Raw genomic sequence first — 57,671 nt, forward strand, 5'->3', positions numbered from 1 at the left:
ATAGCAATAGCAATAGCAATAGCAATGACAATGACAATGACAATGACAATGACAATGACAATGACAATGACAATGACAATGACAATGACAAGAGCCATCATAACAGCAACAATCCTTACGACAATGCGGTGGAAAGTGGTAACTGGTATGCGCGAATACGTCATGAACACGCCATCAGTCAACAAACTATCATCCACGGGAAAAGCAATCATGCCAATCTGACACCGGGTCAACGCATACAGATTAACGGTAGTCCATGGATGGACATTGATGAGGGCGTCATAATATTAAGTGTGGAAGGGCAAGGCAACCGCACCGAAGCTTACGAACTGCGTTTTACCGCCATACCGTATCACGCCTTAAAACCTTACCGACCGGCACCGCTGCCGGCGCCGACGGTGCACGGCACCCTGCCGGCACGGGTAAGCAGTCCGGATAATGACACTTACGGTTACATTGATACACAGGGTCGTTATCGGGTTAAATTTAACTTTGACTTAAAAGCGTGGAAAAACGGGGAAGAGAGCCTATGGTTAAGACTGGCCAGACCGTATGCCGGCAGCACCTATGGCATTCACTTTCCGCTCATTGACGGCACGCAAGTGGCGGTCGCCTTCACCAACGGCAATCCGGACCGACCGTATATCGCCCATGCCCTGCACGACAGTGCGCACCCTGACCTGGTGACCACGATAAACAAACACCGCAATGTGATTCGCACCCCCACCAATAACAAACTGCGCATGGAAGACAAACGGGGGCAGGAGCACATCAAGCTGGCGACCGAATACGGCAAAACGCAACTCAATCTGGGACACTTAGTCAACCAAAAAAAAGCGTTACGGGGCGAAGGGTTTGAACTGCGCACCGATGAATGGGGGGCGATAGCGGCTGAAAAAGGTTTATACCTGACGACACAAACCGAGCCCAAAGCGCAAGGTCAGCAACTGGATATGCAAGGCGCCATTACCCAGCTGGAAAATGCCTTATCGATAGCCAAAGCGCTGCAACAGGCTGCCAATCAATGTGACGCACACGGTGCTGACACCGCCAGTCAGGACCAGCTTAAAGCAGCGTTAACGACGCTCACTGAAAGTGGCATCTTAGCTTATGCACAGGCAGGCATTGCGTTAACCAGTCCGGAAAATATCCAACTGTCCTCGAGTAACAGTATTTCCTTAACCAGTGAACACCAAACCGACATCCATGCCCTGAAAAACATCACAGTCACATCCGATGAAGCCATAGGCTTATTTGCCCATAAATCGGGCATGAAACTGTTGGCCAATCAGGGGGAAATCAACCTGCAAGCGCAAAATGCCAACCTGAATATGGCGGCTCAACAAGATATCCACATCGACAGTGTGGACAGCAAAATGACGTTAACCGCCAGTAAAAAAATCACCTTAATGTGTGGTGGTTCGTATATCAAAATCAGCCGTGAGGGCATTGAGCTGGGCACAGCGGATAATGTGTATATAAAAAGCAATGCTCTGCAAAAAATGGGACCGGCGACGTTAAATTATGATCCAATCGATGTTCCTGCTTTATATACTGCACAAGATAGGCAAGAAGGCATCACACTGATGCTTGAAACTGAAGATGGTTACCCAATCCCAATGACCAAATATGTGGTACGCTTTAAAAATGGCGAATTACGACAAGGAAAATTGGATCGCGAAGGAAAAGCCGTTTTAAAAAACGTCCCTATAGGCATGGAATATGCCTGTTCGTATCCGGATGTAGACGATATATTAGCCAAAGCCAATGCCCAGCGGTTACATAAAGCAATCGAAATTGGCAATGCGGGGAAAATCATTAACTACTTAAGCTATGCCGAAGAAATCGTCGCAAAAACGATTAAAGTCTATAAACAGATCTATCACAACGATCCAGTAGAAAATATTAAAAAATCAATTGGACCTTATAACCAACAGAAAGATTTAATTCATTTTCTTATACGCAAAGCGAATCAAAAAAATAATAATAAAAAATATTAGGATTTAAAACAATGGATACTGAAGATTATGTTATTGTTGCCAAACCAGCCTTAAGGTTTGTCACACCCAATAGAAAAATATCTTTTTTTTTAAAGAAGTTTAATCCGAAAGCGACAGAGGTCGAACATTTAATTGTGCAATGGCACTGTGTAAATCACAGCGATGAAGATAAAGAAAAACAACACATTATTTATGGACCTAAAACCTCAGAATGGTTGGGGACTGAATGGATTTATCAAGGTACACATACTGTAGTGTGTACGGTAAAAAAGAGTTTAGGTGATAAAAATCCGAAAACTTTTCTTTACGTACAAAATGTGATAAGTCATGAAGAATGCTTAAGTTATGACACGGGTTCATTTGATGAAACAGAAAATCCATTCAGTGTGTTCCATAACTTAAAAAAACAAATTGCATTAATTCGATCCCTTGAATCAAAAAGCCAGCTAAATCAAGAAGAAAACAGCAAATATCAAGAACGTATGACCAATATGGACACTTACCGTGACAAATTAGAATATTTGCTAAAAAAAATACCCGATAGTCATAAAGATAATTTCAATATCGTTAGTGCCAGACACTACTCATATCAATACCCTGATAGCAACTCAATCCTGTTACAAGTCTGTTATTTTTATAAAGATGACAGTGCTTATCTATTAGATTGGACCAGTCCTGTCCAACAAGGATGGTGCGGCGTATTTATTGGTAAAGGCGATAATGAACAAGCAGCGGTGCTTAATGCTTTAAAACAGTGGCAACGCAATAACCGCTATCCTGAAGGGACCTTAAAATGCCGTTATCTCCGTTCTAACCACCCTACTTTAGAAATCCCTAAATATGATGCTGAAGGACTACTCCAATGGAGTATATACGATCACTATTACTCTGAAGAATATCAATTCACTACCGATGGCGCAACCTGGCTTGATAGCATTTCCAATGCACTGTCTTGGGTGGCAATGTGTGGTGCAATCGTTGCAGGGGCAATATTATTGTTTGTACCAGGCGGACAATTAGGCACAGCGGCACTATGGGGGCTGGCGGCTTCATCAATAGCAGGCATTACAGCTTCGACCATAAATATCGCTCAGCGTTATGATACAGGTTTCAATAACTGGAAAGAAGATGGCTTAGATTCCCTAAGCATTGTGGCCAATTTATTGGGATTAGGTTCAACGGCGGCGTTTACAAAATGGGGACCTTTGTCCTTTTTATCTCAGCAAGCTGGGAATGTGGCTAAAGCCAATACCGTTAAAGCCATGTTAATTGGTCAAGTTGCAGCTGATAGTACGCAGGCTATCATGGTTTCTACCGATGTTGCTTCCGCAATTTATTCTACATTAGACGATAAAACCCTTCCAGCTGATGAAAAACTGTCTCGAGTTCTTCGTTTATTCGCGGCTGGGGTCACCACTGGCGCGTTAACTTACATCAATATCAAAGGGACCAGAGCCAATTTTCATTTTATAAAGGAAGACGCTTCTTTACTTCGACAAATGACCAGAGAAGAGATCGATAATTTCTTAAACGACCCGAAAACCTTCCTTATCGAAAATGGCAACGTAATAGCCAAAGAACCAATTGCAATAACGACACATCGAACCCAAAACGAATCAGCCACCTATCCTAAATCAAGTGTTGCTGTCCAGCAATTGCAAGAGTTTAAATTATTACCGGCGCCAAATGATTACACCCATTCATCAACAACGATTGCACAAAATATCTTATTCCCCCATCCAAATTATTTACGCTTTTTAACGCAACAATATCAACCTGAAATTTTTTTAAAATATGAACTCAATCTACACGTTAACTTCAACAATGGTTTTGAAGCAACAGAACAATCACTTCTCCATTCTTCATCACAAATTATAGCCAGAAATAGCAATGAGCAAGTACATAAAACCATCGCTAATACAATGGTCAAAGAAGAAAGATACCTGAATAATATTGCGGCGTTTCAAGCAATGGCTCGGGCAAGGAATTGGGATGAGGATGTTTGGAAGAAATTAAAAGCAATTTCGCGAGCAACGTGTGAAATTAAGGGAATCACATTTCATAATACAACCGAGTTCGGTAATTTACCGTTTGATTTAAATGCCGCGAAAAAAATAGGAGTGGTGGTTGAAGCTGGGGAATTTACAAACGGCTCAGCACCAATTAAAGTGACTGATATAGACAGATACATCGCAACACTAAATGGATATTACCCTAGTGAAATGGATAAATTAACTGAAGGGTGGATAAGAAGCTATATCGTTAAACATAATGACCGTTTACAAAACTTTAATGGTATGCCCGGCGCCCATGCTGAAGTGGTAGCGGTGGATGATGTATTAAAACAGCTGCGCGCACAAAAATTAGATCCAGAGAAATATTTAACCGATATTGATGTCTACACCCTTAAAACCAATCGACCGAGCAAAGAGGATTTTTTAAGTGAATTTGTAGCCTGTGCTAATTGTAGTGGTATATTGGATCCCCGAATTAACATTCATACAGGACGAAAAGGAGAATAAAATGAACACAACAAACACGATAAAAGTCGTTAACCAACCTGTACGGGTGGAATTAAGTCATTTACAAATCATTCAGGGTGTTTATTTTTTAAATGATGTCCTATTTACCGGTTTGGCTTATGACCACCGGCAACAAAAGTTGTTTAAAGTCTATCAAATTACCGAAGGCAAAATTACCGCTGAGCAGGATTTTGGTTTTTTTAAACAACATTATGAAATAAAAATTGATTATAGTGTGATTGATGATGAGCATGATTTTGAAAACCCTGTCTATTACCAAGGAAAACTTTTTACCGGTATCACCAATGGATATCGTAATGGTTTTGTCAGTTCAGAGTTATTATGGAACGATGGTTATGTTGTAGAGATGATGAGTTGGTATGCCGATGGGTCGGGATTAATACGTCGTTATGAAACCATATATGATGACAATCAATGTAAATTCGAATGGAATTATAAGCAGCTTATGAATATAAACTGCCGAAAAAAAAATGCGAATTCACTGACGCGTTTTACGCTCGAAATCAATGACCAGAACCAAATTAAGTCGTGCCTTTTAAGTGCTAACGATATGGCGTGCTTAGATAAGTTGATTTCGCGTGATGATATCCCGTTACCCGCCAACAGTTTAAGTGGATTGCTGGCTGATTATCCCTTGGCGGAGGAGATTTCGCTGTACGTTTTAAGTGATCATGATTTTATTTATTTTATGCACCATGCTGATTTTCAGTCGATTAAAAAATTAGAGTTATCCACTCAAAATTTATCTTTGCCGGTACTGAATAAATTAATGGATCTACCTAATTTGCAATCTATTTTTTTTAAAGAAAATGGGGTAAGTGACTATCAACTTGCAGACTTGCCAGAAAAAGAAAGAGCAATCAAACAACAACAGTGCGATGAGCGTAATTATGCCCTGTTACAATTATTATTTGCACTACAAGCTCAACAAAATTGTGAAATTAGGCTCGATGCAAGATCTGGATTGCTGTTTTCCTATTCCAAAAAGGAGGGTGAAATATTTGCTGATGTTAATCAAAACGATTTTAATTATCTTTTAAAGATTTTGCCACGAGATAAGATCACCGGATTGTCTTTACGTCAATGTCAATTTCCGATTCCCTTACTAGAAAATCTTGCTCAGTTTACTAATTTAAAAAGATTGTGTATTGAGGAAGGTCTCAGCAATAAAGTTAATGATAATCACGTTGATAATCAAACTCAAAACGGTGCTTACCAACGCCGTGAAGCCCGCAATCAAGCCTTATGGACGCTATTGATCCACCTGCAATCCAAACTGCATTGTGACATCAAACTGATATCCGAAACGTTGCAAGAGTTTGAAAAGCGTTATCAAGGTTAAGCCCTCGAATGCAAGGAATAAAATGAACACAACAAACACGATAAAAGTCGTTAACCAACCTGTACGGGTGGAATTAAGTCATTTACAAATCATTCAGGGTGTTTATTTTTTAAATGATGTCCTATTTACCGGTTTGGCTTATGACCACCGGCAACAAAAGTTGTTTAAAGTCTATCAAATTACCGAAGGCAAAATTACCGCTGAGCAGGATTTTGGTTTTTTTAAACAACATTATGAAATAAAAATTGATTATAGTGTGATTGATGATGAGCATGATTTTGAAAACCCTGTCTATTACCAAGGAAAACTTTTTACCGGTATCACCAATGGATATCGTAATGGTTTTGTCAGTTCAGAGTTATTATGGAACGATGGTTATGTTGTAGAGATGATGAGTTGGTATGCCGATGGGTCGGGATTAATACGTCGTTATGAAACCATATATGATGACAATCAATGTAAATTCGAATGGAATTATAAGCAGCTTATGAATATAAACTGCCGAAAAAAAAATGCGAATTCACTGACGCGTTTTACGCTCGAAATCAATGACCAGAACCAAATTAAGTCGTGCCTTTTAAGTGCTAACGATATGGCGTGCTTAGATAAGTTGATTTCGCGTGATGATATCCCGTTACCCGCCAACAGTTTAAGTGGATTGCTGGCTGATTATCCCTTGGCGGAGGAGATTTCGCTGTACGTTTTAAGTGATCATGATTTTATTTATTTTATGCACCATGCTGATTTTCAGTCGATTAAAAAATTAGAGTTATCCACTCAAAATTTATCTTTGCCGGTACTGAATAAATTAATGGATCTACCTAATTTGCAATCTATTTTTTTTAAAGAAAATGGGGTAAGTGACTATCAACTTGCAGACTTGCCAGAAAAAGAAAGAGCAATCAAACAACAACAGTGCGATGAGCGTAATTATGCCCTGTTACAATTATTATTTGCACTACAAGCTCAACAAAATTGTGACATTAGATTTTATGCAAATTCAGGTATTGTGTTTTTCTATTTTAAACAAGATGGCAAAATAATTGCCGATGTCAATCAAAACGACTTTAACTTTCTTTTCAATGCGTTACCGCTTGAGCAAATTACTGAACTTGAGTTACGGCAACATAATTTGCCTGTTGAGTTACTGGCAAAACTGGCACAATTGAGTCATTTAAAAAAATTATCGATCAAAGAAAAAAAAGAGTTCAGAGCTGACCCCCAACCAACTGATAATCAAACTCAAAACGGTGCTTACCAACGCCGTGAAGCCCGCAATCAAGCCTTATGGACGCTATTAATCCACCTGCAATCCAAACTGCATTGTGACATCAAACTGATATCCGAAACGTTGCAAGAGTTTGAAAAGCGTTATCAAGGTTAAGCCCTCGAATGCAAGGAATAAAATGAACACAACAAACACGATAAAAGTCGTTAACCAACCTGTACGGGTGGAATTAAGTCATTTACAAATCATTCAGGGCGTTTATTTTTTAAATGATGTCCTATTTACCGGCTTGGCTTATGACCACCGGCAACAAAAACTGTTTAAAGTCTATCAAATTACCGAAGGAAAAATTACCGCTGAGCAGGATTTTGGGTTTTTCAAACATGCCCATCCGGTAAAAATTGATTATGATGTAGTTATCGATGAGTATGAAAACGGGGATCCACTGTACTATCATGGTAAACTGTTTAATGGTGTTACTTATGAATATAAAGATGGTTTTGTTTTTTCCGAGGCATTATGGAATGATGGTTATTCGGTAGAAACGATCGGATGGTTTCCTGATGGCTCGGGATTAATATATCTTTATGAAACCAATTATCATAACGATAAATGTAAATTCGAATGGAATTATAAACAACTTGTTAACATTGATTGCAGAAAAGGAGATGTCAATAAAGAAATAAGTTTTACAATAAAAATCAATGATAAAAATCAAATTAAGTCGTATGTTTTAAGTGCTGACAATATGGCGTGCTTAGATAAGTTGATTTCGCGTGATGATATCCCGTTACCCGCCAACAGTTTAAGTGGATTGCTAGCTGATTATCCCTTAGCGGAGGAGATTTTTTTGAACATTTTTAGTGATCATGATTTTAATTATTTTATGCACCATGCTGATTTTCGGTCGATTAAAAAATTAAAATTATCCACTCAAAATTTATCTTTGCCGGTACTGAATAAATTAATGGATCTACCCAATTTGCAATCTATTTTTTTGGATGAAGATAGGATAAGTCGCTATCAACTTGCAGACTTGCCAGAAAAAGAAAGAGCAATCAAACAACAACAGTGCGATGAACGTAATCATGCCCTGTTACAATTATTATTTGCACTACAAGCTCAACAAAATTGTGATATCCAGCTTAATTCAAGATCAGGTCTGCTGTTTTTCTATTCCAAACAGAATAGCGAAATAATTGCCGATGTCAATCAAAACGACTTTAACTTTCTTTTCAATGCGTTACCGCTTGAGCAAATTACTGAACTTGAGTTACGGCAACATAATTTGCCTGTTGAGTTACTGGCAAAACTGGCACAATTGAGTCATTTAAAAAAATTATCGATCAAAGAAAAAAAAGAGTTCAGAGCTGACCCCCAACCAACCGATAATCAAACTCAAAACGGTGCTTACCAACGCCGTGAAGCCCGCAATCAAGCCTTATGGACGCTATTAATCCACCTGCAATCCAAACTGCATTGTGACATCAAACTGATATCCGAAACGTTGCAAGAGTTTGAAAAGCGTTATCAAGGTTAAGCTCTCGAATGCAAGGAATAAAATGAACACAACAAACACGATAAAAGTCGTTAACCAACCTGTACGGGTAGAATTAAGTCATTTACAAATCATTCAGGGCGTTTATTTTTTAAATGATGTCCTATTTACCGGATTGGCTTATGACCACCGGCAACAAAAACTGTTTAAAGTCTATCAAATTACCGAAGGCAAAATTACCGCTGAGCAGGATTTTGGGGTTTTTAAACATGCCCAACCGGTAAAAATTGATTATGATGTAGTTATCGATGAGTATGAAAACGGGGATCCACTGTACTATCACGGTAAACTGTTTAATGGTGTTACTTATGAATATAAAGATGGTTTCGTTTTTTCCGAGGCATTATGGAATGATGGTTATTCGGTAGAAACGATCGGATGGTTTCCTGATGGCTCGGGATTAATATATCTTTATGAAACCAATTATCATAACGATAAATGTAAATTCGAATGGAATTATAAGCAGCTTATGAATATAAACTGCCGAAAAAAAAATGCGAATTCACTGACGCGTTTTACACTCGAAATCAATGACCAGAATCAAATTAAGTCGTGCCTTTTAAGTGCTAACGATATGGCGTGCTTAGATAAGTTGATTTCGCGTGATGATATCCCGTTACCCGCCAACAGTTTAAGTGGATTGCTGGCTGATTATCCCTTGGCGAAGGAGATTTCGCTGTCCGTTTTAAGTGATCATGATTTTAATTATTTTATGCACCATGCTGATTTTCAGTCGATTAAAAAATTAGAGTTATCCACTCAAAATTTATCTTTGCCGGTACTGAATAAATTAATGGATCTACCCAATTTGCAATCTATTTTTTTTAAAGAATGCGGGGTAAGTGACTATCAACTTGCAGACTTGCCAGAAAAAGAAAGAGCAATCAAACAACAACAGTGCGATGAACGTAATCATGCCCTGTTACAATTATTATTTGCACTACAAGCTCAACAAAATTGTGACATTAGATTTTATGCAAATTCAGGTATTGTGTTTTTCTATTTCAAACAAGATGGCAAAATAATTGCCGATGTCAATCAAAACGACTTTAACTTTCTTTTCAATGCGTTACCGCTTGAGCAAATTACTGAACTTGAGTTACGGCAACATAATTTGCCTGTTGAGTTACTGGCAAAACTGGCACAATTGAGTCATTTAAAAAAATTATCGATCAAAGAAAAAAAAGAGTTCAGAGCTGACCCCCAACCAACCGATAATCAAACTCAAAACGGTGCTTACCAACGCCGTGAAGCCCGCAATCAAGCCTTATGGACGCTATTGATCCACCTGCAATCCAAACTGCATTGTGACATCAAACTGATATCCGAAACGTTGCAAGAGTTTGAAAAGCGTTATCAAGGTTAAGCCCTCGAATGCAAGGAATAAAATGATAGTGTGAATTTAACTTAATTCGCACCTTCAACACTATTTGGTAAAAGTTGATTTTTAGATAATTAATAAGATAGATTTACTTTTGATTGGTTCATTATCTCTATCATTAGTTACATACCACCTTAATTATTAAGTTAACAGATTTAATATCAATTAACTTAATCTAGTAACCTTTCCTTTTATCCTTTAAAATAATTTTACGAAAACTGATGAGGTATTTCCTATGCGTTGGAGAGATCAAAGAGAGAGTGATAATATTGAAGATCGCCGCTCACAATATGGAAGCAATTCAGGAATTCGGATCCCAATGAGTGGCAAAGGTCGAGTTGTTTTATTTATTTTGGTACTAGTCGCTGGTTATTATGGTGTTGATTTGACTGGATTACTTAATTCAGATCTAATTGAAACGGATAATTCCTCACTAAACTCAAATGAATATTCAATTAATGATGAGGATGCGGCTAAATTTACATCCGTCATTTTAGCAAGTACTGAAGATTACTGGCAACAAGCGTTTAATCGTTTAGGTAGAACATATACCCCTCCCAAATTAGTCTTATATACAGGTTCAACAAGCACATCGTGTGGCGTTGGTCAAACGTTTATGGGACCATTTTATTGTAGTGTTGATAAAACCGTGTATTTAGATATTTCATTTTACCAAGAGATGAAACGGCAACTTGGTGGTGGTGGTGACTTTGCACAAGGTTATGTCATAGCACATGAAATTGGTCATCATGTGCAAAATTTGCTCGGCGTATTCAATAAAATCGAACAATTAAAACAGGGGCAATCTGAAGTTTTTGTTAATCATTTATCGGTTAAATTAGAGCTACAGGCCGATTGCTTTGCCGGATTGTGGGGGCACGCAATGCAACAAAAAAATATTTTGGACGTTGGTGATATTGAACAAGCTTTAAAAACTGCTGAAGCTATTGGTGATGATCGCTTACAACGTCAAAGTAAGGGGTATGTTGTACCAGACAGTTTTACACATGGAAGCTCCAAGCAACGTTATACTTGGTTTAAACGAGGTTTCGATAGTGATGATATCAATCAATGTAATACTTTTGCCGAATAAGGAAATAAAAAATGTTTCATAAAGTAATAAAACGCGTTTTGTTAATTAATGATGATGGTATTGATGCATCAGGCATTAAAATTTTAAAGGATGTGGCGAATAAAATTGCTCATGAAGTTTGGGTAGTCGCACCCGCGATTGATCAAAGTGGCGTATCTTGTTCAGTCAGTTTAAAAACACCATTTCGAGTGGCACAGCGTAATGAACGAGAATACGCGGTTTATGGTACCCCTGCTGATTGTTCGTTATTTGCTATTAAACATTTATTGGTCAATAATTTACCCGATTTGGTGTTATCAGGTATTAATAACGGTTCGAATGTGGGATTTGAAACAGTTTTATCTGGTACCGTTGGCGGTGCTATGATGGCAACAGTTTTAGGCATACCATCAATAGCCTTAAGCCAATACTCTACTGAAGATCACCAACCAACGGTCTGGGATTGTGCTACGCATCATGCTGAATCGGTCATTCGTAAACTGTTGTCGTTATCTATCCCGAAAAAGGTCTGTTTTAATGTTAATTTTCCTGCTTGCGATCCTCACCAAATTAGAGGATTAAAAATTACTAAGCAAGGTGAATGTGATGTAAGTCGTTTTGTGGTGGCACCGACTCAAGATCCTGAAGGTCATGATTATTATTGGTTTAGAGCCAAGCGTAATCAGCAGGTTTTTGATGATGATAATAAAGAGTTAGATGCTGCTAATAATCATTTTATCGCTATTACACCGCTTGGTTATGAAAGAACAGATTATGTTTTCTATGAAAAGTTGTTAGCTAAATTTGAGTGATAATGGTTGATTGTGAAGTCGTCTTCCAATATTTTGGAAGACGAATGAGTAAAGGTTAATCGGTTAGTGATTAACTATCTTTAGTTTTTTCATTTTTAACCAGTGCACAAAACAGTAATGATATTGCAACCATCACTAGCGCTATCCAATAGATAACTTCATGCCCATAGGCTTGAGAAACAAACCCCTGCAACATACCTGCCAGTATAACGCTAAAAATAATCCCATTATTAAAGAGTGTTGAGGCAACACCCATTCTGGTTGGCAACAGATCCTGAAAGTAGATAATGCCAATATTTGCTACAATTCCTATAAATACTGCGTTAAACAACTGTAGCGCCAATAAAGCAACTTTGCCAGTACAAAAAATCATACCAATATAAAAAATGAATCCACTTGTAATGGCAATAAAAAATAAATTTCGTTTGCCCAAATAAGGCACTAAAAATCCTGCAATGAGCATCACGGGGATTTCAATACCAGCAGCCAATCCCATTAAAATACCGGGTAAAGAGTCGGGAAGATGTAAAACGAGATCAACGTAGAGTGGCATGTCGATAATGTACATCATGTTAGCCGTCCACATAAATACCGTGGATAATAATAAACAAACCACATTCCAATTTTTCCAAAGTGGTACATTGGTCGCTTGTAAATCTGCTGCGCTGCTGAGTTGTGAGGTAGGATTTTTTTCGACCGATGGTAAGAATATCGCAACACATAACATCGCTATTATAAACATGGACATTGCAGTTAAATACATGACAGTAAAGCCAAACCCTAAAGCTAAACCGAATGATATTGGCGGACCAAATACCCATGCCAATGATAACTGAGCACGTATTAATGAGTTAAAAGCAACCACATTACGCCCTGATTTTACTGCATATTCACGTGCTAGAGCAAAAATTTGTGGCATGGCAGCCGATGATAATGCGGCAAAGAGAACACCTAGCGTGATCAATATAAAATAGTGACGCGTAAAAGCAAAAGTAACACTATTGGCAACGCCCATTAAACAGCAAAATATAACAATATAGCGCCTATCCCCTTTTTTGTCAGAATATTTTGCTAATAGAAAACTACCAACAATGCTTGCTAAAGCATTTATCGAGAAGAACAACCCGACTAAATGGGAATTGACATTCACTTCAAATGTTAAGAAACGACTTAATGTAGGGGATTGCAAAGCGCCTGCAATACCGACAATAAAGGTCGTAATTAGAAAGGCCAAAAAGACAATACTCTGTTTTTGACGAAAGGATGAAGCTTTAGACATAAACTTTCTCTATCATTTTATTTTGTACAATTATAAACATAAAAAAGAACGGTATACAGTGAAAGAAAGAAATAAAATGGATAACTTTGAGATTTAATTTTTAGCTTATCTTGTACTCAATATTTAAGATCTACCCCAGCAATGAAATAAAAAAAAGATTTCTTTTTATTTTTTTAGGCGTACAATCAAAATCATCCATAAGAAGAGGTAACGTTATGTTATATAATAACAATTATATACAACTCCATCATGAAAATCATGCCCATTGTCATAAGGATTGTCAAAATATTGCCCACAATCATAGACATGATAATCATCATTCCCATGATGCAAATGACAATCACGGTGCAAGCCATGGCTGTGAAAATGAAGGTTCAACGAAAAAAAATGAGATAGAAGATCCTCCGGAAGATCCTGAGCGGAAAAGCCAGAATGTTAAATTAACCTGGAAAATCAATGGTATGGATTGCGCTCATTGTGCAAGTAAAATCGAAAATGCTGTAAAAACACTACCAAATATTCATCAAACCAAAATTATTTTTTCTACTGAAAAGTTAATCGTTTTTGTTCCTAAGCATGATGAAACCGTAATAAAAACGATTGAAGACAAAGTGATAGAATTAGGTTATACCCCGATTTTTGAAACCACACCCAATCAGGCTCATCATCATGAGCATTCTCATAGTTTTGATAAAAAAGCCTTCCTACCATTAGGAATTTTAGGCTCTTTCATTGTGATAAGTTATCTTATTTTATTAGCGAATCACACAGCCGGGGAATATGCTTTTATCATTACTGCAATTGTCGGATTAGTACCGATTTTGAAAGAAGCTTTAATATTAACGCGTAGTGGTACACCATTTGCCATTGAATCATTGATGAGTATATCAGCTTTAGGTGCGCTTTTCATTGGCGCTGCTGAAGAAGCCACCATGGTACTTTTTTTGTTTATGATAGGTGAAATGTTAGAAGGCTTTGCAACCAGTAAAGCTAAAAAAGGGATTTCATCACTTGCGCATTTAATGCCTCAAGAAACGGTGCTCATTATTGATGGTAAAAGAAAAACCGTTGCAAGTCATAGTTTGAAACCTGACGATATTATCGAAATTTCATCAGGAGGACGACTACCTGCTGACGTGATTTTAATGAGTGAACAGGCCAGCATTGATGAAAGTGCCTTAACAGGTGAATCCATTCCGGTCAATTATCTATCCGGGGATAAAATTTTGGCAGGATCGCTGGTTGTTGATAATACCATTAAACTTAAAGTCATTTCGCAATCTGGACAAAATGCCGTAGATCGCATTTTACAATTAATTGAAGATGCTGAAGAACGTAAAGCACCCATTGAGCGATTTATTGATAAATTTAGCCGCTACTATACCCCAGCTATCGCCGTGTTTGCATTGTTGGTGATTGTCATTCCTCCCCTACTACTTAATCAAGATTGGTATACTTGGGTATATCGAGGATTGACGTTATTATTAATTGGTTGTCCTTGTGCATTGGTAATTTCAACGCCGGCCGTCATCACATCTGCCCTATCCAATGCGGCCAAGCAAGGTGTATTAATTAAAGGTGGAGCGGCTTTGGAACATATTGGTTCAATCAAAATGGTGGCATTTGATAAGACTGGAACCCTAACCGAAGGCAAGCCAAAAGTCACCGATGTCATAGCTCAATCTGTTACCTCACAACAATTACTGACCCTTGCGGCGGCAATTGAAAGCGGTTCGCATCATCCTTTAGCAAAAGCCATCGTTGATTATGCAATCCAACATCAGATTGAAGTAAGTGAGGCGAGTGATCGTAAAGCCATTGCGGGAGTAGGGATTGAAGGCAATATCGATAATCAAACTTATTATATTGTTGCACCCAATAAAGTAACCGTGGTATCCGAACCATTAAATGATGAAGATGCGCAAAAAATCCATCAACTTGAAAGCACAGGTAAAACCGTAGTGGTGGTTGTGACACAACAGAACTTAGTAGGAATGATCGCCTTGCAAGATGTGTTACGTGCTGATTCCATGACTGCAATAAAAGCTCTTGATGATCTGGGTCTTAAAACCTTAATGCTTACTGGTGATAATCAACGTGCGGCAAAAGCCATTGCAAACGAATTGGGAATTGATTATCGTGCAGAGTTATTACCAGCAGACAAACTGATCGAAATTGAAAAAATTCGTAACATGACTTCCATTGCAATGGTTGGGGATGGCATCAACGATTCACCTGCAATGAAAGCGGCTACAGTGGGCATTGCTATGGGCAGCGGTACCGATGTAGCGTTAGAAGCAGCGGATGCCGCATTAACCAAAAATAGCTTGCTCAGTTTGCCTAATTTAATTTGTTTAACCCGCTTTGCTAACCGTAATATTAAGCAAAATATTACCCTTGCATTGGGTATCAAGTTAGTGTTTTTAATAACAAGTCTATTTGGTTATACTGGATTGTGGTTAGCGGTATTAGCCGATTCCGGAACAACCGCCATTGTGACAGCCAATGCTTTGCGAGTACTAGGTTTTAAAAGTAAAAAAAACAAAATTTAACTCGCTATTTAAAAACTATTCCATGTAATAAATGGAATAGTTTTTTATTGGTTAATCATCACCACGCAATGAGATTTCACCGCCAATATGTGCATAGATTTTTCCATCTTGTTCAAGCATTAAAGCACCTTGCTCATTAATACCTTTAGCAATACCACGGATAATATTATTACCAATAAGCAGCTTTACAGGTCGATTAGCAAAGTTATCTAATCGTTTCCAATCGTTTATAAAAAACGCTAGGCCTTGTTTTTCAAATTCAGATAATTTGATATTCAAGTTTTTGACAATGCACGCAACAAGTAAATTACGATCAACCTTTCCTAAATTCGCCCATTTTTGGTTTACAATATTAGGATCTGGATTATTCATCATTAAGTTGATGCCAATACCAATTACTGCATGTGCACAATCGCCAGTTTTACCTGCTAACTCAATTAATATACCAGCTAATTTTTGGTCGTTAAGATAAAGATCATTAGGCCATTTGACTTTGATATCTTGTCCGGATATCTCTCGTAAAGTATCGGCTATCACAATCCCGACAACTAAGCTCAATCCCATTGCAGCAGCTACGCCCTGCTCTAACTGCCAATACATAGAAAAATAAAGGTTAGAACCAAATGGTGAAAACCATTTACGCCCACGTCGACCGCGCGCTTTAGATTGAAATTCCGCTACACAACAATCACCCGAGTAAAGTTGCCCAATTTTATCAAGTAAATATTGATTGGTAGAATCAATAATAGGTAAAATCTCGCAACGACTGTCTGCTTGATAATAATGATCAATTTTAGTTTTTTTAAGTAAATCGATCGGTGCAGTTAAACAGTAACCCTTACCTTGTACCGATGTGAAATCAAGCCCCCATTCGCGCAACACTTTCATATTTTTATTGATTCCAGCGCGAGTTATTCCAAAACCCACTGCAAGTTCTTCCCCTGAATGAAATTCGCCGTCCGCTAAGATTTCAATTAATTTGAGTGCATTTTGGTGACTGCGCATTGATTCCTCTTTTTTTAACTAATAAAGCAATAAAATAAAGTGAGATTATAGCAAAACTGACAAATAAATAAGTATTATTCGTTTTATCCATAACATAAGCAATCGCTGCTGGAGCAATAAGACTACCTAGCGTGTTAGTTAATAACATGGCTTGATTCATCGCTACAATATCTTGCTTTCTTACACACGAACATGCCCATGCCATAGATATAGGATAAATGGTGTAAATTGTTGCTCCTAACAAGATAATGGCTAATGTATCAAACCAATTAAATATCAACAGTACACAAGCAAAAAGCATTAATATGGATTCAAACAATAATACAACTTGTCGACCAAATTTATCGGCACACCAATTAGCCGGCATTTGTGCTATCACTCCTGATAAAATAAGCAAAATCATCCAATTAGCAACTTGAGTGTCGTTATAGCCTAAATGAGAATAATAAGCGGGTAATAAAGAATAGAGCGATCCGATCAACATGCCAGCAATCACACACCCAATCAAACCAATGCGTGAAGGTTTATTCAAAATCATAGGAATGATGTTAAAACTGCTTTTTTTGCGTTTCGGTAATTTATAATGAGTCAGCAAAATGAATAATATTGCCAGACCCATTAATAAAGCAATCACTAGACCAAAATACAACACATTCTGCGGAAAATACTGTAATAGTGCTTGCCCTAACACCGTGCCTAAATAATAAGTGGTTAAATACACCGCTAGCATTTTTCCTCGAGTACGTACGGTTCCTGTTACTAAAATACAACTTTCAATCACCACCCAAGTTACTGCACAGGCAATACCAATAAAAAATCGCCATATTACCCAGCTATAAAAATCCATTGAAAAGCTTAAACCAATAGTCGCAATAGCAAAGATAATACAACTGTAGGTATAGGTATAACGAGCGTTAAATTTACCAATAAACCAATTAGCAAAAATGGTACCAAACAAGTTTCCAGCAAAGTAACTTGAACCGACTAAACCAATTTGCCCTAGTGAAAACTCATTACGCACTAACCATAACGGCACTTGGGTATTGAGTGCCGATAAAGCGATTGTCACAAATAATAAGCTTGTTAATAAAATAGGAAATGAATAAGAATGTTTCATCGTTTTTTACTATATTGTTGTTTAATTATAATTGTTACTTGATTATAAATTATTTTTTGCTACCTAAATGATGGACAATTTAAATTTATAACAGTGTTAGTTATAAAAAGTTATCTACATCAATTTCAGCTGTTTGGCCAATAAAACGAATTTCAGGCGAGAGACTAACCGAAAATTTTCGCAATACGGCATTTCGAACATAACGCGCTAACTCAACCACATCTTGAGCCGTTGCATTATTTTTATTGACTAATACTAGTGCTTGATTTTGATGCACTGCAGCACCACCTAATTGAAATCCTTTTAAACCACATTGATCAATAAGCCAACCCGCAGCGAGTTTGACTTGATTATCTGCTTGGGGATATATTGGCATGGTTGGGTAAATTTCAAGTAGTTTATCGGCAACTCTTTTGTCAACTACTGGATTTTTAAAAAAACTCCCCCCATTTCCTAGCACCTTAGGATCAGGCAGTTTGCTAAGACGGATTTCACAAACTTTATCAAAGATCATCTTAGGGGTAACATTTTTCGGATCAAAGTTACGTAATTCGCCATAGGTTAACACAGGCTGCCACTGTTTAGGTAATTTAATCCCGACATAAATCACCGCATACCCATCTGCATACTGCTGTTTAAAAATACTTTCACGATAACCATATTGACCATCCGTTACCGTAATGATTTTTCCAGTAGCAAGTTCTAATAATTGCACATAATCTGCCACTTTTTGAAACTCAACGCCATAAGCGCCAATATTTTGAATTGGTGCTGAACCTACACAACCTGGAATTAACGCTAAATTTTCAAGCCCCGCGATATTATTCGCAATAGTATGTAATACAAGTTGATGCCAAATTTCGCCCGCACCCACTTTTAAATTCCAGGCTTTTTCGGTTTCGGTAACAGTAATACCGTCAATTCGATTAACAATCACAATTCCTTGAAAATCACAAGTAAAAAGCGTATTACTACCTTCACCAAGCATCATAATTGGTAGATTCTGATGATTATTTTGCCAAACATGCATTAATTGTTCAACCGTAGTTACTGTTACCACTTTTTGAGCATAAACTTCAAGATTAAAGGTATTTGGGATTCTTTGTTTCATTCATTACAACCTTATCAGGGTGGAAATAGACAGCCAATAATAAATTGTTTTAGATGTTTTATTCGATATTACTGGGTAATTTATCACTTATGGCTGCATATATTATCACAGTGGTTAATCTTATATTATTAATTATTTAATCCCGAATCATTATAAGATTATTGGCAATCCAAAATATGTACATTTATTAATATTTTAATTACAAAAATGTGATAATGATCGACTTTGGTGGATCAATTAATCAAATAAACGGCTAAAGTCATGCTTAAATCTTTTTTGTTTTTTTAGATCATGTATTATAGATGCCTGAGTGATGTCTTTTAAAATTACAGTTAAACTGATTATTGTTTATAGATACATTTAGTGCAAATAATAGACGTTATCATCTAGATTTCATATCAAGGGTGTTATTACTTAAATGACTATTATAAAATAGACAGCTACATATGAAGACTTGTTCGAGTGACTGTTGTTCCTTAATTCGTACCCACGCATATAAGCTTATAGTAAAATGCCGGTATGAAGATAACTTGTAACAAGATACGTTTTTGATAAGTTCGAGGAAATTATGAAAAGAGTTTTTATTATGATCCTAGATTCGTTTGGGATTGGGAGTGCCAAAGATGCGCCAAAATTTGGTGATGAAGGCGCCGACACATTAGGTCATATTGCCGAACAATGCGCATTAGGAAAAGCAGAACAAGGACGCAGTGGCACACTTAAATTACCTAATTTAGGTAAATTAGGGTTAATTGAAGCCGCATATGAGTCAACGGGTCACTATCCAAAAGGCATGCAAACCGAAGGTGAAATTATTGGTGCTTATGGTTATGCTAGCGAAATTTCTTCGGGTAAAGATACACCCTCTGGACATTGGGAAATTGCTGGCGTTCCAGTATTGTTTGATTGGGGTTACTTTACCGATACAACCAATAGTTTTCCTCAAGATCTGTTAGATAAAATTGTCTCTCGCGCAAAACTTCCTGGTTACCTTGGCAATTGCCACTCATCGGGTACAGTTATTCTGGACGAGCTTGGTGCTGAACACATGGCGACCGGTAAGCCTATCTTCTATACATCCGCGGATTCAGTTTTCCAAATTGCTTGTCATGAAGAAACGTTTGGTTTAGACAAACTTTACGAAGTGTGCGAAATCGCACGTGATGAACTCAATAAAAGTGATTACAACATTGGTCGCGTTATTGCTAGACCTTTTGTTGGAAAAAAAGCAGGCGAATTTGTGAGAACTGGTAATCGCCATGATCTTGCGGTTGAGCCACCAGCACCAACCATGTTAAAGAAATTGGTTGACGAAAAACAAGGCAACGTTGTTTCGATTGGTAAAATCGCTGATATATATGCCCATGTTGGGATCACCAAAAAGGTTAAAGCAACAGGCATAGAAGCTTTATTTAATGCCTCATTAGAAGAAATTAAACAAGCCAAAGATAATACCATTGTTTTTACTAATTTTGTTGATTTTGATTCCTCTTATGGACACAGACGTGATGTAGCTGGTTATGCTGCTGCATTAGAATATTTTGATAGTCGCTTACCTGAAATGTTAGCGCTAATTGAACCAGGCGATCTTTTAATTATCAGTGCGGATCATGGTTGCGATCCAACTTGGGCAGGTACTGATCATACGCGCGAACATATCCCTGTTTTAGTGTATGGTGATAGTGTACCAGTAGGCTCATTAGGGCATCGTGAAACTTTTGCCGATATTGGACAAAGTGTCGCTGATTATTTTGATTTATCGGCAATGGAATATGGTAAATCTTTTATTAACAAGTAGCAAATGAAGTTAATGTAATCGTTTTTTGAAATAAAGATCAGGAGAATTAGATGTCTACCCCACATATTAACGCAGTTGATAATGCTTTTGCAGAAACAGTTTTGATGCCTGGCGATCCGTTACGTGCAAAATTTATCGCTGAAACATTTTTAGAGGATGCGCAAGAAGTAACAAATGTAAGAGCCATGTTAGGTTTTACTGGTTATTACAAAGGAAAAAAAGTTTCAATCATGGGGCATGGCATGGGCATTCCATCTTGTTCTATTTATGCAACTGAATTGGTTAAATTTTACGGTGTTAAAAACATTATTCGTATTGGCTCTTGTGGTGCCATTAGCCCTAATGTAAACCTTGGGGATGTGATAGTTGGGATGGGTGCTTGCACCGATTCAAAAGTTAATCGTTTACGTTTTAAAGATAGCGATTTTGCTGCAATTGCCGATTTTGATTTAACCTGTAATGCTGTTAATGCTGCTAAAAATTTAGGCGTAAACGTAAAAGTGGGTAATCTATTTTCCGCTGATCTTTTCTACAGTGTCGATCCTGAAATGTTCGATATCATGGAAAAATACAATATTCTAGGCGTAGAGATGGAAGCTGCTGGTATTTATGGTGTGGCAGCTGAATACGGCGCAAAAGCACTTGCTATCTGTACGGTGTCTGATCATATTCGTAAAGGTGATGCGATGACGCCAGAACAGCGTCAGCTTGGTTTTAAAGAGATGATAACCGTTGCGTTAGAATCTGTACTATTCAATCAATAATCATAAATGGCAGATTAACTGCCATTTTTTTTAACTAAATATTGATAGGTAAAGCACTATAAAAATGATAATAGTATTTACCTAAATTTAAATTTTTTTATTCGTAATTGTTAGGCAATAGATTATCAAATATGTCATTTAATAAGGAATCAAAATGAATATTAAGTTTAAACTTAAGATTATATTTTTCTTACAATTTTTTATCTGGGGGAGTTGGCTGATCACCTTAGGTTCTTACATGATGGAGACGTTACATTTTAATGGTATGACAGTAGGTTCAGTGTATGGCACAATGGGGATAGCGTCATTATTTATGCCGGGCTTACTAGGTGTTGTGGCAGATAGATGGATTCCAGCTAATCGTTTATTCATGCTTTGTCATTTAATTGGTGCAATTACGTTATTTATTGCAGCATCAGTCACATCACCATTTATGATGGTAGTAATAATTTTGATACATTGCCTTGCGTTTATGCCAACTATTGCAATTTCAAACTCCATCTCTTATTCTTGCTTAGAAGCACAAAATCTTGATGTAATTTCCCAATTTCCGAAAATAAGAATTTTTGGTACTATTGGCTTTATTGTCGCCATGTGGCTAGTAAGCTTCTTAAAATTTGGATTAAGTAACATGCAACTTTATATTGCTGCTGCTGGTTCAATTTTACTTAGCTTATATTCATTAACACTACCATTAATTACCATTACTAAAGACAACTCGAAAAGAAAATCTTTAGCTAGTTCTTTAGGGTTAGACGCATTTGTATTGTTCAAACAACCAAGAATTGCAATCTTTTTTGTCTTTGCCGTTTTTCTTGGTGGTATTTTGCAAATAACGAATACGTTTGGTAATCCGTTTTTACTTTCGTTTAAAAGCATTCCTGAATATGCCGATAGCTTAGTTGTGCAATACCCTTCAGTATTATTGTCTATTTCACAAATGTCTGAAGTAGTGTTTATTCTGTTTGTTCCATTTTTTATGAAACGACTTGGTATCAAATATGTCATGTTAATTAGTATGCTTGCTTGGGTAGCGCGTTTTGGTTTATTTGCTTACGGTGATCCGTCTCCAACAGGCTTTATATTACTGCTTTTATCTATGATAGTTTACGGATGTGCGTTTGATTTTTATAATATTTCTGGCTCAATGTATGTTGAAAAATCGGTCTCACCAAGTATCCGTAATAGTGCGCAAGGTCTATTTATGATCATGACCAATGGTTTCGGAGCTTATTTAGGTTCAACCATCAGTGGCATTGTTGTTGATCATTACACAATAAATGGCCTTATCGATTGGCGTACCATATGGCTCATTTTTGCTGGTTACTCTTTATTATTGGCAGTGGTGTTTATGATCATTTTTAAAAATGATGACTTAAATAAACCAACAGCTGCAAATAGTTAATTAATCATTTGTGACGTGTTAAATAAAACTCTTATAATCAAAGTGTTGGCAGCAACCACGGTTGTTGCCTTCTTGCAAAATATGTAATGCATTACAATGACTTTAATGCATCTTACTGCATAAAAACTGATTAAGTTACATAAAATGTATGGCAATGAGATGTCTGATCAAGGTAAAATAGTAAAGATTATGATTAACAAAGCTAAAGTTGTTATGCTTAGCTTTCCAATCAGTGTTTTTCATATCATTATTATTTATACTTAATTGGCAAAATAAACTAGATAAAATATTAAATGAATACACATACTGTTCCAAAAGTTATTTTACATGAGCATATTGAAGGTAGTATTACACCTTTTATGGCAAAACAGTTAGCCGAAAAAAATCGCATCGTTTTTCCTGAATCTTTATGTTATAAAGCAGGTCAATATGATGCAAACGAGTATAAAAATGGTCGATATTGCTATGATGAAACTGACTTTGTTCAATTCATTCAAACTTATGACACTGTTTCCAATTTTGTAAAAACGCCCGAAGATTATTATTTAATTACCTACGACTTCCTCAGTAGAAATGCCAAACAAGGATTAATATATTGCGAGCTTTTCATCTCTCCTTTTCATATCTGTACGACTAAAATTGAGGATGAAATTATTTGGGATCAAAAAAGATTTCAACAAACACTCAGTCAAATGGATAACGCCATTACGGATATACAAAAAAAGTATAATATGACTGTTAGGTATCATGTTATCGGTGTTAGGCATCTAGGTGCTAAAATCGTTTATGACACATTACGTTTTATTAAAGATAATCCTCACCAATTTATCACTGGATTTAATATTGCGGGAAATGAAAGTTTTGGTCATTTTGATGATTTTAAAGATGCGCATGAATTAGCAACTCAGCTGAAACTAAAAAAATCTTATCATGCAGGCGAAATTGAGTCTGCTGAAAGCATTATTCAAGCACTCAAACATGGGGCACAAAGAATTGGACATGGTATCCGCGCTATTGAGAACAATAACTTGATTCGTGAGTTGGTTGAGAAAAAAGTGACTTTAGAAATTGCTTTAACCAGCAATCGTATACTGGTTAATGAACTTCATGGCGATATTCGAAATCACCCTGTTCGCCAACTTTATGATTACGGTGTACGTATAACATTAAATACAGATGATGCCGGAATTTTTGGTACAGACATCGAAAAAGAGTATCACCTTGCCTCATCAATATTTGGTTTTTCAAGATTAGAATTATTGGATATTACTTTATGTGGTATTGATGCCGCTTTTGTTGAAGATTCAGTAAAAGAGCAATTAACTAACGATGTTTTGTCATGTTTTACATTAGATGACAAACAAACACTCCAAGCAGCAATCCATGACACAAATTATCATCCTGCAATTATAGAACGATTCATTAAATATCAAAAGTCACTACCAATAACGAGTTAGTGGATAACCATGTCAGAGAAATAGGAGATTTATATGAACAAAAACAAATTAACGTTATCCCTTTTAACCCTATTCATTTCTGGCACTCTTCAAGCCGCTACTGTTGATCTTAGAATAATTGAAACCACTGATTTACATGGCAACATGATGAATTATGATTATTTTAAAGATCAGCCTGTTGATACATTTGGATTAGTGAAAACAGCCAATCTTATCCATCAAACAAGAAGTGAAGTAAAAAATTGCGTCCTTGTTGATAATGGTGATCTGATTCAAGGTAGTCCAATGGCCGATTATGCCCTAAATAAAGGATTAAAAGATGGCGAGATTCATCCTGTTTATAAAGCAATGAATACGCTTAATTATGTTGTAGGCAATATTGGTAATCACGAATTCAATTTTGGCTTAGATTATTTACAAAAAAGCCTTTCAGGGGCTAAATTCCCCTATGTCAATGCCAATGTTTATGATGCAAAAACCGGCAAACCCTACTTTCAACAATATATTATTATTGATACCCCCGTTATTGATCGAGATGGCAATCAACATATTATTAAAATTGGTTATATTGGATTTGTTCCTCCGCAAATTATGCAATGGGATAAACTTAACTTAAATGGAAAAGTAGTAGTAAAAGATATCACTGAAACTGCAAAAAAATTAGTCCCTGAAATGAAAAAGCAAGGTGCTAACGTTATAATTGCTATTCCACACTCAGGTGTATCTTCTGAACCATATAAAGCGTTAGCGGAAAATTCTGTTTATTATTTGAGTCAAGTTGAGGGAATTAATGCAATTATGTTTGGTCATTCGCATGGTGTTTTCCCAAGTGACGATTTTAAATCTTTACCCAATACCGATATTAAAACAGGCAATATCAATCACGTCCCTTCCGTAATGCCAGGTCAATGGGGTAGCCATTTAGGTGTCGTTGATTTAGTGCTTGAAGGCGACAGCACTAATTGGCAAGTAACGTCGGGAAAATCAGAAGCTCGCCCTATTTATGATATAAAAAATAAAAAAGCATTAGTACAGGCTGATCAACAGATAACTGAAATTTTAAAACAAGATCATCAAGGTACTCGAGAATTTGTAGGCAAACCCATTGGCAAAGTTTCGAGCGATATCAACAGTTATCTTGCACTAGTAGAAGATACATCCGCATTACAAATTATCAGTGATGCACAAATAGACTATGTAAAACAGTTTATTCAAGGCGATCCAGATTTGGATGGATTACCCATTTTATCCGCCATTGCTCCATTTAAAGTGGGTGGTCGAAAGAACGATCCTGATGCATATGTTGATGTTAAAAAAGGCGATTTATCGTTTAGAAACGCTGCCGACATCTACCTTTATCCAAACATTTTAAGTGCGGTTAAAATTACTGGTAAAGATGTTAAACAATGGCTGGAATGCGCTGCTGGTGTATATAATCAAATAGATGTTAACTCTACTCAACCACAATATCTCATTAATTGGGATAAGTTTAGAACTTATAATTTTGATGCAATTGATGGCGTCAGTTATCAAATTGATGTGACAGCACCACCACGTTACGATGGCAATTGCCAGTTAATTAATCCAAAATCTGAAAGAATTAAAAATCTAACTTATCAGCAACAGCCTATTGATCCTAATCAAACATTTTTAATTGCGACCAATAATTATCGTGCTTACAGCGGTATCTTTCCGGGAACAGGCGAAAAAAATGTTAAGTTTAATTCACCTGACGATTTAAGGGTGATTTTATCTGCTTATATTACCAATACTACGAAAAAAGCGGGTATGGTGAATGTCAAGGTAGATAACAATTGGCGAATTGCACCAATTATGAGCGATAAACCATTGGATATTCGCTTTGAATCTTCGGCAACGGATGAGGCAAAAGCTTATATAGAAAAACATTCGCTTTATCCGATTAAATTTATTGAAAAAGATGCATTAGGCTTCGGTGTTTATCGACTTGATTTACAGTCATCAAACCCAAATACTAGAAATCATAAATAGTACCATTAAGACTCAAAGGATTATCGATATGAAAATTGAAAAGTTAATCGAACTTGCTAAATCTGCGCGCTCAAGAGCCTATGTGCCTTATTCTAAATTTCAGGTTGGCGCTGTGCTCATTACTGAAGATGACGAAGCAATTTTAGGCTGTAATGTCGAAAATGCGTCTTACGGATTAGCCAACTGTGCAGAACGCACCGCCATTTTTAAAGCCGTGTCAGAGGGCAAACGCAAATTTAAAAAATTAGTGGTTATTGGTGATACGGATGGTCCTATTTCACCTTGTGGTGCTTGTAGACAAGTCATCAGTGAATTTTGTGCTAAAGATATGCCAGTAATTTTGACCAATCTTCAAGGAAAAATCCAAGAGACAACCGTAGGTGAATTATTACCTTGGTCTTTTTCGCCAAATGATCTGGATTAGTTAGAATCAATTGCAAGTAAAATGGATAAAATTAGATATAAAAAGCCCCTTACCGTAGTTAAAACTTTTTTGACTATATTTTCATACATAAACGCAACTGAACGTTTATGTAATTTTTATATGATCAAGTTGATAAACTAATTTGATTTATTGTTTTAAGTGAGAGAGATAATGAGATTTGTAGATATTATTGAAAAAAAACGTGATGGCAATGCTTTAAGCACAGAAGAAATTCAATTTTTTATCACTAACTACACCAATGGCACCATTCCAGATTATCAAGTTAGTGCATTATTAATGGCCATTTATTATCAAGGTATGACATCAAAAGAGTGTGCAGATTTAACCAGTGCCATGATGCATTCAGGTGATACGGTTGATTTATCTTCAATCAACGGCATTAAAGTTGATAAACATTCAACTGGAGGTGTAGGTGATACCACAACTTTAGTACTTGCTCCACTCGTTGCAGCATTGGATATTCCCGTTGCAAAAATGTCAGGGCGTGGCCTTGGCCATACTGGCGGAACAAATGACAAATTCGAATCCATTCCAGGATTTAAAATTGAATTAGCTAAACAAGACTTTATCAATCAAGTCAATCAAAAAGGTGTCGCGGTAATCGGACAGTCAGGAAATCTAACTCCAGCAGACAAAAAACTGTACTCTCTTCGAGATGTGACAGCTACGGTTAATTCAATTCCATTGATTGCAAGCTCAATTATGAGTAAAAAATTAGCCGCAGGTGCAGATGCTATTGTGCTAGATGTGAAAACTGGTGACGGTGCGCTAATGAAAAACATGGCGGATTCCGAAAAATTAGCTCAAGAAATGGTCAACATTGGCAATCAAATTGGTCGTAGAACTATGGCGATTATTTCAGACATGTCTCAACCACTTGGTTATGCAATTGGTAATGCATTAGAAGTTAAAGAAGCTATTGACACTTTAAAAGGACATGGTCCTGCTGACTTAACTGAATTGGTGTTAACACTTGGCAGTCAAATGGTCGTATTAGCAAATAAAGCCAAAACACTTGATGAAGCACGGGAAAAACTGCAAGAGGTCATCAAAAATGGCAAAGCTGTAGAAAAATTTAAAACCTTAATCGAAGCTCAAGGTGGAGACAGTTCTGTAGTTGACCATCCGGAAAAATTAGCCAGTGCGCCATATCAAATTGCCCTCCCTGCACTTAAATCAGGTTACGTTTCAAAAATTATTGCTGATCAAATAGGGATTGCAGCGATGCAACTTGGCGCAGGTCGAGCAACAAAAGAAGATATTATCGATCCAGCTGTTGGAATTATGTTACATAAAAAAGTAGGTGATAAAGTTGCCGAAGGTGAAGCATTGCTCACTATACATGCGAATACCGATAAAATTGATGCAATCAAACAAAAACTCTATGATAACATTACTATTAGTGATAATGCGATAGAACCGCAATTGATTTATAAAGTCATTACGGAATAATTATAACGCCAAAGGAGTTAGGAGGCACCATGTATCATTTACAATTATATAAAAAACTGTCACTGATTGCCATTTTAGGGTTATTTTCTGTTCATGCTTTGGCTGATCAATCAACCGATCAAACTTGGCAAAAAGACAAGCCTTACCGATTTACAATTTTACATACCAACGATCACCATGGTCGTTTTTGGCAAAATGATATTGGTGAATATGGACTTGCCGCTCAAAAAACAGTTGTAGATCAAATCCGCAAAGAAGTTGCAGCAAAAGGTGGTAAATTACTGTTACTGTCTGGTGGTGATATTAATACTGGTGTCCCTGAATCTGATGTGCAGCACGCGAAACCCGATTTTATTGGTATGAACGAAATTGGGTATGATGCTATGGCGGTGGGCAATCATGAATTTGATCATCCACTGCCAATCATTCGTGAACAACAAAAATGGGCTCAATTCCCATTTTTATCGGCCAATACTTACTTTAAAAACAGCGATAATCGTGTTTTTGATGCCTATAAAATGTTTAACTTAAATGGTATTAAAGTAGCCGTATTTGGATTGACTACAGACGATACCATCTTTTTAGCTTCTCCTAAAAATATTGACGGTATTGAATTTCGTAAAACCTTACCCGAAGCACAAAAAGTCATTGCTCAAATCAAGAAAACTGAACACCCTGATATGATTATTGCTGTCACTCATATGGGACATTATGAAAATGGTGAACACGGTTCAATGGCCCCTGGCGATGTTGAATTAGCTCGAGGACTGCCAACTGGCGAATTAGATATGATTGTTGGGGGACATTCACAAAACCCAGTTTGTATGGCAAGTCCTAACAAACGAATTACCGAGTACGTACCGGGTACACCTTGTGCACCTGATCAACAAAATGGCACTTGGATTGTTCAAGCCCATGAATGGGGAAAATACGTTGGTCGTGCCGATTTTATCTTTTTAAACGGTAAAATTACTCTAGAAAATTACCAATTAATTCCAATCAATCTAAAAAAAGAAGTGGATAACGGTAATGGAACCAAGCGTCTTGAATATTACACTAGTGAAATCCAACAGAACCAAAATTTGTTGGAAACCCTAAAACCTTATCAAGAACAAGGTAAACAGCAATTATTAGTAAAAACTGGTGCATTATCAGGGCGGCTTGAAGGCGATCGTGATGTAGTTAGATTCCAACAAAGTAATATGGGTCAATTCTTACTCAGTGCTTTTGTTGAAAAAACGAAAGCTGATGTTGGCATTATGTCGGGGGGAATGATTCGTGATTCACTAATTGAAGGTGATATTACTTATCGCGATATTCTCAAGGTTGAACCTTTTGGTAACAGCGTAGTCTATTTTGAATTAACTGGAAGCGAATTAATCGATTACCTTAACGTTGCGCTTAGCAAAAAACAGGGTTCAGGCGGTTATGCTCATTTAAAAAATATTACGTTAACTAAAGTGGGCAACAATATTGAAGATGTAAAAATTAATCATCAACCATTGGATCTGAAAAAAACGTATCGCATTGCGACTCTTGACTTTCTAGCTGCAGGAGGCGATGGCTACCCAATAACCAATACTTCACCCTCTTATGTGGATACCGGTTATCGAGACGCCGATGCAGTAAAACAATATTTTGAGTCACATTCCCCCATCAAGGCAAAAGATTATGAGCCTTTAAATGTTATTTTAGAAAAATAATCTTATGGTTTTATGGATTAAAATTATTAAGATAGACAATAAACGGCACTGATAACGATGATATTCAGTGCTTATCATTACGTAATTAGTCATAGAGATTTAATGTTGCTCTCAGCATATAGGTAATACAGAGGTATTTATGAACATGACCGAATTTCAACAAAACTGTTATAATATTGTGACCGATCCTAATTTGTCACCGAAACAAAAATCTAACCTACTTGCCTTAGCTGCTGAAAATCATTTACCTTATGTTAATTTGGATAAAGATACCAAGAAAGCTTTAGATGAACGTGTGATTTGTGACATGTTCGAAGGTCATGCACCTTATAAACCTCGTTATGTATTGCCTGATTATGCAAAATTTCTTCAGCAAGGATCGGAATACTTAGAACTCGAGCCGGCAAAAACGTTTGATGATGCATTAACTATGCTAACTATTGCTTATCATCATGTTCCATCGGTGACAGGTATGCCTGTTTATTTAGGATGTTTAGATCAAATCTTATTGCCTTATGTCGGTAATCTTAGCGAAGAAGATCTTTATCAACGCCTAAGACATTTTTGGGTAATGCTTGATCGCAATTTACCTGATGCGTTTATGCATGCTAATATTGGACCAACTGACAATGTTATCTGCCGTACTATTTTACGCGTTGATAGAGAACTTAAACAAGTCGCCCCTAATTTAACTTTTATTTATGATGAAAATATTACTCCGGAATCATTGCTATCCGTTGCCATAGAAAATATCTGTGAAACGGCTAAACCACATATCGCCAACAATAAGATGATCAAAAAAGATTTTGATGATAAAGGTTATGGAGTGGTGAGTTGTTACAACTCTTTACCTCTTGCAGGTGGTGGCAGTACTTTATCTCGAATTAATCTGAAAGAGGTGGCATTACGCAGTAAAAATATTGACGATTTTCTAGAAAATACCTTGCCTTATTATTGCTTTTTACAATTAAATTTAATCAAAGCAAGATCGGAATTTCTTTATGAGAAATCGAATTTCTTTACAAATAGCTTTTTAGTCAAAGAAGGATTAATTGACGCGACACGATTTGCACCTATGTTTGGTATCTATGCCATGGCTGAGGCGGTGAATATTCTACAAGAGAAATCTAACCTAGCTGGTCGATATGGTGTGGATGAAGAAGCTAATGAACTGGCTTCCACCATTTCTAAACAATTAGCCGACTTTATACATCGTCATCCAATTAAGTATGCCTGGCAAGGCAAAGCGATGTTGCATGCCCAATCAGGCATTAGTACTGATAGAGGAGCTACACCTGGTTTACGCATCCCGTATGGTCATGAACCAGATCCAGTTACCCATATTATGGCACTGTTCAAACATCATCAATATTATACATCGGGTATCAGCGATATTTTAACGATTGATAAGACCATTAAAAGTAATCCATCAGCCCTACTTCAAATCTGTAAAGCCGCATTTGAGTTTGGTTTTAGAGAATTTACGGCTAACATCAGTGGTAACGATTTAGTGCGTGTGACAGGCTATATGGTTAGACTTTCGGATATTGCTAAATATAAAAAAGAAGGCTCTCGCACTAACACAACATTCCTAGGTAGTGAAGCAGCCGAAGATACCGTAAATAATAGTTATCTATGCCGTACTCCACGAGTCATCAGTCATGAACAAGCCATGGGCAATCGTTAATAAACTGTTACCTTTTTCTTGTGTAGATGGTCCGGGAAACCGGTTAGTCATCTTTTTACAAGGATGTAATTTCAAGTGTTTAAATTGCCACAATCCTTATACTATTTCACGGTGTAAGGATTGTGGTGAATGTGTTGCTACTTGTCCTCATCAGGCGTTAACATTTATCAATAACAAAGTTATTTGGCAAAGCTCAACTTGCCAACAATGTGATACTTGTATAAACACTTGTAACCACCATTCAACACCGATGACTTACCGATACAGTATTGAAGATATTTTAAAACTCATACGCAAATATTTGCCTTTTTTAAATGGTATAACCCTCAGTGGTGGTGAGGCAACACTGCAATTAGCCTTTATTGAAAAACTGTTTAGTGCAATTAAAGGCGCTCAGGATTTAAAACACCTAAGCTGTTTTATTGACAGTAATGGATATTTACCTCAATTGGGCTGGCAAAAAATAGCCAAAGTAATGGATGGCGCAATGATTGATCTTAAAGCATGGGATAATCAAGTACATGAAGCATTAACTGGCAAGGGTAATTTAAGAGTTAAAAAATCAATTGAATATCTTGCAAAAATAAATAAATTATATGAAGTCCGATTTCTAATCATTCCTAAGCATACCGATTTACAGGATAAGGCCGAACACATAGCTCATTTTTTAAAGCAATTGGATGAAAATATAAAAATTAGAATCAATGCATTTCATCATCACGGAGTACAAGGTATAGCGAAAAACTGGCAATCGTCCACTCAAGATCAAATCGAATTGTTTGCCAAACAATTAAAAAATCACGGTTTATATAATATTACTCTTCCTAGCGTATATTTATAACTGCTATGCTTATAAACGTAAAATAATGAATGATATTTTACACATCATTAAGCCCAAAGAGTTATTACTAAAGATCCATTAAATAATCAATACATTAAATGATTACTCATGGCTTATTTAGCCTAAAAATTCTTATTAACGTTTCAAAATATTCACTTTTCGATTTGATCAATTAAAAATTCAATTAGATTAATATTTTGTACACATTGTGTAAGCAACATCCGGCTCTACAATCACGTTTCCTTCTACAATACCAACACTGTAGTATTTATAATTACCTAATACATCTTTCATAGAAGATACTTCATTTGTAAAGTAGAATTCATAATAGATAAAGTTTTTTAAATTGAGTACACCAGACAACATATCTCGACCAATAATATCTAAAGGTGCATAAAAATAGGTTTTACCCCATTCCGCAGTTAATCCCTCACCAATTGCTCTTCTGTATCCATTGCCTTTTACATAATAGTTATCGTTCGTTGTAGGAATGTAAGCTAAAGGAGAATTTGTTATCTCAGCTCGTGTTGGCAATCTATCATTATTTTTTTTACATAATTTATTTGAGTCTTGCCAATTACCAATCGGGTTATTTAAGAAATATAACCAATGTTTGATAGAAAAAGTGTAATAAAACTGGGCTAACGTTCGATTATTCGTAACTAATATCACAAATTTATCACCTTGATCGGGAACATTGTCAGTAAATTTAAATTCACTTTTAGAATCAGAGTTTGAAGCACGAAAAGTATTAACTAATGAATTATTAGGATTTTTTACCAATGTGTAACTATAGTCTGATATTGGATTTACAGGTACAATTCTGAAACGAGCCTCTGGAAAAGCATAGGTTGGAAAGTAATTACCATTTTGATCTTTTGCTGTAGCTATAAAGCCTTTATGAATAGTAAATTGATCACTGTTATAAGGAGGATCCACACTTATTGTATCCGCACCATAAGGTGCATAGTTATCCCCTTCGTTCCATCCATTATTTGTAATCAAGGCGAGTACACCGGGTCTAATGTAACAGATACCATCATCAGCACTCACTTGAAATGTTTTAGACACTTCTTTTGGTTGTGAAGTGTCAGGATCACCGTACTGAGTTTTAGCAATAAATTGAATGGTCAATTTTACCGAAAGATTTGCCTTAACGGTAGACGAATTACACACATCACTACCGAGTGGTGCAGTGGAATCAGAAGGAATGATGTTATCGTTTTGATCGCGCCATTCTGCATTAATCGATTGAATGATGAAACTATCGACATTAGCAATTTTATCACCATCCACATCATAAATATCACTATCATTTAAACTTGAAGTATCAATACCAAATGAATAAAGGCTAGGTGAAGTATTATAGGCAACAGAAATCTTATTTGCCGTACCAGGAGAAATAATCGCAGGATCTAGACCATCAATTTTTAATTTAAACTGAATTCCATTTAATACTTTTTCATCAGCGGTCTGACGTATTTCGGGTGCATTTCCAATGATTTTATTTACGGTCTGGGCAGAAAGAATAGCGGACGATTCATTAACCCAACTAAACAGCATCATAAAGAAAAAAGTAATACGTTTTAACAGTCTGGGAAAAATAAAGTTTCTATACAAACGAATAGAAGGATTCATTACTTTTTCTTTACTCATAAATTTCCTCATAAATTTTAATAAATTGATGAATTCAAAATTTATAGAATGAAAAACTCAGTTTTAATTAAATGATAAATATGACTTATTACATTTATTATTTATCAAAAGACAATATTAAATGCCGATACTAATAACTAAATTTATCCATGAGAAGGTAAAAATTAAACTGAGTAGAACTTAGATTTGATATTATGTGTTGCTTAATATTATTTTATAAAATCATAATGTTAATAACATTAGAAAAATATAAACTTTAGACAAATAATCGAAAAGCAAAATAAAAACAGTTAGTGTTAACTAAAAAAATAGAAGCTTAACTTTGCTAATTTAACTTAGTTTGTAAATATACGTTAAGAATACAGATGTGATTATTTTATAATATAACTTAGTTAAGTTGTCAATATGCTATTAATTAAGGGATATAAATCCCTTAATTAACAATATATTACTTATTTTTGTTGAATGCTACAGCAAAGGCGTTGCCCATTGCGCTATTAGCCTGTGTTGCAATTGGGCGATGTTTATTATTAGATGACGCACTTAAAGATTTATTATTCTCCACTTTAGAAGTTGCTGCTTCATCTAAACGCATTGATAAAGCAATACGTTTACGAGCAATGTCCACTTCCATCACTTTCACTTTAACAATATCGCCAGCTTTTACTATGGTTCGAGGATCATCAACAAATTTATTGGATAACGCCGAGATATGAACTAGACCATCTTGATGTACGCCAATATCAACAAAAGCCCCAAAATTAGTCACATTCGTTACAGCCCCTTCCATAATCATGCCTATTTTTAAATCTTCCATTGTTTCGATATTATCGGCAAACTGTGCAGTTTTAAATTCAGGTCTAGGATCGCGTCCTGGTTTATCTAATTCTTTAATAATGTCCGTTACGGTTGGAACACCAAAATGGTCATCAACGTAATCAACCGCTTTTAATGATTTTAGATAATTTGAATCACCTAAAATCTCTTTTAAAGTTTTATGATTTTTCTCTAAAATGCGTTCAACAACAGGATATGCTTCCGGATGAACCGCCGATGCATCAAGTGGATTTTTACCATTCATAATACGTAAAAAACCAGCACATTGCTCAAACGCTTTTGGACCTAAACGACTAACTTTTAACAACTGTTTACGATCGGTAAATTGACCGTTTTCATTGCGCCAATCAACAATATTTTTGGCAATAACTTTATTTAGTCCAGCAATACGCGCAAGTAACATCATTGATGCCGTATTTAAATTAACCCCTACCGCATTCACCCCATCTTCAACTACGGCATCAAGCTTTTTGGCTAACTGAGTCTGACTCACATCATGTTGATATTGTCCTACACCAATGGATTTTGGATCGATTTTTACCAGTTCCGCTAATGGATCTTGCAAACGACGAGCAATGGATACCGCACCTCGGATTGATACATCCAAATCCGGGAACTCTTGGGCAGCAAGTTCCGATGCGGAATAAACCGATGCTCCTGCTTCGCTGACAATGACTTTTTGTCCTTTAACTTCTGGATACTTTTTCTGAACATCCAGATAGAATCGTTCAGTCTCACGAGATGCCGTACCATTACCAATAGCCACTAATTCCACTTGATATTTAGTGCAAAGTGCAGCAACCATCATTGCTGCTTTATCAGCTTGTCCAGTGTGAGGATAAATCGTTTCGGTAGCAATTAGTTTACCTGTAGAATCCACAACAGCAATTTTTACACCTGTTCGTAAGCCTGGATCCATACCCATGGTGACTCTCATACCAGCAGGCGCAGCCATTAACATATCATGTAAATTAGCTGCAAATACATTAATTGCTTCCTCTTCCGCACGTTCGCGTAAAGTGGTCATCAATTCGGTTTCCATGTGCATTAAAATTTTAATACGCCAGGTCCAGCTGATCACGGCTTTGCGCCATTTATCGGCAGGCTCATCATTCAATCGAATGCCTAAATGTTCAGAAATAAGCTGCTCGCAATAGCTCTCCTTTGGCGTTTCGTCAAATTGAGGATCAGCGTTTAACGACAGGTGTAAAATACCTTCGTTGCGTCCTCGAAACATCGCTAACGCACGGTGAGACGGGACTCTAGAAATAAGTTCACTTTGCGCAAAATAATCACGAAATTTAGCGCCCTCTTCTTCTTTACCAGCTACAACTTGCGAAACCAAGTTGGCATTATTCCACAGATAATGACGCACTTTAGCGAGTAAACTCGCATCTTCTGCAAATCGTTCCATTAAAATATAACGAGCACCATCCAATGCGGATTTAGTATCAGCTATACCTTTATCTTTATTAAGATATTGTTTAGCTTCATTCTCAGGATCCAACGTTGGATTTTGCCACAAACTATCAGCCAATGGCTCTAATCCAGCCTCGATCGCAATTTGACCTCGAGTACGGCGTTTTGGTTTGTAAGGTAAATAGAGATCTTCAAGTTCCGTTTTACTTAAAGTTTGGCTAATACTTTGGCTAAGATCTGACGTCAATTTACCTTGTTCATCAATTGACTTTAAGATGGTTTGTTTACGATCTTCGAGTTCGCGTAAATAACTTAATCGGTTGTCTAAAGTACGTAACTGGGTATCATCAAGACCACCTGTAACTTCTTTACGATAACGGGCAATAAAAGGAACAGTACTGCCTTCGTCTAATAATTGTATGGCCGCTAAAACTTGTTCTGGTTTTACGGTGAGTTCACCAGCTATAATATGGCTAATTTGAGTATTTATCATAGTATCTCAGTATATTATCGATTAACGGAATTTAATTTAATCATGCAAAAAGCTAATTATATAACAAGAGAAGGTTATTTGGCACTTGATCGTGAATTGAAATATTTATGGCGGGAAGAGAGACCTCGCGTTACTCAAGCCGTATCCGATGCCGCAGCACTAGGTGATCGCAGTGAAAACGCAGAATACATTTACGGTAAGCGAAGATTGCGAGAAATCGATAGACGTGTTCGGTTTTTAACAAAAAGATTAGAAATATTAACCATTGTTGATCCAGATCCAAAACAAGAAGGCAAAGTCTTTTTTGGCGCTTGGGTGAAATTAGAAGATGATGCTGGCAAATCGCATATTTATCGTATTGTTGGTGCTGACGAATTTGATCCCAAAAAAAATTGGATTTCCATCAATAGCCCCGTTGCCCGAGCGTTAATTGGTCATAAAGTGGATGATGAAATATCGGTCATAACACCAAATGGTAACACTTTTTTTTATATTTTAGAGATCAGTTATTCTCAATTAAATGAATAATGATTTTAACCACCTCATGATAAAAAAGAAGAATATTCATATCATGTACTGATTTTTTCAATAAAAAATAAGCAACCATATTGATTTGAGGTTAACGACTTGAAAGAATAAAAAATTAATTGAGATCATTTTTTACTGGGATAATGAACATGTTTCAAATCCAATAAATACTATTCCATACTTTTACAAATTTACTTAAGTAGTGATCAACAATATGCATGTAAATAGAAGATGTTAGCTACAAATTATGAATTATTAAGGTTACAATTACAATAATTTTTTATTATGTATCATCAAAATTATGATTTCAGTCAATCATTTATACATATTTCCAATTAAATCACTTTCAGGTCTCTCCTTGCAAACCTCCAATACCGTTGATGGAGGTTTTGAACATGATCGAATCATGATGATAAGTGAACCTGATGGAACATTTATAACCGCCAGAGAATTTCCCCAATTGTTAAAGCTTCGAACATCGGTTGTGGGTAATGAGGTATCTGTTTCGTTGCCTTCATTAGAAAAAATTTGTTTTAATTTGGATGAATTTTCGAAAAATGTTGAACCAACCGAAGTATGGGGTAACCATTTTACTGCGCAAATTGCGCCAATTAGAGTGAATCAATTTTTTAGTCATTTTCTTCAAAAAGATGTGCAATTACGCTGGGTTGGTTCTAATCTAACAAGACGAATCAAACGCTATCCACAAATAGCGGTAAGTTTTGCTGATGGTTACCCTTATTTATTATTAAATCAAGCTTCCTTTAATTATTTGCAGCAACAGTGCCCTGTTAAGCTTGATATCCAACAATTTCGAGGCAATATTATTATTGATGGTGCATTACCTTTTGCCGAAGATGGTTGGAAAACAATTAAAATTGGTGAAGTCCTGTTTGATATCATAAAACCTTGTACTCGTTGTGCATTAACCACATTCAATATCAATTCAACAGAACCATTACCTAATAATGAACCTTTAAAAACATTAGGTTACTTTAGATCGAATTTGGAAGGAAATATTAATTTTGGCATGAATATGATTGCTCGAAATCATGGAACAGTATCCGTCGGTGATAAAGTTGAAATACTTGAACGCCAACCCGCTACCCGTTATATTAAAAATTTTCCTAAAGAACAACCAAGTAACCATCAATCTTGCATTATTACTTTTGAAAATACAAAATTTGAAGGTAATAATCAACAAACGCTATTAGAGCAACTTGAACAACAGTCTATTTCACTTCCCTATTCGTGTCGGGCTGGTGTATGCGGTCGATGCTCAGTGTTATTAAAAAAAGGACAAGTTAAATCCTTAACGCAATCTGGAGTTAAACAAAATAACACCATTTTAGCGTGCAGTTGTATACCTATGAGTGATATCGTCATACAATTATTAAAATAATTACATAAGAATCAATGATATTTTTAATCAATGTAACGAATAGATTATTCGTGCAATATTAATATGAAGTTAGCATCAACGTTTAAGTATTTCTTGATTTTATTCAGTTTTATCTCTACTTCTGTCTTTTATTTGGATCACGATAAAGTTGTATTTAACGATTTAAGAAAGGAAAAAATTTTTTAACAATTAACACAGACTCATTTAACCAATCTCACTTACCTATAAGTTATATTCAATTGGCTCATACCTTGAGTAAGGCAGATTTTAATCAATGCAGTAATGTACTTGATTTAAAATCCAGGTAAAGCATTATTTTGTTTCTGTTCCATGTGAATTGAAATCTAGATTACAGTATAAATAGAGAAATGGATTAAACAGTAATGAGTAGAATATAGCTACTCATTTTAATTAAATATGATTAAGAAATCGCCTTCAATGCTATTTGTTCCTCATCTAAAACCATTGAATTTTCAGGATGGGAATGTTGTTGCGCTAAAATAAGTCGATCATTCATTACTTTAATCGCCTCTGAAAAATAAAACGTTTTATTCATTGAGAAAAAAGTTGGTTGAGCAATGATACACAGTGATGCAAGTTCACCAACCTCAACAACCAACATACAAACTTCAAATCCATCTTCTTGCATATGAACTTTAACAATATCAGCCACTTTTGGTATATATGAAACGGATTGTTGAGAAAAGTACCAACTTTTTGGCATTTGAGGTTTTAAAAAATTAGCTGCGACAATGCCGTTAATCGATAATTGAATTTTTTGTGATTCTGTCAAATTTAATGAATGACAACTATTGTGAAATTGGTAATAAGATGCAGCATCACTAACAGAAAATGAAAACTCACTGAAAACATCAGGAATTAACATTTTACTTGGGTAGCAAGAACGGAACAACATATCAGATGAAACTTCCAGCATTAAACTATCGTATTCACGATCAAAATACCAACGCCAACCATCAGTTGGTCGAAAAGCCATCTTCATTGATATATTACCTCCGCAATATAAGTAAATGATGGAATATAACATAATTTGAATAAGAAATAAATAAAAAATTATAATAAAAAAACTTTAATTATCTAATTTTTAAAAACTTTATACTCATATTTGATCAATAAAAATGATTTCAATACGCTGTTTTGACTATTTTTAGATCTAAATGTATTAAATACTTTTTTTATTGAAACGTAGGTGTAATCTCAAACTTTTTTACAACATTAACCAACAAAAAAGGTGCCATTTGGCACCTTTTGTTTTCATTCCAATCAAATTGACTCAGTAATTAACTGGCTACATTAATACGTTTCATATCCGTCATGTAGCTGCGTAGTTTGCGACCTACTTTTTCAATTGGATGATTGCGGATTTCTTCATTTACATCACGTAATTGGGCATTATCGACACTACCTTCAGGTATGGCTTTACCAAGGTCACCCGCTTGCAACATCGGCATAAATTTTTCTTTTAAAAGTGGTACAGCCGCATTAGCAAAAAGATAATTTCCATATTCAGCGGTATCAGAAATGACTACATTCATTTCATATAAACGTTTACGGGCAATTGTATTAGCAATCAATGGTAATTCGTGTAAGGATTCATAGTAAGCAGATTCAGGTAAGATTCCTGATTCAAGCATGGTTTCAAAAGCAAGTTCAACACCCGCTTTAACCATAGCAACCATCACAACACCTTGATCAAAGTAGGCTTGCTCATCAATTTTGCCTTGGTATTCTGCTGCTTTTTCAAATGCTGTTTCACCCGTTTCTTTACGCCATTTTAATAAGTTAGCATCATCATTTGCCCAGTCTTTCATCATCGTTGAAGAAAATTCCCCAGAGATAATGTCATCCATATGTTTACGGTAAAGATCGGTCATGATCACTTTTAATTCTTTAGCTAATGCATTAGCACGCAATTTAGCAGGATTTGATAAACGATCCATCATTAACGTAATACCACCTTGTTTTAATGCTTCGGTGATAGTTTCCCAACCAAATTGTAATAATTTACAGGCATAAGCAGGATCTACACCATCTGCAACAAGTTTATCAAAACAAAGCAATGAACCGGTTTGTAACATACCGCAAAGAATGGTTTGTTCGCCCATTAGATCGGATTTAACTTCGGCAACAAATGATGATTGTAAAACACCAGCACGATGTCCACCAGTAGCAGCAGCCCATGCTTTAGCGATTGCTAAACCTTCACCTTTTGGATCGTTTTCTGGATGAACAGCAATAAGTGTCGGCACACCAAATCCACGTTTGTACTCTTCACGCACTTCAGTACCTGGACATTTTGGTGCAACCATGACAACGGTAATATCAGAACGAATTTTTTCGCCTACTTCAACAATATTAAACCCATGAGAATAACCCAGTGCAGCACCTTGTTTCATTAATGGTTGCACAGCTTTAACCACAGCAGAATGTTGTTTGTCTGGCGTTAAATTAATAACAAGATCCGCGGTAGGAATAAGTTCTTCATAACAACCAACTTTAAAACCATTTTCAGTTGCTTTTTTCCATGATGCGCGTTTTTCAGCAATGGCTTCTTTACGTAATGCGTAAGAGATGTCCAATCCTGAATCACGCATATTAAGTCCTTGATTCAGACCTTGTGCACCACAACCTACAATAACAATTTTTTTACCTTTTAAAAAATTTGCTTCTGAAGCAAATTCATCACGATCCATAAAACGGCATTGTCCTAGTTGTTCTAATTTTTCACGTAAATTTAGGGTATTAAAATAATTTGACATCATTCTCTCCATGAGTTGGATTGTTTATATTCGAATTATGAAACACTATATAGTACTTTTATTATTGCGAAAATTGATATATTTACAATACTATGTTGCATAAATTGCAACATACTTGCTAAGTTACACACTTTCTTTTACTCTAAGCCACTTTCAACTCACCTATAAATCATTATGGATCCACGTTACAAGCAAGCAAATAAAGAAGCTAAACTATCGCTGTTATTAACTATTCTTTACCTTATTGGGTGGATGGTTTGTGCTTATTGCGTCGGTGATAGCATTGGCTTTTTAGGGTTGCCTTTATGGTTTGAACTATCTTGCATGATGGTCCCTTTAGGTTTTATTTTATTGTGCTGGATCATTGTGAAATTTCTATTCAAAAACATCTCATTAGAGCAAACTAAGTGATTAAAAAATGCATTTAGATATTATTTTACCTCTAGTTATTTATCTTATTTTTGTCTTTGCATTATCCATTTACGCTTATGCAAAACGAAAAAAAGTTAATCAATTTACTGATTATTTTATTGGTAATCGAACCATGGGCGGTTTTTTACTCGCTATGACCTTAGCTGCCACTTATATTAGTGCAAGTTCATTTATCGGTGGTCCGGGGGCGGCCTATAAATATGGACTTGGATGGGTATTGTTGTCGATGATTCAAGTGCCAACGGTCTTACTTTCTTTAGGAATTTTAGGTAAAAAATTCGCTATTTTGGCGCGTAAATATAATGCGATAACCTTAAGTGACATGCTTTATGCACATTACAAAAGTAAAATCATCGTTTGGTTTGCCAGTATCGCATTAGTGGTTGCTTTTGTTGGGGCAATGACTGTGCAGTTTGTTGGTGGCGCCCGTTTATTGGAATCCTCAGTCGGCATTCCATATGACATCGGATTACTAATTTTTGGTGTTGGTACCGTCATCTACACCGCTTTTGGAGGCTTTAGAGCAAGCATTTTAAATGATGCTTTCCAAGGTTTAGTAATGATTATAGGTGCAATTTTGCTGTTAACTGCTATTATTTATTCAGGAGGAGGAGTACCAGCGATTATTCATCGTTTAAATGAAATTAATCCAGCGCTTTTAACACCACAAGGCCCTGATAACTTTATGGACTTTCCTTTCATGGCCTCTTTTTGGATACTAGTTTGTTTTGGTGTGGTTGGATTACCGCATACTGCTGTGCGTTGTATGGCATATAAAGATAGTAAAGCTGTGCATCAAGGTATTATAATTGGTACGGTTGTTGTAACCATTATTATGTTAACAATGCACCTATCAGGCGTACTTGGGCGTGCTATTATTGACGATTTAACCATTCCTGATCAAATCGTCCCAACTTTAATCATTAATGTAATGCCGCCATTGGCTGCTGGCATCTTTTTAGCGGCACCATTGGCTGCAATCATGTCAACAATTAATGCTCAATTATTACAGGTTTCATCGGTGTTAATAAAAGATCTGTTTTTAAGCATAAAACCGGACACTCATTACACTGATAAGATGTTAACCCGTGTATCAGTTATCATTACTATTATTTTTGGTGGATTGCTTATTTTAGCAGCCTGGAATCCTCCCGATATGATTATTTGGTTAAATTTACTGGCATTTGGGGGACTTGAAGCTGTATTTTTATGGCCCTTGGTGTTAGGTTTATACTGGAAAAATGCCAATGCAACAGGTGCATTATGCTCCATGTTTGCTGGTGCTATTAGCTATATTTTATTAGCAGTTTATAACATTAAAATTTACTCTTTCCATCCAATTGTACCTTCACTGATTATTGGATTATTTGTTTTTATCATTGCCAATATGTTTGGCAACTCGGGAAAAAATTATGCCTTGGATTCAACTCAGAATTAATACGACTAACGAATTTGCAGAAAAAATTAGCGAACGACTAGAACAATCTGGCGCGGTATCAGTCACATTTCAAGATACCTATGATAACCCTGTTTTTGAGCCATTACCTGGTGAAACAAAACTTTGGGGAAATACGGATGTAGTGGGTCTTTATGATGCTCAAACCAATACAGATGAATTAAAGGCTGTATTAAATCTTGAGCAATATTCCTATAAAATTGAACCATTAGAAGATAAAGATTGGGAACGTGAATGGATGGATAACTTTCATCCTATGCAGTTTGGTGAGCGACTTTGGATTTGCCCAAGTTGGCGTGATGTTCCTGATCCCAATGCGGTTAACGTCATGTTAGATCCAGGTTTAGCATTTGGTACTGGTACGCACCCAACGACTGCATTATGCTTAACATGGCTTGAAAGTTTAGATCTGAAAAATAAATTAGTTATCGATTATGGTTGTGGTTCTGGTATTTTAGCTATCGCAGCACTAAAATTAGGCGCAAAACGTGTAATTGGTATTGATATCGATCCTCAAGCAATTCAAGCTAGCCATGACAACGCACAACGTAATCGTGTGGATGACAAACTTGAACTCTATTTAGCTAAAGATATTCCTGATAATTTACAAGCAGATGTCATTGTAGCTAATATTTTGGCAGGTCCTTTAAAAGAACTCGAACCCCAAATAAATAAACTTGTAAAATCTCATGGTGAACTCGGCTTGTCTGGTATTTTGGCCTCTCAATCATCAAGCGTTTGGAGCGCTTATCAACCACATTTTGATTTAGATCCTGTCGTTGAACAAGAAGAATGGTGCCGAATTACTGGTAAAAAAAAGTAAAAAATTAACATTACCCCCTTTTAAGTTTGTGAAAAAATGCGTAATATAGCCGCCCTTAATTTGCTAAAAATTGGTGAAATTAAATTAAAAAATAATTTAATTGCTGCACCAATGGCTGGAATCAGCGATAAACCATTTCGGAAATTATGTTATCGATATGGTGCAGGAATGACAGTTTCAGAAATGTTTTTAGCAAATTCAGATGTTTGGCATACTGATAAATCCACTTTGAGAATGATCTCAAATGATGATGTTGGTATTCGTGCAGTACAAATTGTTGGGTCTGATCCTGATGAAATGGCAAAAGCTGCGGAATTTAATGTCAAACATGGCGCTCAGTTGATTGATATCAATATGGGTTGTCCAGCTAAAAAAGTTAATAAAAAGTTAGCCGGTTCTGCATTAATGCAGTATCCAGAACTAATAAAAAAAATTTTGCAGAAAGTTGTCGGTGCAGTTGATGTACCGGTAACATTGAAAACGCGGACTGGATGGAATAAAGATCATAGAAATTGCATTGAAATAGCACAAATAGCTCAAGATTGTGGCATAAAGGCTATTACTATTCATGGAAGAACCCGTGCTTGCTTATTCAATGGCGTGGCAGAATATGAATCAATCAAGGCAGTAAAGGAAAAGGTTACGATTCCGGTTATTGCTAATGGCGATATTCGTACACCAGAACAAGCAAAAGAAGTTTTTCAATATACGCAAGCTGATGCTATAATGATCGGCCGAGCGGCACAGGGTCGACCTTGGATATTTGAAGAAATTGCATTCTATCTATCACATGGACAGTTAAAAAAAAGTAAAAGTATTGATGAGGTAGAACAAGTTGTTTTATCACACCTTGATGAGCTTTATCAACTTTACGGAGAATATAAAGGATTAAGGATTGCCAGAAAGCATGTAAATTGGTATACCAAGGATTATGCTGATAGCGATCAATTCAGGCGCTTATTTAGTGTACTTAGCAATACAAGTGAGCAAGTTAAAACACTAATAGCATTTTTTAGTCAAATTAGAAACAACCAAAAGAGTTAAGAATACTATGTCAGAACAACGCGTTACAGCTGCAGCACTTAAATTTACAACTGTAAATTCGCAGGATCAAATAACACAAAAGCCATTGCGAGATTCTGTTAAGCAAGCTTTGAAAAACTATTTATCTCAGTTAAATGGTGAAGATCCTACAGATCTATATGAATTAGTGTTAGCTGAAGTTGAACACCCATTCCTTGATATGGTTATGCAATATACACGCGGTAATCAAACTCGTGCAGCAAATATGCTTGGCATCAACCGAGGCACGCTTCGTAAAAAATTAAAACAATATGGAATGAGTTAATCGTTCTATTTGATAGATTTGCAATATTTTGAAAACGCCTATATGTTGGGCGTTTTTTATTGCGATAAAACAATTTAAAATCAAGCAAAATGCTATTTTTTAAACAGTAATATTGACACTATCCTTTCTTTTTTTCAAAAACGATATTAAGTCACTGTGGACACACCATAAAAAGAATTATCCTGAATAAGATCACACATACCAATAAATGATATCAAATTCATCAAAGCGATGGGCATTTAGAATGATAGGTAAATATCTATTGTGGATTTGAATGGCGTTTCATACATTTCACTAACAAACCATCTATACGTTTTGATGAGCCTTCTTCCAACTGATAAGAATTTCATGCAATGCTTATCAATCCAACTGGTGCTCTCAATCATTATTAATGCATTGCAAAAATTCCTTTAATTAACCAATCATATGATTCATATAAGTTAATATTTTGATTTTTAGAAAATAAAATATTTCTTAAAAGATTGGTCATTATAACAATAATGTTGTCATTGATTCAGAATTTCAACTCACTTATTAGTATAACTTATCATCATATTGATAATGAATTTTTAGTTAAAGTTTGCTAAAATACACCGATTTTAAATTATTTATCTGGAGAATTTTATGGCAGGTCATAGTAAATGGGCCAATACCAAACACCGCAAAGCAGCACAAGATGCAAAACGCGGTAAAATCTTTACCAAAATTATTCGCGAACTTGTAACTGCAGCTAAAATCGGTGGTGGCGATCCAGCGTCTAACCCTCGTCTACGTGCTGCTATGGACAAAGCATTATCTAACAATATGACACGAGACACCATGAATAGAGCTGTTGCTCGTGGTGTTGGTGGCGAAGATGATACTAATATGGAAACGATCATCTATGAAGGTTATGGACCAGCAGGTACTGCGGTAATGGTTGAATGCTTAAGTGACAATCGTAATCGTACTGTATCTGAAGTTCGCCATGCTTTTACCAAAACTGGGGGTAATTTAGGTACTGATGGTTCTGTTTCGTATTTATTCACGAAAAAAGGCGTTATCTCATACCCAGCAGGGACGGATGAAGATCAAGTAATGGATGCAGCTCTTGAAGCTGGAGCAGAGGATGTTGTTACCTATGATGATGGTGCAATTGATGTGTTCACAACCCCAGAATCATTTGGTGAAGTTAAAGATGCCCTTGATGCAACAGGTTTAGTGTCTGAAGCAGCAGAAGTATCAATGATCCCATCAACTAAAGTTGATCTTGATATTGAATCTGCGCCTAAATTACTTCGTCTTATTGATATGCTTGAAGATTGTGATGATGTTCAGGAAGTTTATCATAATGGTGAAGTTTCTGACGAGGTGGCAGCAACGCTCTAATGGCCATTATTCTTGGCATCGATCCCGGTTCTCGTTTGACAGGTTACGGAGTAATTCGTCAAACGGGACGACAACTTACCTACCTTGGCAGCGGATGCATTCGTACTGCAGTTGATGATCTTCCCAACCGTTTAAAACGCATATATGCAGGTGTAAGTGAAATTATACTACAATTTCAACCTGATATGTTTGCTATTGAACAAGTCTTTATGGCACGTAATGCTGATTCAGCCTTAAAATTAGGCCAGGCTAGAGGTTCAGCCATTGTCGCAGCAGTAAATAATAACTTACCCGTTTTCGAATATGCAGCACGCTTAGTCAAACAAAGTGTGGTTGGAACGGGTGCAGCCGACAAAAAGCAAGTACAGCATATGGTAAAATTATTACTCAAGTTACCTGCCAGTCCTCAGGCCGATGCAGCAGATGCATTAGCTATAGCCATTACACATGCCCATATGTGTCAACAATCAATCAAATCTTATCAATAAATCAGTTCTTACATCGTTCACTGCGTATGACCTTAACAATAATAAAAAAAACCATTCTTAAGCTTAATCACTCCTAACATATTATTAAACTCAATAATTAATTCAATCCTGACTGATAACGTGCATAAAAAAAGCACCAATACTATTGGTGCTTTTAAAATACATGGATAATATGTTATCTATTATCAACTTTTATCGGTGTTACCGCTATAGTTAGTAGGTAAAACGACTTTATTCTTATGTTTAGTAAACAGTTTTGTTACAAACAAGAAGAACAATGGAACATAGAATATTGCTAAAAATGTTGCCGTTATCATACCACCGATTACCCCAGTACCTACCGCATTTTGGCTTGCAGATCCAGCCCCGCTATTTAGCGCTAATGGTAACACACCTAAAATGAATGCAAATGATGTCATTAAAATTGGACGTAAACGTAAACGACAAGCTTCTAACGTTGCATCAATTAATGATTTACCTTCTTTTTCAAGTGCATCTTTGGCAAATTCTACAATCAAAATAGCATTTTTAGCAGATAATCCCATTGTAGTTAATAGACCTACGATAAAGTAAATATCATTATCAAGGCCTCTAAACATAGTGGCATATACGGTACCAATAATGCCTAATGGGATAACAAATAGGATTGAAATCGGCACAGTCCAGCTTTCATATAAAGCCGCTAATGACAAGAATACAACAATGATTGAAATAATATAAAGTGTTGTCGTTTGAGAGCCTGTTTGACGTTCTTGATAAGAAATATCTGTCCAGTCAAATGAGAAACCTTTAGGTAACTTTTTAGATAATTCTTCCATTACAGCCATAGCTTGACCAGAACTCATGCCTGGCGCAGCTGAACCACTCACTCCCATTGCAGCTACACCATCATAACGAACAAGCGAAGGTGAACCATAACTTTTGGTTGTGGTTGCAAAAGCATCATAAGGGACCATTTCACCTTTTTGATTTTTTACATGCCAAAAACTGAAATCATCAGGTAGCATTCGATAAGCCGCATCAGATTGTAAATAAACTTTTTTAACACGGTTATTATAAACAAAATCATCAATATAAGCAGAACCTAATGCGGTTGAAAGTACCGTATTAACACTACTTACCGCCACACCAAGAGCTTGAGCAGTTTCAAAATCCACATTAATTTTATATTGTGGAACATCTAACATACTGCCTGGACGAACTTGCTGTAATTGAGGTTCATGCGCGGCCATACCTAATAGTTGGAAAAAAGCACCCATCAAAGCATCATGACCAAGACCAGCAGAATCTTTTAACATATAAGAGAAACCATTAGCCATACCAAGTGATGGTACTGCTGGTACATTGGCGATAATTACACGACCTTCAGTTATCGTTGATGCAAATCCCCAACCACTGCCAACTAATGCATCCACTTTTTGATCAGGACGTTTACGCTCATCCCAATCTTTTAATCGGATAAAGCCAAGCCCCATGTTTTGTCCACGACCAACCATACTAAAACCAGCAACGGTGAAGATTTCTTTTACTGAATCGGCTTTTTGTGTCATATAGAAGTTAGAAGTTTTATCCAGCACTCCCATCGTTTGTTCTAATGTTGAGCCTGGTGGTAATTCAACCAGCACAATCAATACACCCTGATCTTCATTTGGCAAGAAACCCGTTGGTAATCGGTTGAATCCAAATACTAAGCCCACAACAATCAAGACATAGCAAACAAATGAAATAACTGGGTAACGTATAAACTGAATCACACCTTTTTCATAGGCATGCAAACTTTTGTTGTATAAATTATTAAATTTATTAAAAAACCATTTTGTCCCAGCTGAGCACCAACAAAATGGAGCGATAGTGACAAGTTTTTCACCAAACGTTTTTTTCTTAACTTTATTTTTTGATGGCGCTTTTAAAATTTGTGCGCAAAGTGCAGGTGTTAATACAATTGCCACCAACACAGATAGAGACATCGAAGTTACAATGGTAATAGAGAACTGGCGATAAATTCCCCCAGCAGCACCACCATAAAATGCCATTGGTACAAATACAGCTGAAAGTACAACGGCTATCCCTACTAATGCAGAAGTGATTTGTTCCATTGATTTAACGGTTGCATCATAAGGGGATAGGCCTTCTTCATGCATAATACGTTCGACGTTTTCAATAACTACTATGGCATCATCGACTAAAAGACCGATAGCAAGGACCATTGCAAACATAGATAACGTATTGATAGTAAATCCACAAATGTATAAAACTGCAAAGGTACCTAACAATACAACAGGTACTGTAATAGTTGGAATGAGTGTAGAACGAAGGTTTTGTAAAAATACATACATTACGATAACAACCAAAAGAATTGCTTCGATCAATGTATGAATTACGTTATTAATGGATAATTTAACAAACGGTGTTGTATCGTAAGGATACGCAAATTTAATGTCTTCAGGAAAAATCTGAGACAGTTCCTGAATCTTTTTATCAACTTGTGCTGACGTATCTAATTGGTTCGCACCGGTTGCCAAATAAATACCTAAACCAGCGGATGGTTTACCATCATAACGCGAAAGAAAGTTATAATCAGCGGCACCAATTTCAACCGTTGCCACATCTTTTAATAAAACATTTGACCCGTCAGTATTAACACGGACTAAAATATTTTGAAATTGCTCGGGTGTTTTTAAACGTGATTGAGCCGTAATAGTGGCATTGAGCTCTTGCCCTTTCGTTACAGGTAAAGCACCGAGTTGCCCTGCTGTTACCTGCGCATTTTGCGCTTGAATAGCAGCAACGATTTCTTCAATAGATAGATTGAAATAAGTCAGTTTGTTTGGATCTAACCAAACACGCATTGCATATTCCGAACCAAATAACTGAGTGTCTCCAACCCCTTGAACACGACGAATAGGATCTTGTACCGTTGAATAAATGAAGTCGGCAATATCCGCCTGCGTTTTTTGAGGGTTAGTAGAATAGAAACCGATAACTTTCAGGAAGTTAGTGTTATTTTTAGCAACCGACACCCCATTTTTTTGAACGCTTTCGGGTAAACGTGATTTTATACTTTCTACTTTATTTAAAACCTGTACTTGTGCAAAATCTGGACTCGTACCAGGGGCAAAGGTTAACGTAGTTTGTACCACACCTTGAGCACTACTGGTTGATTTCATATAAATCAAATTATCCAAACCCGTCAAGTTTTGTTCAATTAATTGCGTAACAGTGTTTTCAATAGTTTGCGCATCGGCACCCGGATAAACCGCAGAAACAGTCACAGCAGGAGGCGCTATATCAGGATACTGCTCAACAGCTAGTAGCTTAATACATAAAGCACCGCCCAGCATCATCATGATAGCAATTACCCATGCAAAAACAGGTCTATCAATAAAAAACTTAGCCATAATTAAATCTACCCCTGTTTTATTTCACATTGTTTTTGATGATGTTATCTAACTGTTCTTGAGAAAGAGTAGCAGGCTCACCAACAACTTCTGCTTTCATAGGCATACCAGATTCAACAGCAGTTAAATTAAGTAGACCTGTAGTAATAATTTGTTCACCAATATTAATACCACTGGTTACAATCCAATAACCACTGATTCCAGTATAAACTTTAATATCTTGACGATACTCAACCGTATTATCTGGTTTTAATATTTTGGCAGTATATTGACCTTTTTGATTACTCGTAACACCTTGTTGAGGAACTAATACGGCATTTTTAATGGTTCCTAATGTCAATTGAGGTTTAACAAACATACCCGGTAAAATTTTACCTTCACTGTTTGAAAATTGAGATCGTAACGTTACTGTTCCAGTTGTTTCGTTCACAGTCATATCTGAAAATTTAACATTACCAGGTAATGCGTATTTTGAACCATCATTAAAAAACAGTTCTACATTATCCCCTGTGGCTGGCTCATAAATGATGTTTTCATCTTGAAGATATTTATTATAACGTGTCGCTGCTTCCGTCATATCAACATAAATGGGATCGAGTTTTTGCACTAATGCAAGTGGTGTTGCTTGTCCTGCTGATACTAAAGCCCCTTCAGTCACACTTGATTTACCAATATAGCCATCAATTGGTGAGTATACTTTAGTATAATCTAAATTAACTTTAGCAGTATGTTCTGCCGCTTGCGCAACCAATACGCTGGCATCAGCTTGTTTAGCATCAGCGGCCGCTTTATCGTATTCTTGTTGGCTTATCGATTTTGTTTTTAATAATCCAGCATAACGTTTTAAAGTAAGTTGTGCGATATTAGCATTAGCCTTTGCACTTGCTACACTAGCAACGGCACTATCATAATTTGCTTGATAAATAGCAGGATCAATTTGATAAAGTGATTGACCGGCTTTAACATTTGAACTTTCTTCAAATTCTCGATTCAAAACAATTCCACCAACTTGTGGTCTTATTTCTGCTATTTGTGATGCAACAACCCGCCCTGGTAAATTGATTTTCAGTGTGTAATTTAAAGGCTCTACTTTAAACACAGTTACCTTGGGTAATTGGCCATTACCATTTTGTGACTGATGATTATCACAACTGGTTAATAACAATAGACTAGTTAATGCCATTGGCAGAGTAAGTAACAACTTATTAAATCTCATATAAGAAAGACCTCGGTAACTTAATAATTATTTAGATAACAATGAATTAAATTTTTAAAAAATAACGAGCGATTTTACAAAAAAAATACAAAAAATGTAAGTATCTTTACAGGTTAATAGCACAGAGTTCTAAAAATAACAAAATAGGAATATGATAAAGAAATAAACGATACTGTTAAATATGATTCTTTTAAGAAATAAAGTATTATAGGCTAATTGGGTTTTTGTGCTATAAAAAAGCCAAAATAAAATGCTATACTAGCAATCTGTAAAGGAAGTATCGTTCAAGTGGTTTCAATTTACATTTGTTGTACTCCGTAATCATTTTATTCAATTTTTCTTAAGATTGAATGATTTGACTCTATATTCAATTTAATTCTGAGATGGTTATTATGGATAATTTACGTATTGTTCTAATTGTTGTTGCGTCCTTAGTCATTATAGCTCTATTGATTCATGGGTTTTGGATCAATAAAAGAGAACTTTATTCTTTTGGTTCGGAAAAACAGAAAAAAAATCAAAAAAATGTCCAACAAAATGAAAATAACTTCATTGATACAATCGAAGATGACGTAATTCTAATCACTCGAAATAAAAAAATTAGTGGGCACGAAGATCATACACCTAAAGAGCCGGTTGAGGAAGTACCACCTCAGCAAGAAGAGTTATTTGTAAATGAAGATGAAGAACAAGCTATGGATGAAACCAACGATGATCCGAAACCAATCATCAAAATAAACAACGATTCTTTCGACGATGAAAAATTACAAGAAAAAAAACAACCACAGCAAACTACTCAACATAACGAAGAAAAAACAGATAATCAGCAATCACGAGCAAAAGACACTAAGACACAGAAAGGTAGTTTAAATAAATTTGACGAAGACAATACCGAAATTATTATTCTCAATATAAAAGGGATTAATGGTAAATTATTACAAGGTGATGTACTCCTAGCAAGTATTATGCAATCAGGTTTCCAGTTTGGTGATATGAGAATATTTCATCGTCATGTTGATCCCGCAGGTAATGGTCCGGTACTGTTCAGTTTAGCCAATATGGTCACTCCTGGATACTTAGATCCTGAAACAATGCATGAATTTACAACGCCTGGTGTATCTATTTTCATGGTTGCACCTACCGAAGGCAACAATCAACAAAATTTTAAATTAATGCTACAAACAGCCCAGCGTGTCGCTGATGATGTTAATGGTGTGGTTTTAGATGATGAACATCGTATGTTAACGCCACAAAAAATTGATAGTTACAAAAATCGCATTAAAAAAGCCTGCAACGAAATTTAATCGCAAAAACTTTCTACTATTCTTTAACAAAATGCCACCAACTCCATTTGGTGGCTATAAACAAAAATTTATATAATGCAATGATTAATTGACTTAATAACTGCATGTTTCATTAATTAAGCAATTTTGATGATTTCCCTAAAAGCTATCTTTTAATTTAAGAGCCTATTATCATGCCACTATCAACTAAAACAGAACATTCAGCCAAGAAACCTGAATCGATTAAAGATGTCACAGAACAATTGACTTCATTACGCAATCTAATCAGACATCATGAGTATTGCTATTACGTACTTGATGCGCCTGAAATTCCTGACTCTGAATACGATAAATTAATAAAACAACTGCAAACGATAGAGCAACAGCATCCAAATCTGATCACAACTGACTCTCCCACTCAACGAGTTGGCGGCGCTCCTTTAGCTCAATTCGACTCGATTAAACATGAACTGCCGATGCTTTCACTTGATAATGTTTTTGATGAATCGAGTTTTATCGCCTTTAATAAGAGAGTTAAGGATCGTCTTCATTTAAGTGAAAATGAACAAGTTGAATATTGCTGTGAATTAAAACTTGATGGCTTAGCGGTAAGTATATTGTATGAAAATGGAAAGTTCTCAAAGGCTGCAACGCGTGGCGACGGCACAACTGGAGAAGACATCACCGCAAATGTACGGACAATTAAAACCATTCCTCTGGTGTTAATGGGTGAAAATATTCCTAGGCGCTTAGAAGTACGGGGTGAAGTCTTTATGACTCATAAAGGTTTTACCAAACTTAATGCTGATGCAGAAAAACGAAACGAAAAAGTATTTGCCAATCCTCGTAATGCCGCCGCAGGTTCATTAAGGCAATTAGATCCTAAAATTACTGCTAAAAGACCATTATCATTCTATTGTTATGGTGTTGGTATTGTTGAAGGATCTTCACTACCTGATACCCATTATGATCGTTTAATGCAATTCAAAGCTTGGGGATTGCCTGTGAGTGAAAAAGTAGAAAAACGACAAGGCGCCCAAGCCGCTTTAAGCTATTTTAAACAAATTGGCGAACAGCGCATGTCATTGGGTTTTGATATTGATGGTGTTGTCATTAAAGTTAATAACATTGAATTACAAAATGAACTGGGCTTTGTTGCACGTGCACCACGCTGGGCAACGGCATTTAAATTTCCAGCACAAGAAGAAGTGACGCAATTAAATAAAGTAGACTTTCAAGTCGGGCGCACAGGAGCAATTACACCAGTTGCAAGACTTGAGCCTGTTTCTGTTGCTGGCGTTATTGTCAGTAACGCTACACTACATAATAGTGATGAAATAGCCCGATTAGGTATACGCGAAGGTGATTATGTGACAGTGCGCCGAGCTGGTGATGTGATTCCTAAAATTGTCGCCGTCTTATTAGATCGAAGACCTAAAGAGACAAAAGAAATTGTTTTCCCAACTCACTGCCCTATTTGTGGTTCACTAATTGTTCGAGACGAAGGACAAGCAATTTCACGCTGTGCAGGTGGATTAATTTGCCCAGCACAACGCAAAGAAGCTTTAAAACATTTTGTCTCTCGACGAGCAATGAATGTAGATGGGATGGGTGACAAGATTATTGAACAATTAGTCGATAAAGATTACGTTAGAACCCCAGCGGACCTGTATAAACTTAATATTCCTACCCTATGTTCATTAGAAAAAATTGGTGAAAAATCGGCGAATAACTTATTGAATGCGCTAAATGCATCTAAAAACACCACATTAAGCCGATTTATCTTTGCTCTTGGTATTCCTAATGTTGGTGAAGTGACTGCGGAAAATTTAGCCAACCAACTTGGCAGTTTATCCGCAATCGAAAATGCCTCTCTTGAGCAACTGCAGACTGTAAATGATATTGGAATTGTGATTGCGGAAAGTATCATAGATTTCTTTCAAGAACCCCATAACCGAAAAGTAATTGAGCAATTAACCAGTGACGACATCAATGTACACTGGCAAGATATTACTCCTGACGCACAGACAACTATTGTTGATTCGCCATTTGCAGGTAAAACAATAGTATTGACCGGTACGCTATCAGTGTTAACCCGAGATGAAGCAAAAAATAAACTAAAACAACTGGGCGCGAAAGTAACAGGAAGTGTATCTAAAAATACCGACCTTGTTATAGCCGGAGAAGCAGCCGGTTCTAAGTTAGATAAAGCCCAAGAACTTGGTATTAAAGTCATCGATGAGCAAGAAATGTTAAATTTACTTACTCAATTATCATAAAAAATATTGGTTGTCGAGATTAATTTGATTAAAATACCGAAAACCAATGAAGGAAAAAATTATGCCATTACTAGATAGTTTTAAAGTGGATCACACGAAAATGAAAGCACCTTTTGTTCGAGTAGCCAAAACTATGGCAACGCCCAAAGGCGATAGCATAACAGTGTTTGATCTGCGTTTTACCATTCCCAATAAAGAATTGTTACCTGAAAAGGGAATTCATACTTTAGAGCATTTATTTGCCGGATTTATGCGTGATCATCTTAACAGTGAATACATTGAAATTATCGACATTTCACCAATGGGATGTCGTACTGGATTTTACATGAGTCTCATAGGTAAACCGGATGAATTGTTCGTTGTCGATGCATGGTTAAAATCTATGCAAGATGTTTTAAAGGTGACATCGCAAAATCAAATTCCTGAACTGAATGAGTACCAATGTGGCACCTACAAAATGCATTCATTAGATGAAGCCAAAGCCATTGCAGAAAAAATTATCCAATCAGGTATCGGTATATGCCATAATGAGGCAATCGCATTAACCGATGAACAGCTTGCCAAAATGAATGACTAGGAGAATTTTATGCCAAATGTAGTTATCGACTTTTTGGAAGGTCGCACAGTAGAACAAAAAAGAGAAATGGCAAAACGTGTAACCGCAGCTATCTCTGAAACGCTTAACTGTAAACCAGAAGCAGTACAAATCATTATGCATGAACTATCAAAAGATCAGATCGCTAATGGTGGTATATTGCGCTGTGATAACGATTAATCATAACGATGATTGAATAAATCTTTATTTTTTCGTTTGTTAAATATTAAAACCTCAAAACATCATGATTTTTGAGGTTTAGCTAAACTAAATTGATATTTTTTCAGTCTGATTTGGCTAATGATTGCAGTTGCCATGATGTAAATGCAATAAATGCCCCATTTTATTCACTTTTGTTTCTAAATAGTGTTCATTATTTGGGTTTTCTCCAACTTCTAATGGCACTCTTTGAACAATTTTAATACCTGACTGTTCAAGCACTTTTATTTTTTCAGGATTATTAGTTAATAAACGAATTTGCGAAACTCCAAGCAAAGTTAATATATCGGCACAAAGGGTAAAATCACGTTCATCAGCGGCGAAACCCAATTGCTCATTGGCTTCAACCGTATCAAAACCTTTATCTTGCAGTGCATATGCTCTGATTTTATTGAGTAAACCTATATTCCGACCTTCTTGACGATGATAAATTAAAATTCCGCGACCTTCTTTAGCTATTTGCTTTAAAGCTGATTCTAACTGAAAACCACAATCACAACGCAAACTGAATAAAGCATCCCCAGTTAAACACTCTGAATGAATTCTAGTAAGAACTGGAGTATTGCCGGAAATTTCACCAAACACTAAAGCCGCATGATCTTTCCCTGTTGCAATTTCTTCAAATCCAACGATAGTAAAACATCCCCATGGTGTTGGTAATTTTGCTTGTGCAACATGTTTTAATTGCATTATCATCTCCGTTTAAATAAAACATAAATAGACTTTTAAAAAAAGCCATCTTCCATGCTAAACTATTTAGCAATGAGTGTTAAATTGAGTCTATAAATGGGGTTTGTAATAAAAAAAACAATGGCTACTCTTGCCATTATGTTAATAATACCATTAGTTATTATAGCCATAAATTGGCATTGGCAACCAGAATCATTAAATGATACATCAAAATATTTTTTCTATATAACAGAAACTGCCAGTTTTCCTTGGGCGATGATGACATCGACTGTTTTTTTTATAATATTTTGTTGTTTATTAACAAATAAAACAATAAAAAAGATGATTGCATTATGGTTTTGTCTTGTTTGTGCAATATTAGGTGGGCAAATAGTCAAAACCATTATAAAATCTCAAACA

43 protein-coding genes and 1 pseudogene (2 of these 44 only partly in view) are annotated in these 57,671 nt (G+C 36.2%); 33 read left to right on the top strand and 11 right to left on the bottom strand.

Annotated features, from left to right (window positions below):
- The 8 genes from J4T76_RS01020 to surE all read left to right on the top strand — a co-directional run.
- Positions 1-2,000, top strand: partial view of a type VI secretion system Vgr family protein gene (locus J4T76_RS01020; RefSeq protein WP_274460494.1) — the 3' portion only. 1,159 nt of this gene lie to the left of the window's left edge; only the last 2,000 of its 3,159 coding nucleotides appear in the window; its start codon lies off the left edge, out of view; it ends in the stop codon at positions 1,998-2,000.
- An 11-nt stretch (positions 2,001-2,011) separates the two neighbouring features.
- Positions 2,012-4,522: a YwqJ-related putative deaminase gene (locus tag J4T76_RS01025; RefSeq protein WP_267356275.1), complete on the top strand. Its 2,511-nt coding sequence runs from the start codon at positions 2,012-2,014 to the stop codon at positions 4,520-4,522.
- A 1-nt stretch (position 4,523) separates the two neighbouring features.
- On the top strand, positions 4,524-5,885 hold the full coding sequence (locus J4T76_RS01030; protein ID WP_274460495.1) for a hypothetical protein: 1,362 nt from the start codon (positions 4,524-4,526) through the stop codon (positions 5,883-5,885).
- A gap of 22 nt (positions 5,886-5,907) precedes the next feature.
- The gene (locus J4T76_RS01035) at positions 5,908-7,269 is read left to right on the top strand and encodes a hypothetical protein (protein ID WP_274460496.1); all 1,362 of its coding nucleotides are present in this window, start codon (positions 5,908-5,910) and stop codon (positions 7,267-7,269) included.
- Positions 7,270-7,291: 22 nt separating this feature from the next.
- The gene (locus J4T76_RS01040; protein WP_267356138.1) at positions 7,292-8,653 is read left to right on the top strand and encodes a hypothetical protein; all 1,362 of its coding nucleotides are present in this window, start codon (positions 7,292-7,294) and stop codon (positions 8,651-8,653) included.
- A gap of 22 nt (positions 8,654-8,675) precedes the next feature.
- Positions 8,676-10,037, top strand: coding sequence for a hypothetical protein (locus tag J4T76_RS01045; protein WP_267356140.1), 1,362 nt, complete (start codon positions 8,676-8,678; stop codon positions 10,035-10,037).
- Positions 10,038-10,287: 250 nt separating this feature from the next.
- Positions 10,288-11,145, top strand: a complete 858-nt coding sequence (gene ypfJ, locus J4T76_RS01050) for a KPN_02809 family neutral zinc metallopeptidase (protein WP_267356142.1) — start codon at positions 10,288-10,290, stop codon at positions 11,143-11,145.
- A gap of 11 nt (positions 11,146-11,156) precedes the next feature.
- Positions 11,157-11,936, top strand: coding sequence for a 5'/3'-nucleotidase SurE (gene surE / locus J4T76_RS01055; protein ID WP_267341886.1), 780 nt, complete (start codon positions 11,157-11,159; stop codon positions 11,934-11,936).
- A gap of 70 nt (positions 11,937-12,006) precedes the next feature.
- Here surE and J4T76_RS01060 read toward each other — a convergent pair whose 3' ends face one another.
- On the bottom strand, positions 12,007-13,215 hold the full coding sequence (locus tag J4T76_RS01060) for an MFS transporter (protein ID WP_267341884.1): 1,209 nt from the start codon (positions 13,213-13,215) through the stop codon (positions 12,007-12,009).
- Positions 13,216-13,430: 215 nt separating this feature from the next.
- On the opposite strand from J4T76_RS01060, the gene J4T76_RS01065 reads away from it, so the two are divergent.
- Positions 13,431-15,767: a zinc/cadmium/mercury/lead-transporting ATPase gene (locus J4T76_RS01065; protein WP_267341883.1), complete on the top strand. Its 2,337-nt coding sequence runs from the start codon at positions 13,431-13,433 to the stop codon at positions 15,765-15,767.
- Between the two features lie 51 nt (positions 15,768-15,818).
- On the opposite strand, the gene birA is transcribed toward J4T76_RS01065, so the two are convergent.
- The 3 genes from birA to murB form a co-directional block, all read right to left on the bottom strand.
- The gene (gene birA, locus J4T76_RS01070) at positions 15,819-16,772 is read right to left on the bottom strand and encodes a bifunctional biotin--[acetyl-CoA-carboxylase] ligase/biotin operon repressor BirA (protein WP_267341881.1); all 954 of its coding nucleotides are present in this window, start codon (positions 16,770-16,772) and stop codon (positions 15,819-15,821) included.
- Positions 16,738-17,889 (bottom strand): MFS transporter, encoded by a 1,152-nt coding sequence (locus J4T76_RS01075; protein WP_267341880.1) that lies wholly within the window; start codon positions 17,887-17,889, stop codon positions 16,738-16,740. The genes birA and J4T76_RS01075 overlap by 35 nt, the downstream gene beginning before the upstream one ends.
- Before the next feature lie 100 nt (positions 17,890-17,989).
- Positions 17,990-19,000 carry a UDP-N-acetylmuramate dehydrogenase gene (murB, locus tag J4T76_RS01080; protein WP_267341879.1) on the bottom strand — a complete coding sequence of 337 codons (1,011 nt, stop codon included), beginning with the start codon at positions 18,998-19,000 and terminating at the stop codon, positions 17,990-17,992.
- Between the two features lie 568 nt (positions 19,001-19,568).
- Between murB and J4T76_RS01085 the strand changes: the two genes are divergently transcribed.
- From J4T76_RS01085 to J4T76_RS01130, 10 genes are all read left to right on the top strand, one after another.
- Positions 19,569-20,798 carry a phosphopentomutase gene (locus J4T76_RS01085; RefSeq protein WP_267341878.1) on the top strand — a complete coding sequence of 410 codons (1,230 nt, stop codon included), beginning with the start codon at positions 19,569-19,571 and terminating at the stop codon, positions 20,796-20,798.
- Positions 20,799-20,848: 50 nt separating this feature from the next.
- Positions 20,849-21,562: a purine-nucleoside phosphorylase gene (gene deoD, locus J4T76_RS01090; protein ID WP_267341877.1), complete on the top strand. Its 714-nt coding sequence runs from the start codon at positions 20,849-20,851 to the stop codon at positions 21,560-21,562.
- A 154-nt stretch (positions 21,563-21,716) separates the two neighbouring features.
- Positions 21,717-22,967 carry a nucleoside permease gene (locus tag J4T76_RS01095; RefSeq protein ID WP_267341876.1) on the top strand — a complete coding sequence of 417 codons (1,251 nt, stop codon included), beginning with the start codon at positions 21,717-21,719 and terminating at the stop codon, positions 22,965-22,967.
- 293 nt (positions 22,968-23,260) lie between these two features.
- The gene (gene add, locus J4T76_RS01100; RefSeq protein ID WP_267341875.1) at positions 23,261-24,424 is read left to right on the top strand and encodes an adenosine deaminase; all 1,164 of its coding nucleotides are present in this window, start codon (positions 23,261-23,263) and stop codon (positions 24,422-24,424) included.
- A gap of 33 nt (positions 24,425-24,457) precedes the next feature.
- The gene (locus J4T76_RS01105) at positions 24,458-26,434 is read left to right on the top strand and encodes a bifunctional 2',3'-cyclic-nucleotide 2'-phosphodiesterase/3'-nucleotidase (RefSeq protein ID WP_267341874.1); all 1,977 of its coding nucleotides are present in this window, start codon (positions 24,458-24,460) and stop codon (positions 26,432-26,434) included.
- Positions 26,435-26,462: 28 nt separating this feature from the next.
- On the top strand, positions 26,463-26,858 hold the full coding sequence (locus J4T76_RS01110; protein ID WP_267341872.1) for a cytidine deaminase: 396 nt from the start codon (positions 26,463-26,465) through the stop codon (positions 26,856-26,858).
- A gap of 171 nt (positions 26,859-27,029) precedes the next feature.
- Entirely contained in the window at positions 27,030-28,331 is a 1,302-nt protein-coding gene (locus J4T76_RS01115; protein WP_267341870.1) for a pyrimidine-nucleoside phosphorylase, read from the top strand.
- A gap of 29 nt (positions 28,332-28,360) precedes the next feature.
- A complete protein-coding gene (gene ushA / locus J4T76_RS01120; RefSeq protein ID WP_267346193.1) occupies positions 28,361-30,034 on the top strand; it encodes a bifunctional UDP-sugar hydrolase/5'-nucleotidase UshA in 1,674 nt (557 codons plus the stop codon).
- A 139-nt stretch (positions 30,035-30,173) separates the two neighbouring features.
- A complete protein-coding gene (locus J4T76_RS01125; RefSeq protein WP_267346191.1) occupies positions 30,174-31,721 on the top strand; it encodes a YjjI family glycine radical enzyme in 1,548 nt (515 codons plus the stop codon).
- The gene (locus J4T76_RS01130) at positions 31,696-32,562 is read left to right on the top strand and encodes a YjjW family glycine radical enzyme activase (RefSeq protein WP_267356144.1); all 867 of its coding nucleotides are present in this window, start codon (positions 31,696-31,698) and stop codon (positions 32,560-32,562) included. Before J4T76_RS01125 ends, J4T76_RS01130 begins: the two co-directional genes overlap by 26 nt.
- 189 nt (positions 32,563-32,751) lie before the next feature.
- Here the strand turns inward: J4T76_RS01130 and J4T76_RS01135 are convergent, their stop codons facing one another.
- On the bottom strand, positions 32,752-34,218 hold the full coding sequence (locus tag J4T76_RS01135; protein ID WP_267341863.1) for a hypothetical protein: 1,467 nt from the start codon (positions 34,216-34,218) through the stop codon (positions 32,752-32,754).
- A gap of 583 nt (positions 34,219-34,801) precedes the next feature.
- Positions 34,802-36,967: pseudogene (locus J4T76_RS01140) on the bottom strand (Tex family protein); the annotation flags it as partial.
- A gap of 42 nt (positions 36,968-37,009) precedes the next feature.
- Between J4T76_RS01140 and greB the strand changes: the two are divergent.
- Together greB and J4T76_RS01150 are read left to right on the top strand one after the other, a co-directional pair.
- Positions 37,010-37,495 carry a transcription elongation factor GreB gene (gene greB, locus J4T76_RS01145; protein WP_267346188.1) on the top strand — a complete coding sequence of 162 codons (486 nt, stop codon included), beginning with the start codon at positions 37,010-37,012 and terminating at the stop codon, positions 37,493-37,495.
- 358 nt (positions 37,496-37,853) lie between these two features.
- The gene (locus tag J4T76_RS01150) at positions 37,854-38,897 is read left to right on the top strand and encodes a YcbX family protein (protein ID WP_443135230.1); all 1,044 of its coding nucleotides are present in this window, start codon (positions 37,854-37,856) and stop codon (positions 38,895-38,897) included.
- A gap of 421 nt (positions 38,898-39,318) precedes the next feature.
- On the opposite strand, the gene J4T76_RS01155 is transcribed toward J4T76_RS01150, so the two are convergent.
- Positions 39,319-39,900 (bottom strand): cell division protein ZapC domain-containing protein, encoded by a 582-nt coding sequence (locus J4T76_RS01155; RefSeq protein WP_267341860.1) that lies wholly within the window; start codon positions 39,898-39,900, stop codon positions 39,319-39,321.
- A gap of 298 nt (positions 39,901-40,198) precedes the next feature.
- Entirely contained in the window at positions 40,199-41,677 is a 1,479-nt protein-coding gene (ilvC, locus tag J4T76_RS01160; RefSeq protein WP_267341858.1) for a ketol-acid reductoisomerase, read from the bottom strand.
- A gap of 174 nt (positions 41,678-41,851) precedes the next feature.
- On the opposite strand from ilvC, the gene J4T76_RS01165 reads away from it, so the two are divergent.
- The 7 genes from J4T76_RS01165 (at position 41,852) to ruvC (ending at position 47,592) form a co-directional block, all read left to right on the top strand.
- Positions 41,852-42,088, top strand: a complete 237-nt coding sequence (locus J4T76_RS01165) for a YhdT family protein (RefSeq protein ID WP_267341856.1) — start codon at positions 41,852-41,854, stop codon at positions 42,086-42,088.
- A gap of 7 nt (positions 42,089-42,095) precedes the next feature.
- Positions 42,096-43,547: a sodium/pantothenate symporter gene (panF, locus tag J4T76_RS01170; protein ID WP_267341854.1), complete on the top strand. Its 1,452-nt coding sequence runs from the start codon at positions 42,096-42,098 to the stop codon at positions 43,545-43,547.
- A complete protein-coding gene (gene prmA / locus J4T76_RS01175) occupies positions 43,522-44,388 on the top strand; it encodes a 50S ribosomal protein L11 methyltransferase (RefSeq protein WP_267356146.1) in 867 nt (288 codons plus the stop codon). The genes panF and prmA overlap by 26 nt, the downstream gene beginning before the upstream one ends.
- A 36-nt stretch (positions 44,389-44,424) precedes the next feature.
- Entirely contained in the window at positions 44,425-45,432 is a 1,008-nt protein-coding gene (gene dusB, locus J4T76_RS01180; RefSeq protein WP_267341852.1) for a tRNA dihydrouridine synthase DusB, read from the top strand.
- A gap of 7 nt (positions 45,433-45,439) precedes the next feature.
- Positions 45,440-45,736 carry a DNA-binding transcriptional regulator Fis gene (gene fis / locus J4T76_RS01185; RefSeq protein ID WP_034883623.1) on the top strand — a complete coding sequence of 99 codons (297 nt, stop codon included), beginning with the start codon at positions 45,440-45,442 and terminating at the stop codon, positions 45,734-45,736.
- A gap of 624 nt (positions 45,737-46,360) precedes the next feature.
- Positions 46,361-47,104 (top strand): YebC/PmpR family DNA-binding transcriptional regulator, encoded by a 744-nt coding sequence (locus J4T76_RS01190; RefSeq protein WP_267341851.1) that lies wholly within the window; start codon positions 46,361-46,363, stop codon positions 47,102-47,104.
- A complete protein-coding gene (ruvC, locus tag J4T76_RS01195; RefSeq protein WP_267341850.1) occupies positions 47,104-47,592 on the top strand; it encodes a crossover junction endodeoxyribonuclease RuvC in 489 nt (162 codons plus the stop codon). The genes J4T76_RS01190 and ruvC overlap by 1 nt, the downstream gene beginning before the upstream one ends.
- Before the next feature lie 185 nt (positions 47,593-47,777).
- Here ruvC and J4T76_RS01200 read toward each other — a convergent pair whose 3' ends face one another.
- Both J4T76_RS01200 and J4T76_RS01205 read right to left on the bottom strand, forming a co-directional pair.
- Positions 47,778-50,990, bottom strand: coding sequence for an efflux RND transporter permease subunit (locus J4T76_RS01200; protein ID WP_267341849.1), 3,213 nt, complete (start codon positions 50,988-50,990; stop codon positions 47,778-47,780).
- A 19-nt stretch (positions 50,991-51,009) separates the two neighbouring features.
- Positions 51,010-52,206, bottom strand: coding sequence for an efflux RND transporter periplasmic adaptor subunit (locus J4T76_RS01205; protein ID WP_267341848.1), 1,197 nt, complete (start codon positions 52,204-52,206; stop codon positions 51,010-51,012).
- Between the two features lie 392 nt (positions 52,207-52,598).
- Here J4T76_RS01205 and zipA point away from each other — a divergent pair, with 392 nt between their 5' ends.
- The 4 genes from zipA to J4T76_RS01225 all read left to right on the top strand — a co-directional run bounded on the left by zipA (position 52,599) and on the right by J4T76_RS01225 (position 56,543).
- Positions 52,599-53,510, top strand: a complete 912-nt coding sequence (gene zipA, locus J4T76_RS01210) for a cell division protein ZipA (protein WP_267355083.1) — start codon at positions 52,599-52,601, stop codon at positions 53,508-53,510.
- Positions 53,511-53,731: 221 nt separating this feature from the next.
- Positions 53,732-55,768, top strand: a complete 2,037-nt coding sequence (gene ligA / locus J4T76_RS01215; RefSeq protein ID WP_416380214.1) for an NAD-dependent DNA ligase LigA — start codon at positions 53,732-53,734, stop codon at positions 55,766-55,768.
- A gap of 61 nt (positions 55,769-55,829) precedes the next feature.
- Positions 55,830-56,345 carry an S-ribosylhomocysteine lyase gene (gene luxS, locus J4T76_RS01220; protein WP_267341845.1) on the top strand — a complete coding sequence of 172 codons (516 nt, stop codon included), beginning with the start codon at positions 55,830-55,832 and terminating at the stop codon, positions 56,343-56,345.
- Between the two features lie 9 nt (positions 56,346-56,354).
- Positions 56,355-56,543, top strand: coding sequence for a 2-hydroxymuconate tautomerase (locus tag J4T76_RS01225; RefSeq protein ID WP_267341844.1), 189 nt, complete (start codon positions 56,355-56,357; stop codon positions 56,541-56,543).
- Positions 56,544-56,660: 117 nt separating this feature from the next.
- Here the strand turns inward: J4T76_RS01225 and ribA are convergent, their stop codons facing one another.
- Positions 56,661-57,272: a GTP cyclohydrolase II gene (ribA, locus tag J4T76_RS01230; protein ID WP_267341843.1), complete on the bottom strand. Its 612-nt coding sequence runs from the start codon at positions 57,270-57,272 to the stop codon at positions 56,661-56,663.
- A gap of 96 nt (positions 57,273-57,368) precedes the next feature.
- On the opposite strand from ribA, the gene J4T76_RS01235 reads away from it, so the two are divergent.
- Positions 57,369-57,671, top strand: partial view of a phosphatase PAP2 family protein gene (locus tag J4T76_RS01235; RefSeq protein ID WP_267341842.1) — the 5' portion only. Its footprint extends 417 nt past the window's final position; 303 of the gene's 720 nt are visible here — the first part of the coding sequence; it begins with the start codon at positions 57,369-57,371; its stop codon lies beyond the right edge, outside the window.

It is taken from the genome of Gilliamella sp. B3022 (assembly GCF_028751545.1).
Lineage (GTDB): Bacteria > Pseudomonadota > Gammaproteobacteria > Enterobacterales > Orbaceae > Gilliamella.

Excerpts from the sequence above, each read along its gene's own strand:
- J4T76_RS01025 (WP_267356275.1), top strand. The coding sequence starts at position 2,012 with ATGGATACTGAAGATTATGTTATTGTTGCCAAACCAGCCTTAAGGTTT.
- J4T76_RS01030 (WP_274460495.1), top strand. The coding sequence starts at position 4,524 with ATGAACACAACAAACACGATAAAAGTCGTTAACCAACCTGTACGGGTG.
- J4T76_RS01035 (WP_274460496.1), top strand. The coding sequence starts at position 5,908 with ATGAACACAACAAACACGATAAAAGTCGTTAACCAACCTGTACGGGTG.
- J4T76_RS01040 (WP_267356138.1), top strand. The coding sequence starts at position 7,292 with ATGAACACAACAAACACGATAAAAGTCGTTAACCAACCTGTACGGGTG.
- J4T76_RS01045 (WP_267356140.1), top strand. The coding sequence starts at position 8,676 with ATGAACACAACAAACACGATAAAAGTCGTTAACCAACCTGTACGGGTA.
- ypfJ (WP_267356142.1), top strand. The coding sequence starts at position 10,288 with ATGCGTTGGAGAGATCAAAGAGAGAGTGATAATATTGAAGATCGCCGC.
- surE (WP_267341886.1), top strand. The coding sequence starts at position 11,157 with ATGTTTCATAAAGTAATAAAACGCGTTTTGTTAATTAATGATGATGGT.
- J4T76_RS01060 (WP_267341884.1), bottom strand. The coding sequence starts at position 13,215 with ATGTCTAAAGCTTCATCCTTTCGTCAAAAACAGAGTATTGTCTTTTTG.
- J4T76_RS01065 (WP_267341883.1), top strand. The coding sequence starts at position 13,431 with ATGTTATATAATAACAATTATATACAACTCCATCATGAAAATCATGCC.
- birA (WP_267341881.1), bottom strand. The coding sequence starts at position 16,772 with ATGCGCAGTCACCAAAATGCACTCAAATTAATTGAAATCTTAGCGGAC.
- J4T76_RS01075 (WP_267341880.1), bottom strand. The coding sequence starts at position 17,889 with ATGAAACATTCTTATTCATTTCCTATTTTATTAACAAGCTTATTATTT.
- murB (WP_267341879.1), bottom strand. The coding sequence starts at position 19,000 with ATGAAACAAAGAATCCCAAATACCTTTAATCTTGAAGTTTATGCTCAA.
- J4T76_RS01085 (WP_267341878.1), top strand. The coding sequence starts at position 19,569 with ATGAAAAGAGTTTTTATTATGATCCTAGATTCGTTTGGGATTGGGAGT.
- deoD (WP_267341877.1), top strand. The coding sequence starts at position 20,849 with ATGTCTACCCCACATATTAACGCAGTTGATAATGCTTTTGCAGAAACA.
- J4T76_RS01095 (WP_267341876.1), top strand. The coding sequence starts at position 21,717 with ATGAATATTAAGTTTAAACTTAAGATTATATTTTTCTTACAATTTTTT.
- add (WP_267341875.1), top strand. The coding sequence starts at position 23,261 with ATGAATACACATACTGTTCCAAAAGTTATTTTACATGAGCATATTGAA.
- J4T76_RS01105 (WP_267341874.1), top strand. The coding sequence starts at position 24,458 with ATGAACAAAAACAAATTAACGTTATCCCTTTTAACCCTATTCATTTCT.
- J4T76_RS01110 (WP_267341872.1), top strand. The coding sequence starts at position 26,463 with ATGAAAATTGAAAAGTTAATCGAACTTGCTAAATCTGCGCGCTCAAGA.
- J4T76_RS01115 (WP_267341870.1), top strand. The coding sequence starts at position 27,030 with ATGAGATTTGTAGATATTATTGAAAAAAAACGTGATGGCAATGCTTTA.
- ushA (WP_267346193.1), top strand. The coding sequence starts at position 28,361 with ATGTATCATTTACAATTATATAAAAAACTGTCACTGATTGCCATTTTA.
- J4T76_RS01125 (WP_267346191.1), top strand. The coding sequence starts at position 30,174 with ATGAACATGACCGAATTTCAACAAAACTGTTATAATATTGTGACCGAT.
- J4T76_RS01130 (WP_267356144.1), top strand. The coding sequence starts at position 31,696 with ATGAACAAGCCATGGGCAATCGTTAATAAACTGTTACCTTTTTCTTGT.
- J4T76_RS01135 (WP_267341863.1), bottom strand. The coding sequence starts at position 34,218 with ATGAGTAAAGAAAAAGTAATGAATCCTTCTATTCGTTTGTATAGAAAC.
- greB (WP_267346188.1), top strand. The coding sequence starts at position 37,010 with ATGCAAAAAGCTAATTATATAACAAGAGAAGGTTATTTGGCACTTGAT.
- J4T76_RS01155 (WP_267341860.1), bottom strand. The coding sequence starts at position 39,900 with ATGAAGATGGCTTTTCGACCAACTGATGGTTGGCGTTGGTATTTTGAT.
- ilvC (WP_267341858.1), bottom strand. The coding sequence starts at position 41,677 with ATGTCAAATTATTTTAATACCCTAAATTTACGTGAAAAATTAGAACAA.
- J4T76_RS01165 (WP_267341856.1), top strand. The coding sequence starts at position 41,852 with ATGGATCCACGTTACAAGCAAGCAAATAAAGAAGCTAAACTATCGCTG.
- panF (WP_267341854.1), top strand. The coding sequence starts at position 42,096 with ATGCATTTAGATATTATTTTACCTCTAGTTATTTATCTTATTTTTGTC.
- prmA (WP_267356146.1), top strand. The coding sequence starts at position 43,522 with ATGCCTTGGATTCAACTCAGAATTAATACGACTAACGAATTTGCAGAA.
- dusB (WP_267341852.1), top strand. The coding sequence starts at position 44,425 with ATGCGTAATATAGCCGCCCTTAATTTGCTAAAAATTGGTGAAATTAAA.
- fis (WP_034883623.1), top strand. The coding sequence starts at position 45,440 with ATGTCAGAACAACGCGTTACAGCTGCAGCACTTAAATTTACAACTGTA.
- J4T76_RS01190 (WP_267341851.1), top strand. The coding sequence starts at position 46,361 with ATGGCAGGTCATAGTAAATGGGCCAATACCAAACACCGCAAAGCAGCA.
- ruvC (WP_267341850.1), top strand. The coding sequence starts at position 47,104 with ATGGCCATTATTCTTGGCATCGATCCCGGTTCTCGTTTGACAGGTTAC.
- J4T76_RS01200 (WP_267341849.1), bottom strand. The coding sequence starts at position 50,990 with ATGGCTAAGTTTTTTATTGATAGACCTGTTTTTGCATGGGTAATTGCT.
- J4T76_RS01205 (WP_267341848.1), bottom strand. The coding sequence starts at position 52,206 with ATGAGATTTAATAAGTTGTTACTTACTCTGCCAATGGCATTAACTAGT.
- zipA (WP_267355083.1), top strand. The coding sequence starts at position 52,599 with ATGGATAATTTACGTATTGTTCTAATTGTTGTTGCGTCCTTAGTCATT.
- luxS (WP_267341845.1), top strand. The coding sequence starts at position 55,830 with ATGCCATTACTAGATAGTTTTAAAGTGGATCACACGAAAATGAAAGCA.
- J4T76_RS01225 (WP_267341844.1), top strand. The coding sequence starts at position 56,355 with ATGCCAAATGTAGTTATCGACTTTTTGGAAGGTCGCACAGTAGAACAA.
- ribA (WP_267341843.1), bottom strand. The coding sequence starts at position 57,272 with ATGCAATTAAAACATGTTGCACAAGCAAAATTACCAACACCATGGGGA.